Here is a 55518-nt window from a genome sequence, read left to right as displayed (position 1 = left end):
CGTCCGGGCGGCAAGCCCGCGCCGCGCTATGGCAACGCGCCGCTTCGCGAGCCGCGACCACCTGCGCCTTATCTCGACGAAGAACCGGCGAAGCCGGAAGTCGCACCAGCGCCGCTGCCCACCGCCGTGCAGAACGTCATCGTCACGCCTGACGAAAACGGCATGCGCGTCGATCGCTTTCTCGAAGCGCATTTCCCCGGCCTGTCGTTCTCCCACATCCAGCGCATTGTTCGCAAAGGCGAGCTGCGCGTGAACGGCAAGCGCGCCGATAGCAAGGATCGCCTGGAAGAAGGGCAGACCGTCCGTATTCCGCCGCTGAAGCTCGATGCGCCGAAGGTGGTCGGAGTGCTCTCCGAAGCCGCCACCAAGACGCTCGAAGCTCTCAAGGAAATGACGATCTACGAGGATGCGGACGTCATGGTGCTGAACAAGCCGGCCGGCCTCGCCGTGCAGGGCGGTTCGGGCACGACGCGGCATGTAGACATGATGCTTGAGGTGATGCGCGATGCCAAAGGCCAGAAGCCACGCCTCGTGCACCGCCTCGACAAGGAAACCTCGGGCTGCCTGCTGATCGCGAAGACACGTTTTGCCGCGACCCATCTGACCGGTGCATTTCGCGAACGATCCGCGCGCAAGATGTACTGGGCGCTGGTTGCCGGCGTGCCGAAGCCGAAGCAGGGCCGCATCTCGACCTATCTGGCCAAGGAAGAGAACGAGGAAGACACGATTATGCGTGTCGCAAAACATGGCGACGAGGGCGCGAGCCACGCGGTGACGTATTATGCTGTCGTGGAAACCTCGGCGCAGAAGCTGGCGTGGGTGTCTCTGAAGCCGGTGACGGGACGTACGCATCAGTTGCGCGCGCATATGGCGCATATCGGCCACGCCATCGTCGGCGACCCCAAATATTTCAACATCGAGAACTGGCAGCTACCCGGCGGCATCCAGAAGCGCCTGCATCTCTTGGCGCGCCGCATCGTGATCCCGCATCCGCGCGGCGGAGTGATTGACGCGACGGCGCCGCTGCCGCCGCACATGCTGCAGTCGTGGAACTTGCTCGGTCTCGAACACGACCGGTTCGATCCGATCGAGAACGCACCGGAAGAGTAGGGCGTTGTCGGGCTCCGACAACATTCCGCGCGTGACGCCGGCAACAACCGGGGCGCCGGAGTTCGACGCCGCGTTTCGCGCGCGTCTGCATGACCTGTTCGTGTGGCGCCGCGATATCAGGCACTTCAAATCCGATCCACTGCCTGCGGGCTTTCTCGATCGCCTGATCGACACTGCGTGCCTTGCGCCTTCGGTGGGCCTGAGCCAGCCGTGGCGTTTCGTCATTGTCGATGATGCGTCACGCCGTCAGGCGGTGCTGGAGAATTTCAGCGCCTGCAATGCCGAGGCATTGAGCGCCTATACCGGCGAACGCGCGCAGAACTATGCGACGCTCAAGCTCGCCGGCCTGCGCGAAGCGCCATGCCACCTCGCGGTGTTTGCAGATCACGCGACGGATGTCGGCCACGGCCTCGGCCGCCGCACCATGCCGGAGATGGTGGATTATTCGGTGGTGACGGCGATCGCGACCATGTGGCTCGCCGCGCGCGCGGAGGGCATTGGCATGGGCTGGGTCTCGATCCTCGATCCTGCCGCCATCGCAGTGACGCTCGATATCCCCAGTGATTGGCGGCTGATCGGCTATTTCTGCATCGGCTATCCCGAAATTAGTGATGATCGGCCGGAACTCGAGCGCGCCGGATGGGAATGCCGTCACATGGCGGCGGATCACATTGTCCGGCGCTGACACTTGATGTGACGCGGGATCGTGACAACATGGGACGGATGAGACATCGTTCCATCCCATTCGCCGTGTCGGTCGCCGTTGTGGTGGTGTTGTCCGCTGCGCCGGCATTGGCGCAGTATATTGGAGTGCCCGGCAATCCGGCGCTGATCACGCCGCTGCCGCCGGCGCCGCCACCGCCGCGGATCGAAGTACCGATCGTGCCCAAGCTCGGCGATCTGCCGCGACAGCAGAATGTACCGCAGGCGCGGAGATCCTTCAGCGATCGCATCACCGACTGCCTTCAGGATGGCGCCGCTGCGGGGCTCGGCCCCAATGATCGTGCGACCTATTCGCGGGCCTGCGCCAATCGCTGACACGAGCGATTTGATCTCGCGTGGCGCCTGTCAGTCGCGTAGATTGACGGTCGGCGAATAGGATTTGAGACCATCGATGCGTGAATTGTTTGACGACGTGTTCGGCCAGTCGCAGCTCGACCCGCAAGAGGCGGTGCGACAGTCAACGCGTGGTCCGCAGCGCAAGCGCTTCTACAAGACCGTCGGGTTTAGCGAAACACCGGACGGCTATGCCATCACGCTCGACGACAAGATCGTGCGCACGCCATCGCGCCATCCGCTGGTCGTTCCCAAGCGCGCCATTGCCGAGGTCATGGTTGCGGAATGGGACGCGCAGCAGGATGTCATCGACCCCACGAGCATGCCGGTGACCCGGCTGGCCAATAGCGTTATCGATGCGATCCGCGATGAGGCGCAGACTCAGGCGGTGGCTGACGATATCGCAAAATACTTCGGCACGGATCTCTTGTTCTACCGCGCGAGCTATCCCGAGGCGCTTATCGCGCGCGAAGCTGCGGCATGGGATCCCGTCTTGTTCTGGGCTGCCGATGATCTCGGCGCGCATTTCATTCTGGCTGAGGGCATCGTGCATGTCGACCAGCCCGAACAGGCCATCGCATCTGCCCGTGCGGCGCTGCCGAGCGATCCATGGGCAGTTGCCGCGCTGCATCTGGTGACGACGATCACCGGCTCTGCGCTGCTCGCGCTGGCGCTGCTCCATGGTCATCTCAATGCTGATCAGGTCTGGACCGCCGCCTTTGTCGACGAGGACTGGAATATCGAGAAGTGGGGTCTCGACGAGGAAGTCGCCGCGCGGCGTGCGGCGCGCCAGGTGGATTTCAACGCTGCCGTGACCGTGCTGAAGGCGGTCGTTCCGTCCGCGGGTTAATTGGAAGTTAACGACCGTTAACTAGCGTGGCTGCACCATTGTCCGGTGCCGCTCACATGCCGACTCCCGTCAACTCGATCTTACCGGTTGTCTCCGCGCAGGGCGTGGCGAGCGAAGTCGCGTTTCAGCCCGGCAGCGTGATTGCCGGCCGCGTGCTGTCGGTCTCGCCAGACAATCAGGTTCGTATCGCCATCGGGCACAGCACGATCGACGTGCAATCGCAGGTGCCGTTGCAGGCCGGGCAGGTGCTGCAATTCGCGGTGTCGAAGATGGACAACGGCAATGTCCAGCTTGCCGTCGTCACACCGCAGAACACAGGTGCAGGGCAGGCGGGTGGCGCGTCCTCCGGCAATGTCACGCTCGCGCCGGATCTGCCGATCAATCTCGCCAATGCCATCGCGACGTCCAAGATCCAGCTGACATCGCTTGAAGCCCAGGCTGTCTCCACCGCCACGCAAAGCGCCGTGACGCAGCAGGCGAGTCTGGCGACGCTGTTTGCCAATCTCGGTGCCGCGACCTCGCTGCAGGGGCTGCCGCAACAGTTGCAGCGGGCAGTCGCGCAGGTACTGGCGCAACGTCCGCCGCTCGATGCCCAGCTCACCGGCGAGGACGTCAAGTCGGCGTTCCAGAATTCCGGCCTGTTTCTGGAATCGGCGCTGGCCAAGGGATCGCTGCCGCAAGGCGGGCTGCCCGACATGAAAGCGGCATTGATCGTGTTGCGTCAGGCGTTGGCGACGACGCTCGCCATGGCGAGTCAGACCCAGGGCACAACGCCAGCGCCGGCGAATGCAGCGACGCCGGTGGTTACGCCGGAGCAGCCGGCATCGGCATTGGCAAACGCGCTCCCCAATGTCGTGGCGCAGGTCACTGCACAGCAGGCGCAGGCTGCTGCGGTGACAGTGGCCATGTTGCCCAAGGCCAGCATCAAGAACGATCCGCTGCAGCAGGCTGGACTTCTCGCCGCAGACGAGCCGGTGCTCGATGTTGCGTCTCAAAGCGCGCCGGTCGTGGCGAAAGCCCCCGAAGCGGCTGCACGCCTGGCTGCCAATGGCGTAGCGCTCAACCTGTTTCGGGAAGCGTTGCAGACGGCTCCGAAGGGCATGGGAAGCGCAGCGTCGCTGGTGTTCGACGACAATATGATGATGGATCTGCTGCCTGCTGCGAAAGCATCAGCGGGCCAGACAAGTGCCAACACCAACATCGCACGCAATAACCTGCCGCCGCCACCGTTGCGCGGTGGGCTGCCGACGGCGCAGGCGATGGCACTACCGACACTCCCGGCCAATGCGCCGCTGACTGCCACCGTCCATCATCTGCTCGCGGATACCGATGCTGCACTGGCGCGCCAGACCCTGCTGCAGGTGGCATCCTTGCCGGATCGTGCGGACGGTCTTGCGGCTCCGCGGCTCGATCAGGCTTCGCCGCGCTGGAGTTTCGAAATTCCATTTGCGGTGCCGGCTGGCACGGCCATGGCGCAGTTCGAGATTTCGCGCGACGGCGGCAATGGCAGCGAGGCTGAGGCGGCCAAGCAGGTCTGGCGTGCGCGCTTCTCGCTCGATGTCGAGCCCGCTGGCCCGGTGCATGCGCTGGTCTCGCTGACCGGCGACAAGACCTCGGTGCGGATGTGGGCTGAGCGGCCGGCAACGGCGCTGCAATTGCAGGCCGGTACGGCGCAGCTCAATCAGGCGCTGATCCGCGCCAATCTGCAGCCTGGCGATATCGTGGTCCGCGAGGGCGCACCGGTGCAGCCCGCGCCGGCATCGGCGGGGCACTTCCTGGACCGCGCGCTATGATCGTACAGCCCAAGAGGTCATTGGCTGTCGCGCTGCATTACGACAAGACCGGCGCGCCTGTTGTCACCGCGAAAGGCAAGGGCGCGATCGGTGAGAAGATCATCGAGGTCGCCAAGGCCCACGACATTCCGATCGAGGAAAACGAAGTGCTGGCCGGCGCGCTCTCCAATGTCGAAATCGGCGACGAGATTCCGGCTGAGCTCTACAAGGCCGTTGCCGAAGTGCTCGTCTTCGTGCTGCGGCTGTCGGGCCGCGCCTAGAACCGCAACGCTTTGCCGTGCTGATATCTGCCCTTCGTGGGTTCAGCCATCGCGCTTTGATGCTGGTGCAGTCCGGCACCCTGAACTAGCCTCCGTGACCAATAAAAAACTCAGGGAGGAAATCATGAAGTCCCCATCGCTCTGGATGTCGTCCATCGGACTGTCGTCGCTCGCGCTTGCAGCGGCCGGCGGCTGGTTTGCCGCCACGATCTTTGCGCAGCCTGCCACCAGCAAGGAACCGCGCTTTCCGCAACTCACCATGGATCAGCTCGACGCGAAGCAGAAGCCGCTGGGCGAGCAGGTAATGAAGGTCTCGAGCGTGGGTCTCGCAGGTCCCTACAATCCGATGATGCGCAGCCCGGTGCTCGGACAGAAACTGTTCGATCTGTTCGCCTATCTGCGCTGGGACACCTCCGTTCCGGTCAAGCTCAACGAGTTCGCAATCATCATCATCGGCCGGCAATGGCGCTCGCAGGTCGAGTGGTTCGCGCATGCGCCGCTGGCGCAGAAGGCGGGGCTGTCGCCCGATATCATCGCCGATCTCAAGGCCAACAAGCGGCCGGCGAACATGGCTGAGGACGAGGCGACGGTCTATGACTTCGTCACCGAGCTGACGACCACGCACAAGGTCTCCGACGCGACCTATGCCCGCGCCAAGAAAATCTTCAACGATCAGCAGATCGTCGATCTCACGGCGGTGGCCGGCAATTACGTGATGGTGGCCATGCTGCTGGCGATGGCTGAGGAAAGCACACCGCCCGGCAAGGAAGCGCCGTTCAAGCCAGGCGAGCCGTGAGGTTGCGCGTCAGGCAGCCTTGATCTTGTTGCCGGTGGTCGGGTTCTCCGCCTTGGTCGCCGGCACTGTCGCATCCTTGCCGATGCGGCCGAGATGAGTGAAGCGGAAGCCGGCGTCGTATTTGAGCCCGTAGCCGAGCGCGCGGTCGAAGCCGATATGGGCGAACCAGACCATGGCGATCGAGCCGGCGACCGGCTCCGCGGTGGCGATACCGCCGAGGGCGAGCAGCAGCGGCGCGATGGTCGCATGCACCAGATTATAGACCCCTGCGCCGATCCGTGGGCCCGCCAGATAGGCCAGCATGCTGAGGTCCGGAGCGAAGAAAAACAGCGCATAGATCTGCCAGGGCGCGCCCGAGATCCAGTAGAACAGCGTCATTCCGACAAACAGCGCCACGCCTTCCCAGCGCAGCAGATCGCGTACGCCACCCGTGGCTGCGCCACTGCTTTCATTGATCACGATATTGGCCATCCAGCGCTCTCCCTTGTCTGGTCCCGATATAGGCAGGATTGCCGTCAGCGCCATGCGATTTTGGGGGATTCAACCCTTTCTGATGGGCGTTTCCACCGCCGAAAACCCCATGCTAGAACCTCGCCCAAACCCTGCGGTCGCCGCGGGCGATAACACGTGACATTGACGGGCTGGAGCACATGAAAGACATCCTGGACACCCTCGAACAGCGTCGCGCAGGCGCCAAACTGGGCGGCGGCGAGAAGCGCATCGAGTCGCAGCACAGCAAGGGCAAGCTGACCGCCCGCGAGCGCATCGAGCTGCTGCTGGACAAGGGATCGTTCGAGGAATTCGACATGTTCGTCGAACACCGCTCCGTGGAATTTGGCATGGACAAGTCCCGGATTCCCGGCGACGGCGTCGTCACCGGCTGGGGCACCGTGAACGGCCGCAAGACCTTCGTCTTCGCCAAGGATTTTACCGTGTTCGGCGGTTCGCTGTCCGAGACCCACGCGCTCAAGATCACCAAGCTGCAGGACATGGCGATGAAGGCGCGGGCGCCGATCATCGGCCTCTATGACGCCGGCGGCGCGCGCATCCAGGAGGGCGTCGCGGCGCTCGCCGGTTATTCCTATGTGTTCCGCCGCAACGTGCAGGCCTCCGGCGTGATCCCGCAGATCTCCGTCATCATGGGACCCTGCGCCGGCGGCGACGTCTATTCGCCGGCCATGACCGACTTCATCTTCATGGTGAAGAACACCAGCTACATGTTCGTCACCGGCCCCGACGTGGTGAAGACCGTGACCAACGAGGTCGTCACCGCCGAGGAACTCGGCGGCGCCAGCGTGCATGCTACGAAATCCTCGATTGCCGATGGTGCCTTCGAGAATGACGTCGAGACGCTGCTGCAGATGCGCCGGCTGATCGACTTCCTGCCGGCCAACAACACCGAAGGCGTGCCGGAATGGCCGAGCTTCGACGATATCGAACGCACCGACCTGTCGCTCGATACGCTGATCCCCGACAATCCGAACAAGCCCTATGACATGAAGGAGCTGATCCTGAAGGTCGTGGACGAGGGCGACTTCTTCGAGATCGCCGAGACCTTCGCCAAGAACATCGTCACCGGCTTTGGCCGCATCGCCGGCAAGACCGTGGGCTTCGTCGCCAACCAGCCGATGGTGCTGGCCGGCGTGCTCGACAGCGACGCGTCACGCAAGGCTGCGCGTTTCGTGCGCTTCTGCGACGCCTTCAACATTCCGATCGTCACCTTCGTGGACGTGCCGGGCTTCCTGCCGGGCACCGCGCAGGAATATGGCGGCCTCATCAAGCACGGCGCCAAGCTGCTGTTCGCCTACAGCCAGTGCACCGTGCCGCTGGTCACCGTAATCACCCGAAAAGCATATGGCGGCGCCTTCGACGTGATGGCCTCGAAGGAAATCGGCGCCGACATGAACTATGCATGGCCGACGGCGCAGATCGCTGTCATGGGCGCCAAGGGCGCAGTGGAGATCATCTTCCGCCAGGACATCGGCGATGCCGACAAGATCGCCGCGCGCACCAAGGAATATGAAGACCGCTTCCTGTCTCCTTTCGTCGCTGCCGAGCGCGGCTATATCGACGACGTGATCATGCCGCACTCCACCCGCAAGCGCATCGCCCGCGCGCTGGCGATGCTGAAGGATAAGCATCTGGAAGTGCCTATGAAGAAGCACGACAACATGCCGTTGTAGGGCGGAACTTGAGCGCGCCGATCGGTTGGGCGGCGAGTTTTTTCGTGGAAACCCTCGGGCGAGTCGCTTATATTGCTGTGATGACCGATGCTCTAAAAAAACTTCTGGATGCTGCAAAAACTGCTCAGCCAAGCGCTGAGCACCGGGAGCAGCAACGGCGTAGCTTTGTCTATGGTAACACGCATTTTGAGAATGATTTGATCACCCGCGACATGGTCGATCGTGAAGCCGAAAAGCTTGCCAAGGAAGGCAAATGACAGAAGAAGAGCGCGAACGGCGAGATAGCCGCGCGCTCGAGCCTGAGTTAATTACCGATCCGCAAGCGAAGGCCGCCGCCGAAGCCCGCAATGGCTTTCGGCAATACGACGCGGCTCTCTGTGCAATTCAAACCGCGTTGGAACGTGGTTCGTTTAAGTTGCGCCCTTCATTGATTCTGGGTCTTCAGCGAGAAGCGCTGGCCGGCATAAGCTCTTACGCTGGCAATTATCGTCCTGGCGGGGTTGCTATCGAGGGAAGCAGGCACGAGCCCGTAGGAGCGCATCTAGTCCCCGAATTGATCGAGGACATGTGCGACTACGTCAATGATCATTGGAGAGATAGCACGCCGATCCATCTCGCCGCTTATCTGATGTGGCGATTGAACTGGATCCATCCATTCGCTGATGGAAACGGACGAACTTCTCGCATTATTTCCTATATTGTTCTTTCGATCCGAGCAGGAACGATACTTCCTGGCACGCCAACGATTCCTGATCAGATCGTAGACAATCGCAAACCATATTTCGACGCTTTGGACGCTGCCGATGCCGCGTGTCGGGAAGGCAAAATTGATGTGTCCAAGATGGAGGCGCTGTTAGCGTCACTGCTGGCAACTCAACTTGCGGGCTTTTATCAAGCGGCAGGCGGAAAGCTACCAGACTAGCGCACAGGACGGACGAGCGTAGTAGCACTATCCGCTGATCGTGGCTGCTTTGATCCTTGATCAGTAACCAGCGAGAATGCACATGATGAAAGCTTCTGTCTGGATTGTCGGCATCGCCGCGTCGCTGGCTTTGAGCGGCCTTGTTAGCACCGCCGCTCACGCCGACGAAACCGTCACTATCGCCGGCTCCCGCGCCGTGCTCATCAAGCCTGCATCACCCCGCGCCAGCGTGATCCTGATGCCCGGCGGTAGCGGTGCCATCAATCCGGGCGAGCATGGTGAGATCAACGGACTAAAGGGCAATCAACTGGTGCGCACGCGCAGTGCCTATGCGGCGCGAGGGCTGGCGGTGCTGGTGGTCGATGCCGGAACGGATCTGTCCAGCGCCGTGCAATACATGGCTGCGATCAAGCGTCCGGTGACGGTGGTGGCGACCAGCCGTGGGACGCAGCGCGCCGCTGAAGGCATTGCGCGCGGTGCGCGGCCGGATGCGCTGGTGCTGACCTCGGGCTTTCTCAGTGCGGAGTCGGGTGGTGGCAGCAATGTCATGTCGATCATCGGCTCGCCATCGGCGCTGCCGCGTACGCTCGTCATCCATCATCGCAATGATGGCTGCAAAGTCACTGCGCCGGCTGGCGTCGATCCCTTCGTGAAATGGTCGGCCGGGCGCGCCCGCGTGGCGTGGCTGAGCGGTGGGCGCAACGATGGCGATCCGTGTGAGGCGCGAGGATATCATGGCTTCAACGGGCTCGATGGCCAGGTGGTCGGGCTCGCTGCCGGCTTTCGATAGTCGCGACGTCTGAAGATGTAAGTTCCCGCGCACATTCAGTTTCCATTCATGCCGCTGGTCCGATCCTGATCTCCTCACGGATATCAGGAGAGATCGCGATGGAACGCCGTCATTTTCTGAAGATCGCCTTCGGCTTTGTCGCGGGCGCCGGGTTGGTCGCCCAGACTGTCACCCGGGCCCAGGCCGCACCGTTGCTACCGACCAATCCGCTCGACAACCACAGACCTGACAGTGAACCGCAGTCTGCGGTGGCCTCGCAGGACGATGTCGATCGCCTGCAGCCGGAACAGGTGCGCTGGCATCGCGGCTGGCGGGGACGGCATTGGGGATGGCGCCACAGGCATTGGGGTTGGCGCCGTCGCCACTGGGGCGTCCGCCGCCGCTACTGGCGTCGTCGTTACTGGCGCCGCCGCTACTGGTAGGGCACGCCCGTTTGTGCTGACGCTCAGTCTCTCCAGGGCGTCAGCGGTTTGGTCTGGCCGGGTTCAATGCCGCTCAGGTGGCGACGCACGTTGTCATAGCTGCGATCGCCGGGGGCAAAGGTCTGCGAGCCGTCAGCCGGCTTGCCGTCCACCGTGCGGGTGAAATGCAGCACCAGGCTGTCATCGGCATTCATGGTGGCGCTGCCGTAATAGGGCATCGACAGCCGCGCGTCCTCCGCCATAGCCGCGCCAGCCATGAGCAGAATGGGGAGGGTGAGAAACAGACGGGTCATGACACCTCCTGCTGCGAGGTTGTGATGGAGGCTCAGGAAGATGGCGGGGATTTGTCCGCCGCCGGTCACCGCGTGCACGGATTTGTGTTACAGGTCGCCGTCATCCGCTGCCGGCGAGTCCCATGCCCCATACCGAAGCCCTGCTGTTTCCGCTCGCCATGATCGCGCTCGTCGCCGAGGCGATGACGGCCGCGCTGGCGGCCGGGCGGCGCAAGATGGACTGGCTCGGCGTCGCCATGCTCGGCTGCATCACTGCGCTCGGCGGTGGTTCGATGCGCGACATGCTGCTCGGGCACTATCCGTTGTGGTGGGTGAAGAGCCCGTATCTGCTGCTGCTGACCGGCGGCGCGGCGCTGCTGACCATCGGGCTCGCACGGGTCGTGCATCGTTTTCATGCGCTGTTTCTAGTGCTCGACGCCATCGGCCTCGTGGTCTTCACCATCATGGGCTGTAACATCGCGCTCGCCATGGATCAGCCGCTGCTGATCGTTGTGGTCGCCGGGATGATCACCGGCTGCGTCGGCGGTGTCATCCGCGACGTGCTGTGCAACGACGTGCCACTGCTGTTTCGCGCCGAACTCTATGCCAGCGTCTCGATCGTCACCGGGCTTCTGTATATCGGCGGCATCAAATACGGATTCAGCCCCGATCTCGTGACGCTGGTCGCCGCCGTGACCGGACTGGTGTTCCGCCTGCTGGCGATCCGGCTCAAGCTGGAAATGCCGAAATTCATCTATGACAGCGACGCCAAATAGCGCGCTGCGTCAGAGGAGCCCCATACAGCTGGCATAGAACGTCGTCGTGGCCGGCCAGTCGGAAAACACACCACGGACGCCGACATCCTTCGCGAGCACGTCCAGCACTGTCAGCGTATCGCCGTCGCGGTCGATGGCGGGTTTGACCGAGCGATGGAAGAAGCCGTCGCCATTGGCGAGCGGCCCGTCGCGCTCCAGCGACCAGGTGATCAGATCGAGCCCGGCATCGCGCGCCGCCTTGGCATAGGGGGAGGGGACAATGCGCCCATCGGAATCCAGCGTCAGCAGCATATAGATCGGTGGCGCGAGAATCCTGACGCCGGCAGCCTTGAGTTCGGCCATGGACGGCTTCCATGTTTCCGCGCGCATGTGATCGAAACCGGGTGTTTCATAGCGGCCGTCGAGATAGACCCCCTGCATGCCGAATTCCGGCGCGGTGCGGATCCAGAACTTGATGTCGTTGAGATCGAAGCTCTGGGCAAATACGTTACCAGGCGGAATGCCGGCGGCTCGATATTCGTCGAGCATCTGGGCCGCGTATTTCTCCTGGCTGTAATCGCCGTCGAACGGCATCGGCACTTCTGGTGCTTTCAGCTCGGGCGTGAATTTGGCACCGAGGCTCTTGATCAGCGCGATGCTCTCGGCATGGGTCATCAGCGTGCCCGAACTCGCATAAAGATCGGTGCGCCAGCGCGGCGTGCCGTTCTGATAATCCGCAACAGTGGTCGCCGACGTGTTGGCGGCATCCATCTTCGCCGTCAGCGTTTTGAACTCCGCCAGCGTGATGTCGCTCGTACAGCATTTCGCCGACGCCTTCCTGCCTGTGGCGGGGGCGGCGGGGCTGAAGGGCTGCGTGCATTTATTCGCCAGCGCCGGCACCGAGAGAATATTGGTGGTCGTATGCAGGTCGCATTGCGAATGCCGGCAGACGAGCTGGCGGTCCTTGGTGAAGGTCACATCGCATTCGATCACGCCGGCGCCCATGCGCGCTGCGGCCAGATAGGATTCCCGACTGTGCTCCGGGAATTGCAGCGGCGCGCCGCGATGGGCGATGGAGAAGTCGCTCTTGCGAAATGGTCCGGTGCAGGTGCTCAGCTTCGTTTTCAGCGGGCCGCCTTTCATCTTGTCGACAAGATAGAACGGCCGCGGACCGAGCTGCGGCTCGGGTAGGGGAATGGTCTCGGCGCGGCCGGTCGTCAGCGATGAGAGGCCGAGCAGACCGGCCAGAATGAGACGACGCAAGGTGCGCGACATGACGATCTCCAGAATAGCGAAGCGCCATTCTGTCATCTTCATGTGACGGCTGTAACCGGCGCGTGGGCAACAAAAAGCCCCGCCATTGGCGGGGCTTTCGTCATCAGGATTGTGCAGCGATCACCAGCGGCGGATACAGCGGCCGTAGGGATTGCGGAAGAAGCCGGGTGGGCAGTAGCGGGCGCGCGGCGGCGGGCCGCGGAACATCGGGCGGCAACCGCCATAGGGACCGCGGGCATAGCCGGGGCCGCAGCCCTGAGCGACCTGGATCACGCCTGCCGTGTCTGCAGCGCTCAGCGGAGCCAGAGGCATTGCGCTGGCGGCACCGATGCCCCCGACGCTAACGGCAAACAAGGCTGCCGCAAAGATCGTCTTCATTCGTGTTCTCCCTCGATGGCGCCGCGATGCGGCGCAGAGAATTAATGATGGCATCGCATCACCCGCTGCAGAACTCATGCTGGGCAGGAAAGTTGCAGAGGATCAACGCTGCGCAGGCTGAATTAAGCCGATTCGATCTGAATGCAGCATGAATGTTTCGGGATGCGAGCGTAGCAGGGCGCGACAGTTGCTACTTCGCCGCGAGAAATCCCAGCATCAGCTCGTTGAATTTGGCCGGCGCATCGAGAAACACGATATGGCCTGCGTTCGGCAACACCTCGGCCTTCGCGTTCGGCATCTTCGCCGCCAGCGCCTTTGCCAGATCGGCGTTCTGGCCCATCTTTGGCCGTAGCGCCTCCGGCGCATTCGGCTTGCCCGGTGCGTTGTGATCGTCGGCGCCCATGATGAACAGGGTCGGCAGGGCGATCAGAGGAATTTCATGGACCACGGGCTCGCGATAAATGAGTTGCGCCGAGCTGACGAAGGCACGCAGCCAGCGCGGATATTCCGGCGACCCCTTGATGTTGAAACGCGCGTCGATGAAGGGCGTTACCTGGTCGGGCTGCATCTTCAGCGAATAATTCACCTCGAGCTGTTTGCGATAACCCTCCGCGGTCAGCTTGTCTTCGTTCTCCAGGATCTTCTCGGTCGGCGTCGGTGGCACATAGAGGCGATAGTCCTCAAGTCCGATCGGCGCCGCGAGCAGCAGGTGATCGATGCGATCAGGATAGGCGCGTGCGATACGGACGCTCAGCATGCCACCCAGCGAATGCGCGACGATGTCGAATTTGGAAATTCCAAGGTGATCCATCAGCGCGATGGTGTTGCGGGCGAGGGTGTCGAAATGCAGGTCGCCCGATGGTTTCGACGATTTGCCGAAGCCGATCTGATCGGGGACCACGACGCGGTAACCCGCCTCGTTCAACGTGCCGATCACCGGGGCCCAGTAGCTCGACGGAAAGTTGCGGCCATGCAGTAGCACCACAGTCCGACCATTGGGCTTGGTCGATGGCACGTCCATATAGGCCATGCGCAGCTGCTCGCCGTCATTGACGAGCGGCAGCATGTTGACGGGGTAAGGATAGGGGAAGCCTTCGAGGCCGATGCCGTAAGGCTCGCGTACTGAAGGAGGCTCGGCCGCTTGCGATGAGGTGAATGGTAAGGTCGCAATCAGCGCAGCGAGCAGCAGGCGGTTCATCGAGAAAGCTCCGGGGAGAGGGAATGTCCGGCGCGGTTTCAGGCTGCATTGCGGCAAAGGTAAGCCGGCGTCTTCACGTTTTCCGGATGAACGTCACCGGATCTACTTCAGCAATAAACCGGCTCCCGGGGAGCGTGAGTCCATGCGCAACAAAGCCGCGGGTATTGATGCCCGCAGCCTTGTCTGCCCGGTGGCGCCGTTACTTCGGCGCGCCGCCCTTCGAGCTGTCGATCTCGGTGCCGGTCGGAGCCGATTGCGGAGCTTGCGGCCGTGCCGGTGCCGCGCCGGTGGTGACGTCGGACCGGTTGTTGCTCGGCGTTACGTCGCGTACGCCCGGTGCCACTGGCGGCTTCGAATAGGAATCCGCGATGTTGTTGGTTGGCGCTGGCGCCTTTGGCGTGCTGCTTTGTGTTGCCGGCGTGGATTGGGACGCGCTCTTCGTCGTGTCGCCCGGATTCGTCGATGTGCTGTTCAGGCCGTAGAATACGGCGCCGAGCAAGACAATAACGCCAAGTGCATAGATAGCCACGCGGCTACCGCTCGCGGGCCCTTCAGCGAGTTCAGGATCGGCCTGCAGCTCATTGTCGAACCGCACTGGATTGCGGATGTCATCGGCGGGATTCGGACGATACGGATCATTGGGATTGGGAATGTTCGCCATCTCGTGTCCTCCTGTGCGGCCAGACAACCGTCAGAGGGGGTGCATGTTCCCGCGATTGCGCCATTCCGGAGCCGCGCCCTATGCGGCAATGCAGCGCGATCGGGCCTGCTCATCAGATGTTAAGGGCTGGCTGCGACGCTGTGGTGATTGTTGATTCGCAGAAGCGCGTGGCGGCCCGAATGTTCGATACGATTATCCTCCTGACGGGTCCTGCTGAGCACTCGGTCTTCACAACCTTGCTCCGTGGTCACAATCCGGCCCTCACGGTCCTTCCTGTTTTCACAGCTGAAGATCTGGCGGCGATCGAGCCCGACTGGCTGGGCCGGGCGCGGATGATTTCGTTCACCACCGGCGTAATCGTCCCCGGCGCGGTGCTCGATCAGCTTGGCTTTGGCGCCTACAATTTCCATCCCGGCCCGCCGCAATATCCCGGCTGGGCCCCGGCCTATTCTGCGCTCCACGATCACGCGACAGACTTCGGCTGCACGGTCCATCGCATGATTGCACGTGTCGATGCCGGACCGATCGTGGATGTCGAGGCGTTCCCAATTCCGGCGGATATCAGTGTCGCGGGCCTGGAAGAGATTGCCTATACGAAGCTGGTGCAGACTTTCTGGCGCATGGCGCGTGTCCTGGCCACACAGCCGGAGCCGCTGATCGAGCGCGCGCTGCGCTGGGGTAACAAGCGCCACACACGCAAGGCCTATGAGCAGATCAGTGATATCCCGGTAAACACCGAGAAAAACGAACTTCAGCATCGGGTCAAAGTCCTCGGCACAGACCATTTCGGCATCGTGCCGACTATCGGTCTGCACGGCTTCCAGTTTCGGGTCATCGTGTCCGAGACTGAAAGCGTTATTGCGGACGAAGCTGTCGAAGCCTAGCGGTTAGCCGCGAAACTCTGGTGCTGCGCAGGCGGGGTCGCTGACGTGTGCGTCTTGGACGCCTTGCCGTTGAATTCGTAGAGCAAGAAACTCAGTACCACGAGTAGTCCCACGCCGATGATGGCCTTTGTCGGCTTGTGATCGTGCGCTTCGCCGCAATCCGGATGATAAGAACCATCATTCGTCGGCGTCATATTGCTGCCGGCGAGTTCAGGCTGCGGCGTCCAGCTATTCAGCTTGTGATCCATTTCCGTCCTCCATGCCTGATGTCGTTAGGGTGACTGGACAGCAATGGCCCGTAAAGGCCGATGTTCCGTTTCTGGGCCGGCATTAGCGGGATGCTGCCTTGCTGAGAGGCAGCGTTTCGAAATATTTCTGACAAAGCTTTGGAACCCGTCGCTCCCCGACGCGTTTCAACATCTCACCGCCATAGGTCATCTTGGGGGCAGTTTCGGAATGAGTGGCGACAGCGGCCGGTTTGCAACCGGCGTATCGGGTCTCGATGCGATCCTGGGCGGGGGCGTTTTCGACGGCGGCATCTATATCATTCAGGGCGCGCCGGGCGCCGGAAAAACGATTCTGGGCAACCAGATCTGTTTCGCCCAGGCCGCGCAGGGGCGTAACGCGCTTTACATCACGCTGCTTGCCGAGAGCCACGCCCGCATGATCGGGCATATGCGGCGGATGACCTTCTTTGATGAAGCGGCAATTCCCGACCGGATGTCCTATGTCGGCGCCTTCAAGACGCTGGAAGACGACGGACTGCGCGGACTGCTGGAAGTCGTCCGCCGCGAGGTCCGCACCCGCAAGGCCAGCATCCTCGTGCTCGACGGGCTGATCACCGTGCACGAAAAGGCGCGCTCCGAACTCGAACTCAAGAAGTTCATCCACGAACTGCAGACCCAGGCTGCCTTCAGCAATTGCACCATGTTCCTGCTCACCAGTGCCTTCGATGCCGATGCGCATCCGCCGGAACACACAATGGTGGATGGTCTGATCGAGCTGCAGACTTCGCTGCATGGTCGCCGGGCGGAGCGTTCCCTGCAGGTCCATAAGCTGCGCGGCAGCTGGTTCATGGGCGGTAAGCACTCTTATCGCATCACTGACGGCGGCCACGGAATCTATCCGCGTATCGAGGCGCTGCTGGAGACGCCCAGCGTTTGGGACAGCGCTGACGGTCCAATGGTGTCGGTCGGCATTGCCGGCGTCGACAAGATGCTGGGCGGCGGCGTTGATACGCATTCGGTGACTGTCGTGCTCGGGCCTTCCGGGTCCGGCAAGACCACCGCAGGCCTTCAGTTCCTCACCGGCGGTGCCGCCGACGAGAAGGCGATGCTGTTTGGCTTTCACGAGAACCCGATGGCGCTGCGGATCAAGGCGGACAGTCTCAAGCTGCCGCTCAAGGCGCGAGAGGGCAAGATCAGCCTGCTGTGGCGCCCGCAGACCGAAGCCGTGCTCGATGAGGTCGCCACCGAACTGCTCACCGCTATTCGCCAGAACGGGGTGCGCCGTCTGGTGATCGACGGCATCGAGGGCTTTTCCAAGCTCACCGACGAAAAAGAGCGCATCGGTTCTTTTTTGTCGGCGCTGTGCAACGAGTTGCGCGCACTCGGTGTTGCCACGCTGGCAACGGCAGAAACCGATCAGGCTGGCATGACACCCGGGCAGCCGCTCAAGGGCGTCAACCAGACGGGTCTCTCGGCGGTTGCCGAGAACATCATTGCGCTGCATCTCGCAGCCCTGCGCTCGGAAAACCATCGTCTGATGACCATTCTGAAATCGCGTGATCGCCGGACCGATATGCGCATGCGCCGCTTCGAAATTCTCGACGGCGGTATCGTTCTCGACGCCGACCACCAAAGCGCGGAGCGCATCCTCAGGGACATCTCAAATCAGGGACCTGCACCAACTCCATCGACGGATCTCAAGTTGACTGGAGAATAGCGGTGCGAACTGTCCTGATTGTCGAGGACGAATGGGCAATCGCCGACTGGCTCGAAGTCCTGTTGAGCGAAAACGCCTTTAATGTTCTCGTGGCCGGCAATGGCCGCGAGGCGCTCGACATTCTGCATCGGGACACGCCCGATCTCGTGCTGACCGATTTCATGATGCCATTCCTCGACGGCGCCGGCTTGATTGCGGCCATGAGGCAGGAGGAGCGTCTCCGCAGCATTCCGGTGGTGGTCATGACCTCGCTGCTGGAGCATGTCGTGCGAGACCGGGTGGGGCGTTTTCGCGCCTATCTGCGCAAGCCGTTCCGCGAGGCCGATCTGATGAAGGTGATCGGCGAGATATTCCCGGGCGAGGCCTGAGCCGCCTTATGCAGATTGTGCTGCATCGCACTGCAGCGTGAGACCGTTACGTCCTTGCGCCAAAGGCCTTTGCGGCGACACAACGTGACAAGTCTGCCGGCCGCTTTCATCACGAAATTGCGTTCTTTGGACGCGGGGCTCCATTGCCCAGAATTGTAGTGCGCCCCGTTCAAAATCCAACATAGACTGTTTCTAAGGGAGTCGAACGACCCCACATAATGAATGGATAAGCGCGCCCGTCGAGACGATCCGGGCCGCAGTGACGAGGGCAGGGATGGGAATTAATCAAGGCGCGATCAGTCTCGATCAGAAATACACCCAGGGCTCCGGCCACATCTTCCTGACCGGCATTCAGGCGCTGGTGCGACTGCCGATGGCGCAGGTCCGCAGGGACCGCGCGGCCGGCCTGAATACCGCAGCTTTCGTCACCGGCTATCGTGGTTCGCCGCTCGGCGGCTACGACCAGCAGCTCACGGCCGCGCGCAAACACCTCGATCAGTACGGCGTCAAATTTCAGCCCGGCGTCAACGAAGATCTCGCCGCCACCGCGATCTGGGGCACCCAGCAGCTCAATCTCTCGCCCGGTGCAGAATATGATGGCGTGGTCGGCATCTGGTACGGCAAGGGCCCCGGCGTCGATCGCTGCGGCGACGTCTTCCGCCACGGCAATGCCGCAGGCTCCGCGAAATTCGGCGGCGTGCTCTGTCTCGCCGGCGACGACCACGGCGCCAAGTCCTCGACCGTTCCGCATCAGTCTGACCATGCCTTCATATCGGCGCTGATGCCCTATCTCTACCCGTCGTCGATCCATGAGATGATCGAGATGGGTCTCCTCGGCATTGCCATGTCGCGCTATTCCGGCTGCTGGGTTGGCATGAAGGTGATCACCGAAACCGTGGAGACCACGGCAGAGATCAACCTCAACGACGAGATGACGCCGTTCAACATTCCCACCGATTTCGAACTGCCGCTGGATGGTCTGAACCTGCGCTGGCCGGATGATCGCTTCGTGCAGGATCGCCGGCTGCAGGACTACAAGGGCTTTGCGGCGATCGCTTTCGCCCGTGCCAATAACATCAACCGCGTCACCATGGACTCGCCGAATGCACGTTTCGGCATCATGGCCTCCGGCAAGAGCTACGAGGATGTGCGTCAGGCTCTCCGCGAGCTCGGGATCACCGAAGAGGTCGCCGCCAAGATTGGTCTTCGGTTGTACAAGATCGGCATGCCCTGGCCGCTGGAGCCGGAAGGCGTACGCAAATTTGCCGTGGGCCTCGAAGAGATCTTCATCGTCGAGGAGCGCCGCGAGATTGTCGAGAACCAGGTCAAGCAGGAGCTGTTCAACTGGCGCGACGATGTGCGTCCGCGCATCATCGGCAAGATGGACGACAAGGACCATCGCTTCCTGCCATTCGCCGAAGAAATGAGTGTCGCCAAGGTCGCCACCTCGCTGGTGGATCGCCTGCTCGCGATGGAGATCGATCCCGAGATCGCCGCATTGCTGCGCGCCAAGGCCGACTGGTTTCATGGACGCGAAGCCTCGCAGGTCCAGAACGTTGTGCCGATCACGCGCACGCCGTATTTCTGCTCGGGCTGTCCGCACAATACCTCGACCAAGGTCCCGGAAGGGTCGCGCGCGCTGGCCGGCATCGGCTGTCATTTCATGACGCTGTGGATGGATCGCTCGACGGAGACCTTCACCCATATGGGCGGCGAGGGCGTGCCATGGACCGGCATTGCACCTTTCACCAAGGAGAAGCACATCTTCGCCAATCTCGGTGATGGCACATACTTCCATTCCGGCTCGCTGGCGATCCGTCAGTCGATCGCCTCCAAGGCCAACATCACCTACAAGATTCTCTACAACGACGCCGTGGCGATGACCGGTGGTCAGCACCATGACGGTGACCTGTCGCCGCAGAAGATTACGTTTCAGCTCCACAGCGAGGGCATCCGCGACATCTATCTCGTGTCGGAGAATCCCGATGCATATCCCGCCAACACCATTGCGCCGGGTGTGAAGCTGGCACATCGCGACGAGCTCGACCGCGTGATGAAGGAATGCCGCGAGATTGCCGGCTGCTCGGCCATCGTGTTCGTGCAGACCTGCGCCGCCGAGAAGCGTCGCCGCCGCAAGAAGGGCATTCTCGAAGACCCGCAGCGCCGCGTACTCATCAACCCGGCAGTCTGCGAAGGCTGCGGCGATTGCTCGGTGCAGTCAAACTGCATTTCGGTGGAACCGCTGGAGACCGTGCTCGGCCGCAAGCGCACCATCAACCAGTCGTCCTGCAACAAGGACTATTCGTGTCTCAAGGGCTTCTGCCCGTCTTTCGTGACCGTCGATGGCGGCAAGCTGAAGCGCAAGGCGCCCGTCGAACTCGGCGCCATTGGTGCGCTTCCCGAACCGGCCACGCGGCCGACCCTCGACAAACCCTATAACGTCGCTGTCGGCGGCGTCGGCGGCACCGGCGTGCTGACCGTCGGTGCGCTGCTCGGCATGGCCGCGCATATCGAGGGCAAAGCCAGCATGATCCTCGACATGTCGGGGCTCGCGCAGAAGGGCGGCGCGGTGCTCAGCCACGTGCGTCTGGCCAACGACACCGGCGACGTCACCTGTTCGCGCATCGTTACCGGCACGGCGGATGTCCTGATCGCGGCCGATGAAGTGGTGGCCATTGCCAAGGATACAATCTCGCTCTGCGAGAGCTCGCGCACCACTGGCATCGTCAACACCCATCTCATTCCGATCGCGGATTTCGTGCGTAATCGCGACTTCAATTTCCAGCGCAGCCGCGTCAACAATGTGCTGGAAATGTCGCTGCGCAAGGAGTCGACGTTTCTCGATTTCACCAAGGCGGCGGAAGCGCTGCTGGGTGACAGCATCGCGACCAACATGATGATGATGGGCTTCGCCTATCAGCAGGGCCTGCTGCCGCTGCAGTCGGCGTCGATCGAGCAGGCCATCGAACTCAATGGCGTCTCGATCAAGATGAACATGCTGGCGTTCCAGCTCGGCCGTCTCGCTGCCGCCGATCCGGCAAGGCTCGCCGATATGCTCAAGGGCGCCGACGAGACCATCGCGCCGAAGACCCAGGACGAGATGAGCCTCGACGAGATCGTCGCTCATCGCAGCGGATTGCTCACCGATTATCAGAACAGCAAGCTCGCCGAGCGCTACCAGGCGATGGTTGATCGGGTACGCGAAGCCGCCATGCGCGGCGGCTATGACGATGAGCTGCCGCGTGCGGTGGCGATCAACTACGCCAAACTGCTCGCCTACAAGGACGAATACGAGGTCGCGCGGCTCTATACCGACGGCAGGTTCGAGAAACAGCTCCGCGATCAGTTCGAGGGTGACGTCAAGATCAACTTCAACCTCGCACCGCCGATGCTGCCGGGTACCGATGCGTCGGGCCGCCCGAAGAAGCGTGCCTTCGGCGCCTGGATGCTGCCGCTGTTTCGCATTCTGGCGAAGCTGCGCGGCTTGCGGGGCACGCCGCTGGATGTGTTCGGCTATAGCGCCGACCGCAAGCTGGAGCGCGATCTGATCGCCGGTTACGAGAAGGACGTCGCCACGGTGTTGAACCTGCTGTCACCGCTCACGGTGGATACGGCCGTGCAGCTCCTTTCGCTGCCCGATAGCATTCGCGGCTATGGCCCGGTGAAGGAAGCCTCGGTGCAGGCGGCGAAGGTGCGCTATGCCGAACTCGCCAAGGATCTCGCCAATCCGCCGCCGGCACCGCGGCAGATCGCAGCGGAGTAAGCGTCTCAGTTGTCATTCCGGAGCGGACCGTTGCCGCAGGCGACGGGACCGAAGCCGGAATCTCAACGTGTGATCGCTCCGCAATTCCGGTCGGCGGAGAGGTGGATTCCATTTCGGGATTCCAGGTTCGCATCCGGCAAGAGCCGGCTGCGCCCCGGAATGACGAGGACTTTGTTACACCCCGATATTGTCGATCAGCCGCGTCTTGCCGATCCTCGCGGCCACCAGCAGTCGCACCGGGCCGTCCTTCATCGAGGCGACCGGCGCCAGTGACTCCGCATGGCGCGCTTCGAAGTAGTCGAGTGCGAAGCCTGCCGTGGTGATCATCGCGGCGCCGCCGGCCATGGCGGCTTCTAGGTCATCGCCCGCCTTCAGGCGCTTCGCGGTTTCCTTCATCGCCTTGTAAAGCACCGGCGCCGTGGCGCGCTCTTCCGGCGAGAGATAGACGTTGCGCGACGACATCGCGAGACCGTCGCGCTCGCGCACCGTGGTCGCGCCGGTCACCTTGACGCCGAGATCGAGGTCCCGCGCCATGCGCGTCACGACCTTGAGCTGCTGGTAGTCCTTCTCGCCGAAGAATGCCATGTCTGGTCGCACCTGCGTGAACAGCTTGCCGACGACCGTCGCGACGCCGCCGAAGAAATGCGGGCGGAAGCGATCCTCGAGATCGGCGGTGGCCGGACCTCCGGTGGTGATCTTCGTCGCGAAGCCTTCCGGATACATCACCTTGGCGTCGGGATTCCAGATCAGGTCGACGCCGGCTTCGGTGAGTTTGGCAAGGTCGCTCTTCCAGGTCCGCGGATAGGAGCCGAAGTCCTCGGTCGGGGCGAACTGCGTTGGATTGACGAAGATCGACACCACGACCTTGCTGGCGCGGCGCTGGGCGAGGCGCACCAGCGAGACGTGGCCGTCATGCAGCGCGCCCATGGTCGGCACTAGGCCGATGGTCGCCTTGCGCGCCCGCAGGCCGTCGAGCGCCTTGCGAAGGGCGGGCAGGGTGCGGGCAACGATCGGGGTGCGGGGCATTGCGGCTCGTTCTTGTTGTTGGCTGCGGCGGGTGAGGGCGTGCGCGCCCTGCTTATCAAAGCTGGCGGGATCACCCAAGCCTCACAATACCAGGCTGGCGGGTGTCCTGATGCCGTAACCGGCCGCCGGGATTCATCATTAAGCGCGGCTGATAGCCCGCAGAACAGAATACTCCTGCATTTTGCTTGACCCTTGCCACACCTCGCGATTTGAAGATGGTCGAGGGATCGCGGGATGTTGATGCAAACCACCCAGGGGCAGTTCGGCGGGCAGCCCGGCGCGGCGCATGTCATCGTGCTCGGCAATGAGAAGGGCGGGTCGGGCAAGTCGACCACCGCGCTTCATATTGCCGTGGCGCTGCTGAAGGCCGGCCAGCGCGTCGCTACGATCGATCTCGACAGCCGTCAGCAGAGCTTCACGCGCTATATCGCCAACCGCGCGGCCTGGGCGCAGAGCGCCGGGCTTGCGCTGGAAGTGCCGACCCATAGCTGCGTCAAGCTCGGCGAGACGATGCAGATCGCCGACAACGAAGCCTTCGAACTCGAGCAGTTCATGACCGCGGTGAGCGCGGTGGAACGTACCCACCATTTCATCGTCATCGATACGCCTGGCAGCGACACCTATCTGATGCGTCTGGCGCATTCGATGGCCGATACGCTGGTGACGCCGATCAATGACAGCTTCCTCGATTTCGACGTGCTCGGCGCCGTCGATGCCGCAAGCTACAAGGTGACCGGCGAGAGCCACTATTCGAAAATGGCGCGCGAGGCGCGGCGCAAGCGCCGCCAGCATGATGGCTCGACCACCGACTGGATCGTGGTGCGCAACCGGCTCTCGATGCTCGGCTCGCGCAACAAGATGCTGGTTGCCGGCGTCCTCGATCAACTCTCGCTGCAGCTCGGTTTCCGTGCCATCGACGGTCTCGCCGAGCGCGTGATGTATCGCGAGTTCTTCCCGCGTGGTCTGACGGCGCTCGACGATCTCAACGAAGCCACGCTCGGGCGTCGCCCGAGCATGGGTCATGTCACGGCGCGCGAGGAAGTCATCGAACTGCTGCGCAAGTTGAAGCTGCCGCTCGATGAGCGTGGCCGTCGCCGCGCCGCCAACCGCGCTGAATGGTTTGCCCAGGTCGACAAGCCGCTCGACGTTCACGACATCCTTGGCAACTGAGTCGCGTCCACTGCGGAGAGCCAGCGCTGCCCGTTCAGCAGGCTATGAACGATTCCGCACTCAACTTCGTCCATATAGTACAGGTATCATATTCTGCTACCGGGGAACGAGTAGCCCTTTCGGCAGTTGATTTGTCGTTGAAATCAGGGCGTTTTTGAAATTCCGATCCCTTGCGAAACTCGTTTAAAATCGCTCAATTCGACCTTGGCTTTCTTTAGCAACTGCACAAGAAGCGGGTGCGACGCACAATAACATGGCTCGGAATTCACAATATTTAGCCTTTCTGTCACCGGGCTGTGACATATATGCTGTTCAAGCAGCCGCTTGAGGCCATTCCGGCCCATAAGTGCTGTAGCCGGCCGAGACTTATCTCGTAACTGGCCGATCAGGGACGAACATGAAACGCGGACTTCTCATTCTGCTTTCGGTTTGCGTGCTGACCACCGCCGCGTATTTCACCGCGTCGAAGTGGGCCATTCGGCATGAAACGCTAACGCTCTTCGACGCGTCGCGTAATCGTCCCGTGCAGGTCGACATTGCCGTTCGTCGCGACAAGGAAATGCAGGCCAATGCCGGCATGATCACCTTGCCGGTCGCGATCCTCAATCACGGTAACACCGTCAAGTTCACCGAATACTCATTCCTCGCGAACGTGTTTGCGGCGCGTGGCTATATGGCCGTCAGCATCCAGCACGATCTCGATACCGACGCTCCGCTCGTGACCAAGGTCGGCGAACTCTATGTCGGCCGTCTGCCGGTCTATGAGCGTGGCGTGCAGAACATCAAATACGCGGTGAAGGAGCTGAAGAAGATTCAGCCGAACTCCGATTACGATCATCTGACGCTGGTCGGCCATTCCAACGGCGGCGACATCTCGATGTTCTACGCCAAGGAATTCCCTGATGACGTCAAGAAGGTCGTGACGCTGGATAACCTGCGCGTGCCGTTCATGACCGACGGCAAGTTCAAGATCCTGTCGTTCCGTTCGCACGATACGGTGTTCAAGCCGGATCCCGGCGTCGTGCCGGATGACGACGTCTGCGAGAAGGCCGGTATCACCGTCGTCAACACCGGCGCGCAGCATACCGACATGAGCGATCGTGGTCCGGAAACGCTGAAGACCAAGATTCAGGGCCTGCTCGACAAGTTCCTCGACGACGACAGCAAGCTGTCGCCGGTCAAGGGCAAGCCGAAGATCATCGAGCAGCCCGCGCAGCAGAGCAATGCGGCTGACGCGAGCAAGATCTCGCAGTATACGCCCAGCGTGAATTGAGTTCTGTGCTGCGCGGTTGACCGCGCGGCCTATGCTCGCCACATGAAGCCCGCAGCAAACGCGAGTTGTCATGGCCAGCGATCCCACGATCCCCAAGTCAAAGACCGATGCGCTGACCCAGCCGTCGGCGTCGGCTGACATTGCTGCCTTCGTCGCCAAGGCCAAGGCAATGGGGCCGCATGCGGCCGGCGGACGCGGGCGGTTGGTGTTCGCACTCGATGCCACCATGAGCCGGCAGCCGACCTGGGACATGGCCTGCACACTGCAGGCCGACATGTTTCGCGAGGCCGCATCGATCGGCAGTCTCGATATCCGTCTCGTCTATTTCCGTGGTCTCAGCGAGTGCCGCGCGACCGGCTGGATTTCGGACACCGCGCAGCTGGCGCGGCTGATGGGCAAGATCGCCTGCCAGGGCGGTCAGACCCAGATCGGTAAAGTGCTGTCGGAGACGCGGCGCGAGGCGGTGGCCTCCGGCGTGCGTGCATTGGTATTCGTGGGCGACGCCATGGAGGAGTCTGTCGACGAACTCTGTGCGCGGGCTGGTGAGCTCGGCCTCCTGAAAGTGCCGGTCTTCATGTTCCAGGAAGGGCAAGACCCGGCCGCCGAACAGGCGTTTCGCGAGATTGCGCGGCTGACCGGTGGCGCCTGGTGCCGGTTCGATCCGGGAGCAGCTGCGCAGCTCCGCGAATTGCTGCGTGCGGTAGCCGCCTATGCCGCCGGCGGACGGGAGGCGCTGACGCGGCTGGCGTCGTCGGCGCCGGGTGCGGCAAAGCTGCTCGGCCAGATGCGATAAACGGTCTGCAAAACCGTTTCGCGGAGCGCGGCAACCGACTATCTAAAGCTCATGCCTACTTTGATCGCCGGCGCGCTCGCCGTCTTCGTGCTCTATATGCTGCTGCAGATGTTCCGCTCGGCCAACCCGGCGTTGCTGGCGCGCGGCATCAAGCTCGCCGGCGGTGTGCTGTCACTGGCCGTAGCCGCCTTCACCGGGATCAAGGGCGAGCTGGCGGTGGCGATCCCGCTCGGAATCTTCGGGGCGGGCCTCTTGGGCTGGGCGCCGTTCGGCACTGCGGGTTTCGGCAATATCGGTGGCATGTTCGGAGGCGGGGGCAGGTCGTCGGGCCAGACCTCGCAGGTCCGCTCGGCGTTTCTCGACATGACCCTCGATCATGACAGCGGACAGCTCAGCGGACGGATCGTGGCCGGCCCCTATGCGGGTCAGTCGCTCGATGCATTCGACCTGCCGCAACTCGCGGCGATGATGACCGGCTTCGACGCGGAGAGCGTGGCGCTACTTGAAAGTTATCTTGACCGCCGGTTTCCCGCCTGGCGTCAGAACGCGGAGGGCGATACGGCAGGGCGGCACGACCGCGCGGCGCCTGGCAGTAAAATGACGGAAGAGGAGGCTTATCAGATCCTTGGCGTGAAGCCGGGTGCGACCCGCGACGAGATCAGCCGCGCGCACCGATCCCTCATGAAGAAACTGCATCCCGACCAAGGGGGCTCGACGTACCTGGCGGCCCGGGTCAACGAGGCCAAGGACACTCTGCTTCGCACGCATCGTAGCTAACTCCAGCACGCTTTTACGCTACACTGCGAGCAGCTTCCGTTTCTCTGTGAACGCCCCATCGCCCACCGTTGTCCGGCACGGTCGATCAATCCCTGTCTGAATTTGTACCGGCTAAGTCTTGACGAGAAGTTGTCGCCACGGGGATTTATGGTGACCAAAAGCAAAATGGCCGGGACGATGTCCCGGCCATTTGCCTATTCGACGGTCTGTGTCGATCAGTTCTTGATGGTGATGCAGGAGATCTCGGAACGCTTCAGCGTCTTGCAGACCGCTTCGGCTTTTTCGCGGTCGAGGCCGGCGAAGCGGGCGCGGTAGAGCTTCTTGTCGCCCTTGCCGACGACGGTTTCGGTGAACGGATCGGCCTTGCCGAGCAGGCCGCGGGCTTGGTCACGGGCGGCGTCGAGACGGGTCCGTGCCTCGCTCTCGCTCTCCAGTGCGCCGACCTGAATGATCCAGCCGGTATGGGTCACGGCGGGCTTGATGGCGCCGCCCTGTTGTACCGCCTGCGGAGCGGGAGCCTGAGGGGCGGGCACGTTACGCGGGGCAGGGTCGGCATAGGCCATCTGGGTGCCGCCCTGAGCGCTGCCTTGGGCCGGCAGAACACCGAGAATGCCATTGCCGGTTCCGAAACCTGCCGGCTGGCGCGGCATCTCCGAGCGGGCATAGAGCGAATTGGTGGTCTCGGGCGAGCGGGCGGTGGTTTCCGGGCGCGCTGCGACAGTATTGGTGGTGGCGGGAGGGGCGGGCTGCTCGCCGCCGGCGGAAGCCAGCTTGTACTGACCCGACTTGACCTGGACGGTGCGGACGCGAACCGGCTTCATCGGCTCTGACGAGCCCGGAATGATCGAGATGGGCTCGGACTGGATGACGCCTGAATTCAGCGGGCCGGGCTCCGGTTTGCGGGGCTGGGGCATCGGTGCTGCCTGCGGCATTGGGGCTGCCGGCGGCAGCGCTGCGGTGGCGGCGGCGAAGACCGACGGGCGCGCGGCTGGTGCGGCGGGGCGAGCCGGGGGCTCGGGGACCGGTTCGGTGGTGACCGGCGCTGCAGCGGCCACCTGAATGGCACCGTTGACCTGTTTGGTTTCGGTCGGACGCGCCTGGGCCTCGGCCTCGGCGACCTCGGTCGCCGCTTCGGACGGATTGCGCTCGGTGATCGCGGCCACGGTGCGGCGGGTGGCGCCCTTTTCCAGGTTCTCGGCAAGCAGGTTGCGCATGGCGGCGTCACGGGCGCCGCCGCTGCGGCCGCCGAGTACGACGCCGACCAGATGGCGGTTGCCGCGCTTCATCGACGAGACAAGGTTGAAGCCGGAGGCGCGGGTGTAACCGGTCTTGATGCCGTCGACGCCTTCGACACTGCCGATCAGGCGGTTATGGTTGCGGATGTTGCGGCCACGATAGTTGAAGGAGGCGGTGGCAAAGTAGCGGTAATAGCGCGGGAAGCGATCCTGGATGGCGCGGCCGAGTACCGACTGGTCGCGTGCGGTGGTCACCTGCGCGTCGTCGGGGAGGCCGGAGGCATTGCGATACACCGTGCGGCTCATGCCGAGCGCGCGGGCCTTCTTGGTCATCAGCTTGGCGAAATCGTCTTCGTCGCCGGCAATGGCCTCGGCGATGACAACGGCGGCGTCGTTGGCGGAGCGGGTCACCAGCGCCTTGATGGCGTCCTCGACGCGCAGGGTCTGACCGGGGCGCAGGCCCAGTTTGGTCGGCGCCTGCACGGAGGCGTGCTGCGAGACGTCCATTTCGCTGTCGAGGGTGAGCTTGCCGGATTCCAGCTTCTCGAACAGCATATACAGCGTCATGATCTTGGTCAGCGACGCCGGATGGCGCGAACCGTCGGGATTGTTCGACGAGAGAACCGCGCCGGAATTGCCATCGACGATGATCGAGGAGAATGCGGGATTGTAGCTCGAGACGCGCGCGACGTGGCTTCGCGATTTATGTCGCCTGCGGGCATCCGCGCTGTCAGTCGTAAAGATGACCGCGATGCTGAGAGTCGCCAGCCCAAGGGCGCACACCCGCAAGGTGCGCGACGAAGCAAACGTTGTGCGAAGCATGGACTTCCCCGTCAGATCAGTCTCATTCCCCGGATCGTGAGGCTAAATTATGCCCAACAACCGGGGATGTGTCTCAGTTTTAAGCGTCAGCCTGAGCGGTTCTCTCGGCGGGATGGCAGAAGCATACGCGGCCATTCTGGCTAAGAGTATGTACTCATGCAGTTTTTGGGCTTTTTGGCCCCAACGCACCAATGCAAGAAATCAGGGTAGGTCCGGCGAGTTTCCAAAAGGTTAAGCAACCCTTGCAAGCCATCCGTGCATTTACCGACAATGGTAAAAATTGTGCATTGCACGGGATTCTTGACGTCATTGTGCACCGCACGATAGATGGGCGGGTCAGATCAGACCGGGGCCCACCCGGCCGCGGCTGACCCGTCCAATCCGGGAAAGGATTTGCAGTGATCAAGGTCGAAGACATCCAGCAGTACGGCAAGGAGCAGTTCGAGAGTGCAGTCGCATCGGCGGCCACGCTTCAGAACGGTGCACAGGCTATCGCTGTCGCGGTTGGCGACTACACCAAGAAGTCGTTCGAGGACGGCAACGCCTTCGTGACCAAACTGTCCGGCGTTCAGTCGCTCGACAAGGTGCTCGAAGTGCAGACCGAATACGCCAAATCGGCCTACGAATCTTTCGTGGCTGAATCGCACAAGATCAGCGAACTCTATGTCGATCTCGCCAAGCAGGCCTACAAGCCGTTCGAAGGCTTCGTCGCCATGATGACCCCGGCGCGCTAAACGATACGGTCTTCAAATCAAAACGCCCGGCCTGATGGCCGGGCGTTTTTGTTTGAGGTGCGCTCGCTGCTTTAGCTGGCGTGTTACTTCGAGACGCGGAGCTTGTTCAGCGAGTTGCCGATGGCGGTGAACGCGGTGGCGATGCCGCTGGCTGTGCTGGTCGGATAGAAGTTGCCGCTATCGGCGCAAGATTTCAGGACCGCAGATTCAGGGTCTCCGTCAGTGTTGACTTGGATCGTGTAGATCACCGTCTGCTGCTTGCCGTTCACCGGCGCCTTGATGTTTGTACATAGCAATTTTTGGCGATCATCGACGTCGGGCGACCACGAACTGCCGTTGCCATACCAGCGATCGATGGTGTTCATGCCGTCCGACAGCAGGATGATGGCGTCGGTGTATTTGTAGTTGGAATCCTTGGCAGGAGCGGGGAACGGATCACTACCGATCTGCAAGGTGCGCCAGGCCCAGGCCATGCCGATCGCCTGGTTGGTGCCGCCATTTGGCGACAGGCTGTCGATCTTGTCCTTCAGCGTCTTAACATTGGTGCTGCCATAGGCCGTTGTCATTCCCAGAATGGCTGCGGGGCACGCATTGTACTGGAAGGCCGGATAGCGCGCCGTGCCAGTCGGGGCGTCGTTAGTGGTGTCGTAAGGCTGATCGCGATCGGTGACGCAGCCATTCCAGGCGTTTTTGTTCGTGCTCGCGGTCCAGGTTTTGCCAGCCGCTTGGCACTCGGCTTTGGTGTCGTAGTACGAATTGCTGCAGGATCCATACTCGTCCCATTTGAGCCAGGTCGCGTTTTTGTTCGACGAGTCGACATTGACCATCTGCGCGAACGGGATGATCGAGATGTAGAGATCCTCGGTCATGCGCGAATTGGCGCTCAGAGTATCGATCAGGCTCTTTGCGGCGTCCTGCATCGCCTTCATCTTGCCGTCGTCCTTCATCGAGCCGGTCACGTCGAGCGCCATGGCAACGCGCATGCGCGTCGAACCCCAGGTCGTTGTCGAACCGCTGCTGATCCCCAACTGAGGCAGGCCGACCATCTTCATGAAATCGGTTGTAACGGCACCCGCGCCGTTGACCGTGACGGTGGAACCGTCCTTGGTATTGGTCGTGTAACTCGCCGTCACCATGATCTGCCCGGCATTCGTATTGGTATATAACGACTTGAAATAGGCAGTGGCCTTCGCGGTGACGTCGGCCGCCGACATCGTCGGATTGGCGGACAGGTCCTTCGAAACCATCAGGGCTGCAGAGTCGAGCGCGGCCTGCATCGCCGAGCGGGCCGCGTTGGCACGGGAGTAGTCGACGGCGGCGCCCACGAAGCCGAGCAGGGGCACCAGAGCGATGGCGAAGGTCATCGCGATATTGCCGCCGTCGTGGCGTGCAAACCGGGATGCGAGGCGCTTTGCCTGGCTCGACGCGGACTGAATAAACATTGTCACCACCAATGGTAGGTTTCTGGCGGCTATGTCCGCGCCCGCGGCTAAACAGGTGGTAAAGGTGTCCTCAGAAAATAGGTAAAAGGCCGACTATTGGCGTGTCGCAGCGCCGGCGTCCGGTATTATCGTGAATGCCGGTTAAATGGCTGGTTTGCGGATCCGGTCAAATCGAGCACGATCGGTTAACCCTGTCTGGACCAGGGGCCATCAGGCCGGTGCGCGGCGAGCCATTCAAGGGGCTGGAAGTGCGCTTGCGAGAATGCCCGCAGGAACCCATATTGGCTCGATCGGTCCTGCAACGGACAGCGTCGCACCCCTGCGGCGACCCGGGGCGCCTCCGTGCCCGAGGCGTCCGGCAGCACGTCGTGGCTGGGGACGCTGTCAATTCGGGGCTGGCCAATATCCGCTAGGGACTTTTATACAGGCGCTATGTTCCAGAAACCTTCGAAATTCATGCCTGACGGCATCCCGATGCCTGTGGCCGGCGCACCCGACGATCGCCGCCGGCAGCCGCGTGGCATGGCAGAGGACGACAACCGATCCAATGCGCCTGGTGGGCCGGCCACTTCGGTCATCACCAAGGTCAAACCCAAGACCAAGCGTCCCAACCTGTATCGCGTGCTGATCCTCAACGACGATTACACGCCGATGGAATTCGTCGTTCATGTGCTGGAAAAATTCTTCCAGAAGGACGCCGAGGCGGCGACGCAGATCATGCTCCACGTTCATCATCATGGGATCGGGGAATGCGGCGTTTTCACCTATGAGATCGCCGAAACCAAAGTGACGCAGGTGATGGATTTTGCGCGCAAGCACCAGCACCCTTTGCAATGCGTGATGGAAAAGAAGTAGCCTCGCGCGAATTCCCGGAAACTGGGAATGGGTCTTGCATTGAACTGATGTGAGTCGAACGCGGTTCGTTCGGCTCTGCGTCGACGGCGCATGTGACAATGCGCTGGAATGAACAGACGTGTTCTGCGGACACGTCACAATAAGCAGCGGGAACCAGCCTTTCACCACGATCAGACATCACTATATGTGCGAAAGGTTCTTGTTGCCTGACCCGGCAACGACGATCATGATGGTGGGGGCCAACGAGGACGCGGAATGCCAACTTTTTCTCAAAGCCTTGAACAATCGCTGCATCGGGCGCTCTCGATTGCGAACGAGCGGCACCACCAGTATGCGACGCTGGAACATCTCCTGCTGTCGCTGGTGGATGACAGCGACGCCGCGGCGGTGATGCGGGCGTGCAGCGTCGATCTCGACAAGCTGCGCGGCAGTTTGGTCAATTATCTCGAAACCGAATTCGAAAACCTGGTGACGGATGGCGCAGACGATGCCAAGCCGACCGCCGGTTTTCAGCGCGTGATCCAGCGCGCCGTTATTCACGTGCAGTCGTCGGGTCGCGAAGAAGTGACCGGCGCCAATGTGCTGATCGCGATCTTCGCCGAGCGCGAAAGCCATGCGGCGTATTTCCTGCAGGAGCAGGATATGACGCGTTACGATGCGGTGAATTACATCAGCCACGGCATTGCCAAGCGGCCGGGCGTTTCCGAGGCGCGGCCGGTGCGCGGCGTCGACGAGGAGACCGAGACCAAGAACGGCGACGAGGCCAAGAAGAAGGGCGAGGCGCTCGACACCTATTGCGTCAACCTCAACAAGAAGGCGCGTGACGGCAAGATCGATCCGGTGATCGGGCGTACCGCCGAGATCAACCGCGCGATCCAGGTTCTGTGCCGTCGTCAGAAGAACAATCCGCTGTTCGTCGGCGAAGCCGGCGTCGGCAAGACGGCGATCGCCGAAGGTCTGGCCAAGCGCATCGTGGACAGCGACGTGCCGGAAGTGCTGTCGGCGGCCACCGTGTTCTCGCTGGACATGGGCACGCTGCTGGCCGGCACACGCTATCGCGGCGACTTCGAGGAACGCCTGAAGCAGGTGCTCAAGGAACTCGAAGCGCATCCGAATGCGATCCTGTTCATCGACGAAATCCACACGGTGATCGGCGCCGGCGCCACCTCGGGCGGCGCGATGGATGCCTCGAATCTGCTCAAGCCTGCGCTGGCTTCGGGCGCGATCCGCTGCATGGGCTCGACCACCTACAAGGAATATCGCCAGCACTTCGAGAAGGACCGCGCTTTGGTGCGCCGGTTCCAGAAGATCGACGTCAATGAGCCGACCATTGAAGATGCGATCTCGATCCTGAAGGGCCTCAAGCCGTATTTCGAGGACTATCACAAGCTCAAGTATACGAATGAGGCCATCGAGGCTGCGGTGCAGCTCTCGTCGCGCTACATCCACGACCGCAAGCTGCCGGACAAGGCGATCGACGTGATCGACGAGTCGGGCGCGGCGCAGATGCTGGTGGCCGAGAGCAAGCGCAAGAAGACCATCGGCATCAAGGAAATCGAGACCACGATCGCGACCATGGCGCGGATCCCGCCCAAGAGCGTGTCGAAGGACGATGCCGAGACGCTGCGGCATCTCGAGACCACTTTGAAGCGCGTTGTGTTCGGTCAGGACAAGGCGATCGAGGCCCTGTCGGCATCGATCAAGCTGGCGCGTGCCGGCTTGCGCGAGCCGGAGAAGCCGATTGGCTCCTATCTGTTCTCGGGCCCGACCGGCGTCGGCAAGACCGAAGTGGCGAAGCAGCTGGCAGCCTCACTGGGTGTCGAGCTCATTCGGTTCGACATGTCTGAATATATGGAGCGGCACACCGTGTCGCGCCTGATCGGCGCGCCTCCCGGCTATGTCGGCTTCGATCAGGGCGGTCTGCTGACCGATGGCGTGGACCAGCATCCGCATTGCGTGGTGCTGCTCGACGAAATCGAGAAGGCGCATCCGGATCTGTACAACGTGCTGCTGCAGGTGATGGATCACGGCCGTCTGACCGACCATAACGGCAAGCAGGTCTCGTTCCGCAACGTGATCCTGATCATGACGACCAATGCCGGCGCTGCCGACATGGCGCGTGCAGCCTTCGGCTTTACCCGCGCCAAGCGGGAAGGCGAGGATCAGGAGGCGATCAACCGGCAGTTCGCGCCGGAATTCCGCAACCGCCTCGATGCGGTCGTGTCCTTCGCACATCTGAATTCGGATGTGATCGGCATGGTGGTGGAGAAGTTCGTGCTGCAGCTGGAAGCCCAGCTCGCGGACCGCGACGTCACCATCGAACTGTCCGAGCCCGCCAAGGCCTGGCTGATCCAGCACGGCTATGACGAGCAGATGGGTGCGCGCCCGATGGGTCGTGTGATCCAGGAGCACATCAAGAAGCCGCTGGCCGACGAACTCCTGTTCGGCAAGCTCAAGAATGGCGGCCATGTCCGCGTCATCCTGAAGAAGGACGAGGCGGTGCTCGGCGTCGAGCAGGAAAGCATCGGCTTCGAATTCGTCGATGGTCCCGTGACGCCGAAGCCGGAGAAGCTGCCGACGAAGCGCGGCGCCGCCAAGAAGCCGAAGTCGGGCAAGGGCTCGGGTTCGGCCAAGGGGCCGCTGGAAAAGGCGTAAGCCTGGTTCGGATTGAAAAATGAAAAACGGCCGGTGAGCGATCACCGGCCGTTTTTAGTTCTAACGCCGTCATGGCCGGGCTTGTCCCGGCCATCCACGTCTTTGATCCGGGCCAAGACGTGGATGCCCGGCACGAGGCCGGGCATGACGGAGTGTAAATTGCATTTCCGGTATTCGGGTCGTGACCGCGGTCGCGTTACTGCCCCAGCAGCTTCTGGATCTGCTTCTGCAATTCGCGCTTCTTCTTCTCGCTCTTGCGCAGCCGCTCTTCGATGTCAGAGCTTTCCTTGCTTTCCACCGGCGGATCGGTGAAGGCGACGCCGACGATGTTGTCGCGCCACCAGACGATCTTGGCGAGGAACGAGCGGCCCTTTCGCGCGATGTTGAGCGTCAGCTCATCCTTCGGCAGCCGCGCGCCGCTGCTAAATTCGATGCGGGCGCCATCTTCGGAAATGTCGCGCACGACACATTCCTTGGCCTTCTGGTCCTTGGACGCGACGGCACCGTAGATCACCTTGTCCCTGACGTTCTTGCGCCGCTCGTCCATGTCCTGATGTCCCCTGAGGTTGCAGGCGGGGACTGTACGCAGTTCCATCCGCCGGGGAAGGCTCTCGCGTAGATTGAGCGGATTTAACGTAAACCAAAGTTAAGGGCGATCGCCGAAAGACGGGGTGATCGGCCTCAGGATGGGCTCAGGCCGCTGTTTCGCGCAGTCCGCGTGCGATGTCCTTCTGCTTGTCGAATTCGGCCCGGCGGCGTGCCAGTTCCTCGGCGCTGAGCAGGGCGACATTGTTGTAGTCGCGCTTCCAGACGGCATCGCTGGCCCAGCGCTGCGGCGACTGCATGGTGGTCTGCGGACCCACGGCGGATTCCAGCAGGCGCAGGGCCAATTCCAGGGTTTGCGCCTGCGAGGCCTTGTCATGCGGCTTGCCGGCGGAATTGCCGAGCGGGAAGTCGCTGAACAGGAAACGGGGCACGGCCGCGTGTTCGACAATGTCCTTGGCGCAGCCCGCTACCACAGTCGAGATGCCATTGGCCTCCAGCTCACGGGCGACCAGGCTGATGGTCTGATGGCAGACCGGGCAATTCGGCACCAGGACGGCGACGTCGACACCATCGGCCTTCGCGCGTTTCACGATCTCCGGCGCATCGGTCTCGAGGGTGACGCGATGGCTGCGATTTGTCGGCGCGCCGTAGAAGCGCAGTGCGACACTGCCGATGCGGCCGGACGCCGCGAGATCACGCAGGGCGGGCAGGGGAAACCAGGTGCCGCTGTCGTCCGCCGTGGTGTGCACGCGGTCATAGGCGATGTGCGAGATGCGCAGGTCATGATCGACCGACGTATCGCCGTCATAGACCTGATAGAACTTGGCGCCGCCGTTATAGAGCGCGCCCGGACCCTGGTCGCCCTTGGCGGGATCGAAGGGCGCTGCGGTGGTGACGATGGCGACGCGCGACTGCGCCAGCGGTCCCTTCAGCGGCTGGAACGGCGCATCGATATGATGGGCCCAGCGATAAGGAACGTCATAGCCGATCGCCTGATAATAGGCGCGGGTGCGGGCCATGTACTGGATCGGAACATCGTCGTCGCTGGCAAAGCCGGATGTGTCGTCGCGCGCGTCGGCCATTGTTTGCACTCCCGCTTTTGCCGTCTTTCATTCATAGCTAGCTGCTGGGGTCTCGCTGTCAAGGCGCGGGGGATCCGCGTGGGATCAGGCATGGCGCTCCGAAGGACCATCGGCCGGATGATTTGCCTCGCGGCGCTGTTGCTTGCGCCGGTTGCGGGCGTATGCGCCGAAGAGCTCCCGGTCAGCGAACTGGCGAAGCCCGGCGCGGACCGGATGCAGCCAATGACGGCTCCGGTGAAGCCCAATCTGGCGCGGGACAGCGCTGCCCGCGAGTCGATGTGTCTGATGATCGAGTCCGCAGCGCGGGCCAACGACCTGCCGCTGGAATTCTTCGCCCGTGTGATCTGGCAGGAAAGCCGGTTTCAGCCCGATGCTGTGGGTCCCGTGACGCGCAATGGCCAGCGCGCGCAGGGCATCGCGCAATTCATGCCGGGCACGGCCAATGAGCGCCGTCTGCTCGACCCGTTTGATCCGGTGCAGGCGCTGCCGAAATCCGCGGAGTTTCTCAATGAGCTGCGCAACCAGTTCGGCAATCTCGGTCTCGCGGCTGCGGCCTATAATGCAGGACCGCGCCGCGTACAGGAGTGGCTCGACGGCAAGGGATACATGCCCGGTGAGACCCGCAACTACGTCTCCGCGATCACCGGCGCGACGGTCGAGGACTGGCAGGCGGCGGGCCGTAACGGCAAGATGCCGCCGCGTGCCGCGACGTCGAGCTGCCGTGAATTGATGGCGCTGCTGCAACGCGCGCCCAATCCCTTCGTCACGCAACTGGAAGCGCGCGTGACGCTCGGCGAAGCGCGGCCGTGGGGTGTGCAACTGGCGGCGGGCTTCAATCGTGATCGTGCGTTGATGTCCTATGCACGGGTGATGTTGCGTTTGCGCTCGGTGGTCGGCGAACGCGATCCCAATCTGCTGAGTTCGCTGTTCCGAAGCCGTGGCACGCGAACCTTCTATCAGGTGAGGATCGGGACCGACACGCGTGACGAAGCCAACGATCTCTGCGGCAAGATCCGCCGGGCCGGGCAGGGCTGTCTGGTACTGCGCAACGGCAGAGCGTGATTGCGGCCACCCCATGCATTGGCGCCTCTTGACGCCGGCGGCTTTCGGCAGCCTATGACAGGCCGGATCAACCAAGAAGAAACAAGCACTCGTGGCGCTTCCTGCACTGGATTCATCGAGATGGCAGGGCAGTGCAGCGGCCTTCCTTTACGGCATGCGGTCGATCACCACGACTATCCTGACGCTGGTGTTGTTTGCGACCTATGTCGGCATCGGCGCGCTGGCCCATGATACGCATTTCAGCCTGTTCTGGGCGCTGGCCAGCACATTGTTCGTCTGGGCCGGCCCAGCACAGATTATTCTTCTTGTCGCGCTCGGCTCTGGCGCCACAGTGATCCAGGCAGCGCTCGCGGTCACCGTGAGTGCGATCCGCCTGTTTCCCATGGTGGTGTCCGTGCTGCCGATGCTGCGCATGCCGGACACGAAGAAGCGGCAACTGATCCTGCCGTCGCATTTCATCGCGGTGACGCTGTGGGTGGAATGCTTCCGGTTGATGCCGCTGGTACCGCGCGAGCGACGCATCGCCTTCGTCAACGGCCTCGGCCTCGGACTTGTGCTGTCGTCGCTGACCGCGACCTTCATCGGTTATCACCTCGCGGCCAATCTGCCGCCGCTGTTCGGCGCGGCGATCCTGCTGCTGACCCCGCTGGCGTTCCTGCTGTCGACGGCGCGCAACTGCAAGCAGCTCGCCGATGTCGTCGCACTCGTGCTCGGTCTCGCGCTGTTTCCTGTCGTGTCGCTGTTCAACACCGGCGTCGACATCCTGATATCAGGCGTCTCCGCCGGGACCATCGCCTATGGCGTGCATCGCTGGAGGCGGCGATGAGCGACTTCATCGGCGACTGGCACGCGCTCCTCGTGCTGCTGCTGGCGGGTTTCCTGCCCAATGAAGTCTGGCGCATGCTTGGCCTGTGGCTCGGCGGTGGTGTCGATGAAGAGTCCGAGATCCTGATCTGGGTGAGGGCGGTGGCCACCGCGATCCTCGCCGGTGTTATCGCGCAAATCCTCGTCGTGCCACCCGGCGCACTCGCGAGCGTTCCGCCGCCGTTGCGCTATGGTGCGGTCGCTGTTGGCCTTGTCGTCTTTGTCGCTTTCCGGCGTTCGATCTTTCTCGGCGTCGCATGCGGTGAGCTGGTGATGGTCACCGGCAAATACATCCTCGGGTGATAGGCGACAGCGTCAGGCTGTATCGGCCTTGTATGACTGCGTGAACGCGATAGTCTTCGCCCAACTTAAAAACAATGTGTTGGGAGACGATATGAGATTTCGCGTGCATTCCGCCATGGTATCCGGCCTCGTCATCACGGCGATGGCCGTCACTGCGCCGCTTGCCCGCGCGGCGGAATATCCGACGCGCGTGATAAAACTCGTGGTGCCCTATGCGGCGGGCGGTCCGACCGATGTGCTTGCGCGTCTGGTGGCGGATTATCTCGGGCGCGATCTCAAGCAGACGACGATCGTCGAGAACAAGCCGGGCGCACAAGGCGCCATTGCCGCCGAAGCGGTCGCGCGTGCAGAACCCGATGGCTACACGCTGTTTGTCACGGCTGCATCCATCATGGTGCTCAACCCACTGCTCTACAAAAAGCTGTCCTACGATCCGCAGAAGGATCTGCGGATGCTGACGGTGGTCACTGACCTGCCCGTGGTGATGGAAGTGCATCCGTCCGTGCCGGCCAAGACGGTGAAGGAATTCGTGGCTTACGCAAAGGCCAATCCGGGAAAGCTGAATTTTGGTTCGGCCGGCACCGGCGGCACGATTCATCTGGCGGGCGAGATGTTCAAGCAGATCGCCGGCGTCGACATGACCCATGTGCCCTACAAGGGCGCGGGACCAGCGCTGACCGATCTGCTCTCCGGCAATATCCAGGTGATGTTCGATACGCTCTCCACCGCGCTGCCGCCTGTGAAGGCCGGGTTGCTGCGGCCGCTCGGCGTCAGTTCGAAAGAACGCAGTCCCGATCTGCCTGACGTGCCGACCGTCATCGAGAGCGGCTACCCCGACTATCAGGTCGGCGTCTGGTTTGGTCTTGCAGGCTCGTCGAAACTGCCGGACGATGTCGTGAAGACGGTCATGGCCAGCATGGACCGCGCCCTGAACGACAATACGTTCCGCGCCTCGCTGGAAAAGATCGGCTTCCCCGTGCTGCGACCGAAGACGGTCAGGGAGATCAATGAATTCGTTGACGAAGATCGGGCGCGGTGGTCGAAGGTGATCAAGGCGCAGAATATCTCGCTGGATTGATCGACAGGATGCAAGAACGGTGACCAATGGTTCGTGAGAGTGAAATCCGCGCCGGCGAACTCGCCGTCGATGCACCGAAGCCGAACCATGCGGGCCTCGTCTATATCGGGCGTATCCGCACGCCCTGGACGTCGCGGCTGGAAACGCCGCGGCAGGGCCGCCATGACGGGCCGGTGTGCCGGCTCGAAATCTTCGAGCCGTGGGTGCCGGGGCTGAAGGACCTCGATCTCTACAAACATCTCGAAGTGATCTACTGGCTGCATCTGTCGCGCCGCGACCTGGTGCTGCAGAGCCCCAAGAACGACGGCAATGCGCGCGGCATCTTTTCGTTGCGGACGCCGGTGCGGCCGAACCCGCTCGGCACGTCGATGGTGAAGCTGGTGGGGATCGAGGGATCGACCGTGCTGGTGCGCGGACTCGATTGTCTTGACGAGACGCCGCTGCTGGACGTCAAGCCGGACCGCTGCGAATTCACGCCGCTGGCGCCGCCGCAGCCGGGGGACTTTCAGACGGAGTAGGGCTCGGCGGCCCGCTCTCTGCCCTCATCCTGAGGAGCGACCTCTTGGTCGCGTCTCGAAGGATGACCGCAAACTCAATCACGGTTCGAGACGGCGCCCGAGATGGGCGCCTCCTCACCATGAGGACGGTGTCTGACGCTACAACGCCGCCAGTGCCGCGATCAGCTTCGTCGCGTTGTCTTCCAGCACCTTCGGATCTTCCTTGCGCGACGCCGGCGGCAGCAGGCCGATATTGTCGTGGCGTGGCATCACATGCATGTGCAGGTGAAACACCACCTGGCCGCCTGCAGCCTCGGAATATTGTGCGACGGTCATGCCGTCGGCCTTGAAGGCCTGTTTGCAGGCGGCGGCGATCTTGTGGGCGGCGCGGATGACATGGGCGTAGTCGTCCGGCGTGATGTCGAAGATATTGCGCGCAGGCGCCTTGGGGATCACCAGCGTATGGCCGGGGGAACGCGGCATGATGTCGAGGAACGCCAGCACGTGGTCGTTCTCATAGACCTTGTAGCAGGGGAATTCGCCGCGCAGGATCTTGGCGAAGATGTTGTTGGGGTCATACGCGGTCATGGAATCCTCCGGAGAATTTGGGCGACTGTCGCCGCCAGAGGGGAGCCGGTCAAGACGGCTTAATCCTGCTCGTCGCTCTTCCTAAACGGGCCGGCCTCGGTCAATTCGCGGACGGCCTCCGCGACATATTCGCGCTCGCGCTGAAGATATTCGCCGACAGCCTGACGCAGTCCGCGATCGGCAATGTAATGCGCCGAATAGGTGGTTTGCGGCAGATAGCCCCGCGCGATCTTGTGTTCGCCCTGGGCGCCGGCCTCGACCGTCTTCAATCTGTGGCGAATGGCGAAGTCGATGGCCTGATAATAGCAGACCTCGAAATGCAGGAACGGGTGATGCTCGATGGCGCCCCAGTGGCGGCCGAACAGCGTGTCCGAACCGATGAAATTGATGGCGCCGGCGATCCACTTGCCGTCGCGCCTCGCCATGATCAGCGCGACATCGTTGCTCATGCTTTCGCCGATCAACCTGTAGAACTCGCGCGTGAGATATGGCCGGCCCCATTTGCGCGAGCCGGTTTCCATGTAGAAGGCGAAAAACGCGTCCCACGCTTCTTCGGTAATGTCGCTGCCGGTGAGGGGATGGATGGTGATGCCAGCGGCCAGCGCATCGCGGCGCTCGCGCTTGATCGCCTTGCGATGGCGCGAATTCAGCGTTGCCAGGAAATCGTCGAAACTGCTGTAGCCGTCATTGCGGAAATGAAACTGCTGGTCGGTGCGCTGCAGGAAGCCGCGTGCGCCGAGGAATTGCCATTCGCTCTCGCGCGCGAAAGTGACATGGACGGATGATGCATCGGTGGCCTCACAGAGGCCGACGAGGCCTCCGGCCAGCGCCGCGCCGACGCGGGTCACATCGACGCCGTCGCGGATCAAGAGGCGCGGGCCGGTGGCCGGCGTGAACGGAACCGAGGCCTGCAGCTTCGGATAATATTGCCCGCCGGCGCGTTCATAGGCATCGGCCCAGCCGCGGTCGAACACGTATTCGCCCTGCGAATGGGATTTCAGATAACAGGGCACGACACCGACGGTGCGACCCTCGCTCTTGGCGATCAGATGCCGCGGTCCCCAGCCGGTGCGCGCGCAGGCCGAGTTCGATTTCTCGACGGCCGTGAAAAAGGCGTGGGACACGAACGGGTTGTAATTGGCTTTTGAGGTGCAACCGTTGGCCGCCGGGGCCAGCGTATCAAGGCTCTCAATGCCACCGAGATCGGCATGGCCGGTGGCGCAGGCATCCCAATCCGTGGCCGGAATCTGGCTGATGGACGCCACTGCTTCGAGGGTAATATCCGATGACGTCATCAATCACTTGAACCGGTCATATGCGATCAACCGTCGCGGTGACCGCCCCTAAGATTGTGCATTGCGCCCGTCACTTCAAGGCCCAGCCGCAACGCCTTCAGGCTACGGCGCGAAACCTTCGAACGTCATCTGGTCGGCAAAGCGCTCGGTGATGGCGCGCTGTTCCGGCGTGCGCACGGTCCAGGTCAGCAGCGCGCAGCCGAACAGGTTGCGGGCGATCCAGGGCGCCGGGGCCGGCAAGTCCCTGACCCAATAGGAGACGAAATGCGGCCGGGTGCGGAACGCATGGCGGAGATGGCGCATGCCGTCGCGCTGGGCCTGCGTCAGTGTCAGCCACTCGCCGTCGTCATAGGTGCGCTGGGCGGTGATGCCGCGCGGGATTTCGGGGGCGATCTCGCGCATCGCCAGAACCTGGTCGGGATCGAACGACATCCAGGCGACGGGCCCGGGATAGGTTTTGATAAGCTCGGCGACGCGGCGCACGAGTTTGCGGTCGCCGTCGAAATGGCTCTTGATCTCGATCACGAGCCCGACGCGGCCATCGATCAGGGCGAGCAGATCGCCGAGCGACATCATGCGCTCCGGCGTGTCCTTGAAATTGATCTGCTTGAGTTCGGCGGAGGTCTTCGCGAGCAGGGGGCCGAAGCCCTCGGTCAGGCGTCCGAGTTCATCGTCATGATGCACCATCGCCTCGCCGTCGGCGGTGAGCTGCACATCGGTCTCGATGCTGAAATTGCCTGATATGGCTGCGTGCATGGCGCCGGGCATGTTCTCGATAATGCCGCGGGTGCGATCATGCAGGCCACGATGCGCGACCGGCCGGGCGATGAGCCAGTCAGGTGCGCGCATCGGGATTGTCCTTGAATGCGTCCAGTATCAGATGACTTCGAACACCGCGTCGACCTCGACCGCGCAATCGGCGGGCAGTGAGGCGACGCCGACAGCGGCGCGGGAGTGCCGGCCCTTGTCGCCGAAGGCGGCGACCATCAGGTCCGATGCGCCATTGATGATCTTCGGTGCGTCGATGAAATCCGGCGTCGAATTGACGAAGCCGCCGAGACGGACGACGCGGGCAACCTTGTCGAGATCGCCGAGCGCAGCCTTGACCTGGGCCAGGATGTTGATCGCGCAGCCGCGCGCGGCATTGACGCCCTGTTCGAGGGTGACGCCGGCGCCAAGCTTGCCCTTGGCGATCAGCTGGCCGTCGGCGCCCATGCAGATCTGGCCGGAGACGAACAGCAGATTGCCCGTGCGGACGAAGCCGACATAGTTCGCTACCGGGCTCACCGGCTCGTGAAGCTTGACCCCCAGATCCGCAAGTTTCTGCTCGACCGTTCCTGCCATCGTGATTCCCCAAACAATTGATGATGTGCCCGAACAAAAGTCCCCAAAGGGTTCAGGCACTGTCTGTTTCACCCATACCGCGCCGCCGCGCAAGTGACGATCAGGCGACACCCGGTCGCCCCGCAATAGTGCGGTTCTGGCAAGATTTGCTGCAGAATATGGCATTTACGCAGTCTCAATCCGGCGCGGCCGTAGTTGCGACGCAATAAGGCGCTCTCTATTGTTGTAGTTCCAGAATCCAGGGAAACCTCATGCGCCGCATATCACCCGTTTCGCGATTCCAGGCTGCCTCGCTGGCACTGACCATGGCGGCCTTCGCGGCGCCGATGTCGGCCTCTGCAGCGCCCCCCGCTGCGGGCACGCCATTCGTCGCGCATCAGGCGCTGTATGAGCTGAAGCTGCTGAAGTCGCGGGGCAATGCCAGCGTGAACAGCGCCAGCGGCCGCATTCTCTATAATTTTACCGGCAGTGCCTGCGAGGGCTACACATCGGATTTCCGTCAGGTCTCGGAGCTGAACAGCGGCGAGGACAAGACCACCTTGAGCGATCTGCGCTCCACCAGCTGGGAAGCCGGTGACGGCAAGAGCTATCGCTTCAAGATCGACACCCGCATGAATGACGGCGATGTCAGCGCCGTCGATGGCATGGCGGAGCGCGAAGGCGATCACGTCACCGTCAAGCTGAAGCAGCCGGTGGCGAAGACCTTCACGCTGGATGGTTCGACCGTATTCCCGACCGAGCAGATTCACCGCATTATTGCCGCCGCGCGCGAGAGCAAATCGGTGCTGGAACTGAATGTCTATGACGGCTCGGACACCGGCGAGAAAGTCTACAGCACGCTCACGGTGATCGGGCAGGCGATCCCCGGCGACCGCAAGGTCAACGAACCCGATCCCTCGACCGGCGATGATGGGATGAAGAAGCTGACCCGCTGGCCGGTCACCGTCAGCTATTACGACAAGTCGGCCAAATCCTCCGACGGCGGCGAACAGACGCCGGTCTATGCGATGTCATTTGAACTCTATGAGAACGGGGTCTCGCGGTCGCTGGTGCTGGACTATAATGACTTCGTCATCGGCGGCGCCATGAGCAAGTTCAATGTGAAGGACAGCAAGCCTTGTAAGTGAGGGGGCTGACGAGGAGGAGCTGTTCGCTCCGTCCTCTCACCTGTCATCCCCGCGTAGGCGGGGATCCATAACCACGATCGATAAAATTAAGGCTTTGTCGCACCTATAGCGTTCCGATTGTAAACTCGGAGGTTATGGGTCCCCGCCTTCGCGGGGACGACAGTCACTGGTGTTCGAGTTTTACTCCGCCCTCGACAGCCGCATGCTGTCCAGTAAACGCAGTCCACCGCCGCCTTCGCTCTTCAGCAGCTTCTTCACTGCACTCGAAGCCGCGATCTCGTAGTGATCGGCATAGGCTTCGTGGTTCTTCTCGATATCGTCGAGACGATACAGATAGTTCACCATCAGGCTGGCCGACTCGCGCAGGCCCTTGGCTGAGGTGTCGCCGAGCCAGTCGATGCGCTCCAGCCGCGCGCCATTGCCGAGATGGAAGCGGGCGACGGAATCGATCGGGCCGCCGCGCGGGCTCTTGGCTTTCAGGAAGTAGTGTGCGGCCAGGTGCTCCATCACGGGCTTGAGCTGCGCCGTCAGCGCCGTGTCGTTGACCCATAGCGGATCGGCGAGCATGTCGACCAGCGCCTGGTCCTCGTTGGACAGGTTGAGGTCATCGGCTTTCTTGAGCCACTTCATGAATCCTGGCACCGGCGACAGCGTCACGAAAGTGTCGAGCTTCGGCAATTCGCGGCGCAGTTCCTCGACCACCTGCTTGATCAGGAAGTTGCCGAAGGAAATGCCGCCGAGTCCGCGCTGGCAGTTGGAGATCGAATAGAACACCGCAGTGCGTGCGCGCGCGATCGGCACCGGCTGGCGATCGACCGCGAGCAGCGGCGCGATGGAGCCTGGAATGCCTTCGGTCAGCGCGACCTCGACGAAGATCAGCGGCTCATCGACCAAAGCGGGGTGGAAGAACGCATAGCAGCGGCGATCCACGGGATCGATGCGGCGGCGCAGATCGTCCCAGTCGTGGATCTCGTGCACCGCTTCATATTTGATGACTTTTTCAAGCACATTGGCGGGCGTGGACCAGTCGATCTTGCGCAGCACCAGAAATCCCCTGTTGAACCACGATGCCAAGAGATGAACGACGTCGCGATCGACGGCGTTGAGATTCTTGTTACCATCCTTCAGATCGAGAAGATCCTCACGCATCTTCACGAGTTCGCTGGTCGCGTTGGGCGCGCGGTTCAGCCGGCGAAACAGTTCCTGCCGCTGTGGCTCGGATGCGAAATGCAATTCGCCGGAGATGTCGCCGGTGGGCTTGGCGCGCCACGCCTCGATGGCCTTTTCGAGCCTGTCACGATCGGGACCGTAATTCTGTGCGAGATTCTCGAAGAAGGCGAGGCGGCCGGCGTCGTCGAGACTCTTGTAGCGATCGAGCACGCCACGCGCGAGGACCGTGCCCGACGCTTCGCCGCGTCCGGATAGAAGCTCGGCGCAGAGTTCGATCAAATCCGATGCATTCTGTTTGGGATCGACAGAGGCGGGACCGAGCCGCAGCAGAGTGCGTCCGCGTTCCGAGATGGATGCGAGGAGATCGGAGAAGAAGGAGTCATTGCTCATGGTGAATCAATTCCCGGGCTGGCAGTCCAACCAGTCTGCTTCAATATAGCCCATAGCGAGGCATATTGCGCGATCATTTGAAGCATGAAACAATTGTGAGTGGGGAGCGCTTCGGCAAGAGAATTGCATTCGTTTCTGACTGCGGCCGGATCGCTGAAAACAGAGGAATTCAGGATGAAGCGGATCGCATCGAAGCGTGGCGTTGTCGCGGCTCTCGCACTTGGAGCGTTGCTGAGCAGTGGCTCGGCATTTGCCCAACAAACCATCAAGGTTGGCTGGACCATTCCGGCCGAAGAATCCAAATACTGGATGATGAAGCGTCCGCAGGAATTCGCGGATCTCGGCAAGAAATACAACATTGAGTGGGTGCAATTTCAGGGCACCGCGCCGATGACGCAGGCACTTGCGGCCGGCGCGCTGGATTGCGCGACGCAATCGGTGCTGGCGCTGGCGCAGGGCGTGCAGAGCGGCAACCTCAAAGCTTCGATCGTGGCGCAGCACGTGTTCGAGAAGCCGGGCAGTTTCTCGGTCTATTGGGCCGTGAAGGACGATTCGCCGATCAAGACCATCGCCGACCTCAAGGGAAAGACGATGTCGATCAATACGCTGGGCTCTGGCATCTATGGCCCGATGGCGATCCTCCTGAAGCAGGCCGGCCTCGATCCGGCCAAGGACGTCAAGCTGGTTGAGGTCGGCTTCGCACTCTCGGAAGAGGCGCTGCGTTCGGGCCGTGTCGATTCCGCCGTGATGAATCAGCCGTTTGCCGCGCGCATGGAAGCCAAGGGCGGCACCCGCAAACTGTTCTCGCTGTCGCAGCAGCAGGACGGCATCGTCCACATCCTCGAAGCCTGCCGTGCCGATTTCATCGAGAAGAATCCGGAACTGGCCAAGATGTATGTGCGCGATCTGACGCTCGGCATGCAGAAGGCGCTGGCCAATCGCGATGAAACGCTGAAGGTCGTCAACGAAGTGATGAAAGCGCCGATCCCGGTGCTGGAAACCTATCTGCTCAAGGACAACGATTTCGCACGCGACCCGGGCGCCGCGCCGAATTTCGATGCGATCCAGAAGATGCTCGACACATATGTCGAATCCGGAATGCTGCCGAAGAAGCTCGACGTCTCCGAGCTGAAGGGCAAGGTCGTCGCGCCGATCAAGTAACGCCGCGCGACATCAGTGACGACGTCATGGCCGGGCTTGCCCGGCCATTTCCGTTTTGCCAGCGGGAAGCTACTCGCTCGTCACGTCCGACATGCCGCTGTCGATCAGGAGATCCAGCGCATATTTGATGGTCGCGCGTTCGTCGTCGTTGAAGCGCTTCAGCAGTTCCGCCTCATGTTCGAGCGCAGCCTTCTGTACGGGCTTGACGCGCGCGCGACCCTTAGCGGTCAGGTAGAGCGTGACGCGGCGGCGGTCGTTCGAGGTGCTCTTGCGCTTCAACAGCTCGTCGCGCTCCATGCGGTCGAGCACCTTGGTGAGGCCGGGTTGCTTCATCAGCGCCATCGCGGCGAGCTCGCCGACCGAGAGCCCTTCGACATCGGCGAGGCAGGCCAGCACGCGCCATTCCGGTACGGTGAGGTCCCATTCCTTCAGCCGCGCGTGAAACGAGCTCGACACGTTGAAGCTGGCACGCGCCAGCAGATAGGACAGGTAGCTGCGTGCAAAACTGTTGCTGGCCAGCGCCGGGGCGCGGGGCTGTGCCTTGTCGATACGGCGGAGTTGTCCGGAATGGAAGACGAGGGGGTCGTGATTGCGCTCGACGAAGCGCACGACTTCGCCGACCAAAATGGTGTGGTCGCCGCCGGGATAGCGCGCCCAGGTCTTGCATTCGAAGATCGGTGCGAGCCCTTCGATCAGTGGTGCGCCGGTGATGCCGGGCTCATGGGCGATGTCGGCGAATTTGTCGGAGCCGCGGCGGCCGAAGCGCATGGCCAGTTCGCCATGATCGGCGCCGAGAAAATGAATGGCGAAGGCGTCCGCTTCGACGAAGGGATCGTGGCTCGGCGATGATTTTGCGACGCTCCACAGAACCAGCGGCGGATCGAGCGACACCGACGAGAACGAATTCGCGGTCATGCCGACAGGATGATCGCCTGTCGTTGCGGTGACCACGGTGACGCCGGTGGGAAACTGACCCAGCGCCTGACGAAACGTCGCGGGGTTGACCGGCTGCGCCTTGTCCAGGAGCTTGTCGTCCGCGACCTTGTCCTGTGCTGGCTTGTCAAACGCCGTCTTGTCGGAAGCCATGGAATTCGCCGCTCCGCGACACCCCGGACTGCCCAAAATACAGCGCCGGATTGTCCTTCAAGATTAAAAATATTCCTTTTCATATAACATGGCCGCGCCTATCATCCAACCATAATCGCTTTAAAACACGGAGAAACAGCATGCTGGCGGATCGCATCGAGGCGAAATGGATCGACGCATTCTGCGAGATCTTCGAACGCTGCGCGGTCAAGCCCGGCGACACTGCCGCCATCCTCTCCGAGACGCAATCGCGCGCGCTGAATGTCCACATTGCCGAATTGGCATTGCTGCGCATGGGTGCAAAGCCGTTCCATGTCGTGGTGCCGACGCCGCGCAACAAGCAGGTCGTTCCGATCCGCTCCACCGGCGCATCAGAGGCGATCCAGCAGCTCGGTCCGGTGGTCTCAGCATTGCAGCAAGCGGGCTTCGTGGTGGACTGCACCGTCGAAGGCCTCATGCATGCCAAGGAGACGCCTGACATCCTCAAGGCCGGCGCACGCATTCTCAATATTTCCAATGAACACCCTGAGGCGCTCGAGCGCATGGTGCCGGACTCGGCGCTCGAGAAGCGCGTGCGCGCGGCGGCGAAGATGCTGCGCGGCACGAAGCACATGAAGGTGACGTCGAAGGCGGGCACCGATCTGGACGTCAACATGGAAGGCGCCGCCACCGTCGGCGTCTGGGGCTGGACCGACAAACCGGGCACGCTGGCGCATTGGCCGGGCGGAATCGTCGTGAGCTTCCCGAAGAGCAAGACCATCAACGGCACGGTGGTGATGGATGCCGGCGATATCAACCTGACCTTCAAGCGCTATCTGACATCGCCGGTGCGGATGCTGTTCAAGGACGACTATCTCACCGAGCTGACGGGCGAGGGCGCCGACGCCGAGATGATGAAGCGCTATCTCGCCGCCTGGGGCGACCGCGAGGCCTATGCCGTGTCGCATGTGGGCTGGGGCATGAATCCCAATGCACGCTACGAGGCGCTGCAGATGTATGACCAGCGCGACACCAACGGCACGGAAATCCGCGCGGTGGCCGGCAACTTCCTGTTCTCCACCGGCGCCAATGAATTCGCCGGGCGCTACACCGCCGGCCATTTCGATCTGCCGATCTTCAAGACGACGATCACGCTCGACGGCGTGGATGTGATCAAGGACGGACAGTTGCAGGACGTGTTCGGCTGAGTCCGAACACGTCCTGCAGGCTCCGGCTATCTGGTCACGGGCACTATCCCTTCTGCCGGGATCAAACCGGACTGGGGCAGCCGATAGCCCTTAACGATGGCATAGATCGCCGGGATCACGATCAGTGTCAGCAGCGTCGACGAGATCATGCCGCCGATCATCGGCACCGCGATGCGCTGCATGATCTCCGAGCCGGTGCCGGTGCTCCACATGATCGGCAGCAGGCCCGCCATGATGGCAACCACCGTCATCATCTTGGGACGGACGCGTTCGACCGCTCCTTCCATGATGGCGTCGTACAGGTCGTTGCGCGTCAGCGGTCGTCCTTCAATGTCCCGTCGGGCCTGGATCGCGGCCAATGCCTGGTTCAGATAGATCAGCATCACCACGCCGGTCTCGGCGGCAACGCCGGCCAGCGCAATGAAGCCGACAACGACGGCAACCGACAGGTTGAAGCCCAGCCACCACATCAGCCAGAGGCCACCGACCAGCGCGAACGGCAGCGACAGCATGACGATCATCGTTTCGGTGATCGACCGGAAGTTCAGATACAGCAACAGGAAGATGATCAACAGCGTCACCGGCACGACGATCTTCAGGCGCGCCGTAGCCCGTTCAAGATATTCGTACTGGCCGCTCCACATCACGTAGTAGCCGGGCGGAAATTGAATGCTCGCCTGGACCGCGCGCTGCGCGTCGGCCACGTAGCCGCCGAGGTCGCGGTCGCGGATATCGACATAGATGTAGGTGGCCAGCTGTCCGTTCTCCGTCCGGATCGACGTCGGCCCTCTCGCGAGCGCAATCTTGGCCACTTCGCCGAGCGGGACCGCACCACCTCCGGGCATCGGCACCAGCACGTCGCTGGCGATGGCCTGTGGGCTGTCTCTGAGGTCGCGGGAGTACCGCATGTTGACGGTGAAGCGTTGCCGGCCTTCCACGGTCGTCGTCACCGTCTGGCCGCCGAGCGCGGTTCCGATCACGTCCTGGACGTCCTGGATCATGATGCCGTAGCGCGCCAATGCCTCACGATCCGGCGTCACATCGAGATAGTAGCCGCCGATACCGCGCTCGGCATAGGCCGATGACGTGCCCGGTACCGTCTTGAGCACCTGCTCGATCTGCTTGGCAAGCCGGTCGATCTCGACGAGGTCGGTGCCGATCACCTTCACGCCGATGGGCGTGCGGATGCCTGTCGACAGCATGTCGATGCGGGCCTTGATCGGCATGGTCCAGGCATTCGACACACCCGGAAACTGCAGCGCCTTGTCCATCTCGGCAATCAGTCCATCGACCGTGAGACCGGATCGCCACTCTTCCTTCGGTTTGAGGTTGACGATTGTCTCGAACATTTCGGAGGGCGCCGGATCAGTCGCCGTGGCAGCGCGCCCCGCCTTGCCATAGACCGAAGCGACCTCCGGAAACGACCGGACGATCCTGTCCTGCATTTGCAGCAGCTCGCCGGCCTTGGTGACGGAGATGCCCGGCAGCGTCGTCGGCATATACATGAGCGTGCCCTCGTTGAGACTGGGCATGAACTCGGTCCCGAGCTGACGTGCCGGCCAGACACTCGCCGCGAGAATGGCGAGCGCGAGCAGGACGACCAGCGTCTTCGCGCGCATCACGACAGTGATGACAGGCCGGTAGACCCAGATCAAAAAGCGGTTGATCGGATTCTTGTGTTCCGGAACGATCCTGCCGCGAACGAAGATGATCATCAGGGCCGGGACCAGCGTCACCGACAGGATGGCGGCGGCTGCCATCGAAAACGTCTTGGTGAATGCCAGAGGGCTGAACAGACGTCCTTCCTGGGATTCCAGCGTGAAGATCGGCATGAACGACACGGTGATGATCAACAGGCTGAAGAACAGCGCCGGGCCGACTTCGGAGGCTGCCTCGATCAAGACCTCGACACGTGATTTGCCGGGATCCGCGCGTTCGAGATGCTTGTGGGCGTTCTCGATCATGACGATGGCGGCATCGACCATGGCGCCTATGGCAATCGCGATGCCGCCGAGACTCATGATGTTGGAGCCAAGACCGAGCAACTTCATGGCACCGAACGCCATCAGCACGCCGACCGGCAGCATCAGGATCGCAACCAGGGCACTGCGGACATGCAGCAAGAATAAAATGCAGACCAATGCGACGACAACGCTTTCCTCCAGCAACGTGTGCTTGAGCGTGGCGATGGCGGCGTTGATCAGGTTCGAGCGGTCGTAAACCGGAACGATCTCGACGGAGTTCGGCAGACTGCTGGCGATCTCCTTGAAGCGCTTCTTGACGTTCTCGATGACATCGAGCGCGTTGACACCGAAGCGCTGCAGCACGATGCCGCTGGCGACTTCGCCTTCGCCGTTCAGTTCGGTAATGCCACGCCGCTCGTCGGGGCCCAGTTCGACGCGCGCGACATCGCGGAGCAGGACCGGCGTGCCGTTGTTCGTCTTGAGCACGACATTGCCGAGGTCGTTGATCGACTTCAGATAGCCCTTGCCGCGGATGACATATTCGAATTCGGACAGCTCCACCGTGCGACCGCCGACATCGGCGTTGCTGGCGCGGATGGCATCGCGCATCTTCTGCATCGTGATGCCGAGGTCGCGCATCCGAAGCGGATCGAGCACGACGTTATATTGTTTGACGAAGCCACCGACGCTGGCGACTTCGGCGACGCCTTCGGCTTTGGCGAGCGCAAACTTCAGATTCCAGTCCTGGATCGCCCGCGTATCGGCAAGGTTCAATTCCTTGGACATCACCGCGTATTGATAGACCCAACCGACGCCGGTGGCGTCGGGGCCCATCGTCGGCGTGACGCCGGCAGGCAGGCGGGACGTGGCTCCGTTTAGGAATTCGAGAACGCGCGATCGGGCCCAGTAGATGTCGGTCCCGTCTTCGAAGATGACATAGACGAACGACACGCCGAAGAACGAGAATCCGCGCACCACTTTCGACTTCGGCACCGTGAGCATTGCCGTTGTCAACGGATAGGTGACCTGATCCTCGATCACCTGCGGCGCCTGGCCGGGATACTCGGTATAAACGATCACCTGCGTGTCGGAGAGATCCGGGATGGCGTCGAGCGGTAGATGCGCCAGCGCGTAGATGCCAGCGGCTGCGGCGAACCCCGTGCCGAACAACACCAGCAGCAGATTGCGCGCCGACCATGCGATGATACGGGCGATCATTGCGGGCTCCTCGCGTCGGAAAAGCCCTTCAGCGCGGCCTTCAGATTGCTTTCTGCATCGATCAGGAAATTGGCCGAAATGACGACTGGTTCGCCGTCTGCGACCCCCTCGCGGATTTCGACATAGCCGTCGCCGCGACGACCGAGTTCGACGCGGCGCGGTTCGAAGCGGCCCTGTCCTTTGTCAATGAACACCGATTGCCGGGTGCCGGTGTCGATCACAGCGCTTTCCGGGACGGATACCACCGGATCCATACTTCCGGTCTCGATCGAAGCGTCGATATACATGTCAGGTAGCAGAGCGAGATCGGTGTTCGTGAGTTCGATACGGACGCGTGTCGTCCGGGTCTCGCGATTGACCTGCGGGTAGATCACGTTGATCTTGCCTGAAAACTGCCTGCCGGAGAGGCTGCGCGTCCGGACGTTCACCGGCTGCCCAACGGAGATGGCTCCAAGATCGCGCTCCGCGACATCGACCATCGCCCAGACGAGCGATGTGTCGGCGATACGAAAGAGAATGTCGCCGGGTTGCGCCCGCATCCCTTCGATGGCGTTGCGTTCGAGAACGATGCCGTCCCGCGGTGCGGCCCACGCGATGGAGATCGGGACGATGCGGTTCTTCTCGATTTCGGCAATCACCGTCTCCGGAACGTCGAGATTCATGATCCGCTGACGCGACCCGCGCCCATACAGTCCGTCGCTGCCCGTCGTCTTCGACGTGATGGTGGCGACATATTCCGCCGCAGCGGACGAGATCGCGGGGCTGTAGATATCCATCAGGGGCTGTCCGCTGCGGACCTTCGTGCCGGTGGTGACATCGGCAACCTTCTGCACCCAGCTTTCCGCGCGCATCGAGATCACGGAGATGCGCCGCTCGTCGAGCTGGATCGTGCCGGGTGCGCGGATCGTCGTCCGGATCACCCGCCTGGCGGCTGGCTCGGACTTCACGCCCGTGCGCTGTATCTTGCCCGGAGAGAGCTTGACTGATCCATCGTCGGAATCGTCGCCGTCGAAGACCGGGATGTAATCCATCCCCATGGAGTCCTTCTTCGGCGTTGGCGACGTGTCCGGCAGCCCCATCGGATTGCGGTAATACTTGATCTTGCGGCTCATGCCGGTGCCCGCCGACATTGGCTCGGGCATCGGCATGGTCTCCGCGAGGTCTTCGAAGCTGACATCGGCTCCGGCGGGCACGGCGCGGTAGTCGCGACCTGATGCCGTTCTCTTCGGCGTCAGCGAGTAAGCCGGCTTTCCGTCCGGATCTTGATAGTAGATAGGCGCGCGGGCTTCCTGCGCATCGACGGGGGTGACCAAAGCGAGGGCGTGCGTCAACGGCCGCTGCGCGACGATGAATCCACCTACCGCCGCGGCGATGAACGCGGCGGCGGTACCAGCTAAAACAGCGCGGTTCATTTTTGCGCCGTGATGACGAGCTTGTTCTCGACGGAGCCGGTTTCTCCCTGCACCTTGGCGCCCAGAGAAAGCTGCCAGCGACCGGCCATTCCGAAAGTGGCCTTGAACTTGTAGGTGCCGGGCTCGGCCCCTGATACCGGGGTGACCTTGGTGGCCATCTCCTGCATACCGTCAGGAGCCATGTCGAGACGGGTTGCGAAAATGACAGCATCCGGCACGGGCTTGCCGGTCCTGGTGTTCATCAGGCGGACGGTGATGATCTTGTCGGGGCCGGCCTGAACGGACTGATCGACGAGCTCGAACGTGTAGTCCTTGATGTCAGCCAGTGCAGCCGTGCTTGCGCTGCCCAAAGCGACAGCGATCAACGCAGCCCGGAAGGCGCGCGGGGAGTTAGACGTCTTCATGGTTTGGTATCCTCGATTGAATCTGATGTGCCGCGAACGGCATGCGTCATCCGCGCGCCAGGGGCACGCGGCAGCGACGGCGCTCAGCGCCGCTCAGATCGAAATGCGAGGAGGGTGGTCTGGAGGTGGGCGGTTGATACCATCGGCAAACACGTCGTTCAGCACCGAGTGGTACGTTCGGACGGCGTGGCGAACGGTCAGGGGTGGTGCCAGGGAGGGCCCCGCCTGGGCGGCTTTCAACACGCAAATCGCGAGAAGCGGACAGTCCTGACAATCCTTACTCTTCGGTTCGGATGGGCAGCAGGGCATGTCTTCGGACATCGCCGACATGTCGGTCATCGTGGCCGACGGCCCCTTGGCAGCCGCCGGAGTCACCACCGGCGCCACCGAGAGGCCGATGGTCACGACAATCGCTAGAAAGAATTTCAGGAGTCGACAAAGATCCATATTCGACCATCTCACGGCCACCACAGCGTGGGAAGCCCGGGCACAATCACAAGTTCGCAATCCCTATGGGGATTATGTCCTTGGCTTCTCCGGCCCGTCATAGGCGATACCGCGGATCACCGCGGCATTGCCGAACTTCTTCTTCAGTGCGTCCATCGCACGTTCCGCATGAGACGAGCGGCGGTCGAGCATATTGTCGTCGCCGGCTTCCGCGCCCGGCTTGAGGGCACTGACGCCGGTGCCGATCAAGCGGAAGGCGGTGCCGTCGATTTCCTTGGCCAGCATCTCGCGGCTGATATCGAAGATACGCGCCGCCATCTGCGTCGGCGACTGGATCGACTGCGAGCGGGTCCGCTGGCGGAAATCCGCGGTCTTGAGTTTCAGCGTCACCGTCGTGCCTGACAATTCGCTGCTCTTCAACCGTGACGAGACCTTTTCCGACAGCCGCCACAGGATCTTTTCCAGCGTGGCGAAGTCGCGGATGTCTTCGTTGAACGTCGTCTCATTCGAAATCGTCTTGGCGCCGCGATCGGCGACGACGAGGCGATCGTCGATGCCTCGCGCGAGACGCCACAGCCTGCGGCCTTCGCCGCCAAACTGTTTCATCAGGTCGGTCTCGTCAGCGCGCTGCAGATCGCTGATCTTGCGAAAACCGCGCTGCGAGAGTTTCTCTGCGGTCGCAGGTCCAACGCCGTAGATAAAGTTGACGGGCCTGTCCGCCAGCATCGCCACGGCGTCTTCCTGATCGAGCGTTGCGAAGCCGCGCGGCTTATCGAGATCGCTGGCGATCTTGGCGAGGAACTTGTTCACCGACAGGCCGACCGAGACAGT

General features: G+C 62.3%; 54 protein-coding genes (2 of these 54 cut by a window edge). 32 read left to right on the top strand and 22 right to left on the bottom strand.

Annotated elements, in window-relative coordinates; all coding sequences use genetic code 11:
* From AB8A27_RS13755 to AB8A27_RS13725, 7 genes are all read left to right on the top strand, one after another.
* On the top strand, window positions 1–1110 hold the 3' portion of the coding sequence (locus AB8A27_RS13755) for an RluA family pseudouridine synthase (RefSeq protein ID WP_441242382.1). It extends 351 nt beyond the left edge of the window; 1110 of the gene's 1461 nt are visible here — the last part of the coding sequence; its start codon lies beyond the left edge, outside the window; the stop codon is at window positions 1108–1110.
* Window positions 1111–1114: 4 nt separating this feature from the next.
* Window positions 1115–1795, top strand: coding sequence for a 5,6-dimethylbenzimidazole synthase (gene bluB, locus AB8A27_RS13750; RefSeq protein WP_441242381.1), 681 nt, complete (start codon window positions 1115–1117; stop codon window positions 1793–1795).
* A gap of 38 nt (window positions 1796–1833) precedes the next feature.
* Window positions 1834–2148: a hypothetical protein gene (locus AB8A27_RS13745; RefSeq protein WP_441242380.1), complete on the top strand. Its 315-nt coding sequence runs from the start codon at window positions 1834–1836 to the stop codon at window positions 2146–2148.
* A gap of 76 nt (window positions 2149–2224) precedes the next feature.
* Window positions 2225–3016: an ATP12 family chaperone protein gene (locus tag AB8A27_RS13740; RefSeq protein ID WP_441242379.1), complete on the top strand. Its 792-nt coding sequence runs from the start codon at window positions 2225–2227 to the stop codon at window positions 3014–3016.
* 56 nt (window positions 3017–3072) lie between these two features.
* Window positions 3073–4809, top strand: coding sequence for a flagellar hook-length control protein FliK (fliK, locus tag AB8A27_RS13735; protein ID WP_441242378.1), 1737 nt, complete (start codon window positions 3073–3075; stop codon window positions 4807–4809).
* Entirely contained in the window at window positions 4806–5069 is a 264-nt protein-coding gene (locus AB8A27_RS13730; protein WP_439092537.1) for an EscU/YscU/HrcU family type III secretion system export apparatus switch protein, read from the top strand. The genes fliK and AB8A27_RS13730 overlap by 4 nt, the downstream gene beginning before the upstream one ends.
* A 124-nt stretch (window positions 5070–5193) precedes the next feature.
* On the top strand, window positions 5194–5865 hold the full coding sequence (locus tag AB8A27_RS13725) for a carboxymuconolactone decarboxylase family protein (RefSeq protein WP_441242377.1): 672 nt from the start codon (window positions 5194–5196) through the stop codon (window positions 5863–5865).
* 9 nt (window positions 5866–5874) lie between these two features.
* On the opposite strand, the gene AB8A27_RS13720 is transcribed toward AB8A27_RS13725, so the two are convergent.
* Entirely contained in the window at window positions 5875–6336 is a 462-nt protein-coding gene (locus AB8A27_RS13720; RefSeq protein WP_441242376.1) for a DUF4260 domain-containing protein, read from the bottom strand.
* 179 nt (window positions 6337–6515) lie between these two features.
* Between AB8A27_RS13720 and AB8A27_RS13715 the strand changes: the two genes are divergently transcribed.
* The 5 genes from AB8A27_RS13715 to AB8A27_RS13695 all read left to right on the top strand — a co-directional run bounded on the left by AB8A27_RS13715 (window position 6516) and on the right by AB8A27_RS13695 (window position 10182).
* Window positions 6516–8048: an acyl-CoA carboxylase subunit beta gene (locus AB8A27_RS13715; RefSeq protein WP_441242375.1), complete on the top strand. Its 1533-nt coding sequence runs from the start codon at window positions 6516–6518 to the stop codon at window positions 8046–8048.
* 8 nt (window positions 8049–8056) lie between these two features.
* Window positions 8057–8305, top strand: coding sequence for a hypothetical protein (locus AB8A27_RS13710; protein WP_441242374.1), 249 nt, complete (start codon window positions 8057–8059; stop codon window positions 8303–8305).
* Window positions 8302–8970, top strand: coding sequence for a Fic family protein (locus AB8A27_RS13705; RefSeq protein WP_441242373.1), 669 nt, complete (start codon window positions 8302–8304; stop codon window positions 8968–8970). The genes AB8A27_RS13710 and AB8A27_RS13705 overlap by 4 nt, the downstream gene beginning before the upstream one ends.
* An 85-nt stretch (window positions 8971–9055) precedes the next feature.
* Window positions 9056–9760 (top strand): alpha/beta hydrolase, encoded by a 705-nt coding sequence (locus AB8A27_RS13700; protein ID WP_441244908.1) that lies wholly within the window; start codon window positions 9056–9058, stop codon window positions 9758–9760.
* Between the two features lie 98 nt (window positions 9761–9858).
* Entirely contained in the window at window positions 9859–10182 is a 324-nt protein-coding gene (locus tag AB8A27_RS13695; protein ID WP_441242372.1) for a hypothetical protein, read from the top strand.
* A gap of 23 nt (window positions 10183–10205) precedes the next feature.
* On the opposite strand, the gene AB8A27_RS13690 is transcribed toward AB8A27_RS13695, so the two are convergent.
* Complete coding sequence (locus tag AB8A27_RS13690; protein WP_139212566.1) at window positions 10206–10475, bottom strand: hypothetical protein; 270 nt, start codon at window positions 10473–10475, stop codon at window positions 10206–10208.
* Window positions 10476–10597: 122 nt separating this feature from the next.
* On the opposite strand from AB8A27_RS13690, the gene AB8A27_RS13685 reads away from it, so the two are divergent.
* The gene (locus tag AB8A27_RS13685; RefSeq protein WP_441242371.1) at window positions 10598–11230 is read left to right on the top strand and encodes a trimeric intracellular cation channel family protein; all 633 of its coding nucleotides are present in this window, start codon (window positions 10598–10600) and stop codon (window positions 11228–11230) included.
* A 9-nt stretch (window positions 11231–11239) separates the two neighbouring features.
* Here AB8A27_RS13685 and AB8A27_RS13680 read toward each other — a convergent pair whose 3' ends face one another.
* From AB8A27_RS13680 to AB8A27_RS13665, 4 genes are all read right to left on the bottom strand, one after another.
* Window positions 11240–12484, bottom strand: a complete 1245-nt coding sequence (locus tag AB8A27_RS13680) for a glycerophosphodiester phosphodiesterase family protein (protein ID WP_441244907.1) — start codon at window positions 12482–12484, stop codon at window positions 11240–11242.
* A 120-nt stretch (window positions 12485–12604) separates the two neighbouring features.
* On the bottom strand, window positions 12605–12862 hold the full coding sequence (locus AB8A27_RS13675) for a GCG_CRPN prefix-to-repeats domain-containing protein (protein ID WP_092144424.1): 258 nt from the start codon (window positions 12860–12862) through the stop codon (window positions 12605–12607).
* A gap of 190 nt (window positions 12863–13052) precedes the next feature.
* The gene (locus tag AB8A27_RS13670; RefSeq protein WP_441242370.1) at window positions 13053–14060 is read right to left on the bottom strand and encodes an alpha/beta fold hydrolase; all 1008 of its coding nucleotides are present in this window, start codon (window positions 14058–14060) and stop codon (window positions 13053–13055) included.
* 199 nt (window positions 14061–14259) lie between these two features.
* Complete coding sequence (locus tag AB8A27_RS13665; protein ID WP_441242369.1) at window positions 14260–14721, bottom strand: hypothetical protein; 462 nt, start codon at window positions 14719–14721, stop codon at window positions 14260–14262.
* An 80-nt stretch (window positions 14722–14801) separates the two neighbouring features.
* Between AB8A27_RS13665 and AB8A27_RS13660 the strand changes: the two genes are divergently transcribed.
* Window positions 14802–15605: a formyltransferase family protein gene (locus AB8A27_RS13660; RefSeq protein WP_441242368.1), complete on the top strand. Its 804-nt coding sequence runs from the start codon at window positions 14802–14804 to the stop codon at window positions 15603–15605.
* Here AB8A27_RS13660 and AB8A27_RS13655 read toward each other — a convergent pair.
* Entirely contained in the window at window positions 15602–15853 is a 252-nt protein-coding gene (locus AB8A27_RS13655) for a hypothetical protein (RefSeq protein ID WP_441242367.1), read from the bottom strand. The two genes, AB8A27_RS13660 and AB8A27_RS13655, sit on opposite strands and share 4 nt — an antisense overlap.
* Before the next feature lie 208 nt (window positions 15854–16061).
* Here AB8A27_RS13655 and AB8A27_RS13650 point away from each other — a divergent pair, with 208 nt between their 5' ends.
* From AB8A27_RS13650 to AB8A27_RS13640, 3 genes are all read left to right on the top strand, one after another.
* On the top strand, window positions 16062–17549 hold the full coding sequence (locus AB8A27_RS13650) for an RAD55 family ATPase (protein ID WP_441242366.1): 1488 nt from the start codon (window positions 16062–16064) through the stop codon (window positions 17547–17549).
* Between the two features lie 2 nt (window positions 17550–17551).
* A complete protein-coding gene (locus tag AB8A27_RS13645) occupies window positions 17552–17917 on the top strand; it encodes a response regulator (protein ID WP_441242365.1) in 366 nt (121 codons plus the stop codon).
* A 274-nt stretch (window positions 17918–18191) separates the two neighbouring features.
* The gene (locus AB8A27_RS13640; RefSeq protein ID WP_441242364.1) at window positions 18192–21680 is read left to right on the top strand and encodes an indolepyruvate ferredoxin oxidoreductase family protein; all 3489 of its coding nucleotides are present in this window, start codon (window positions 18192–18194) and stop codon (window positions 21678–21680) included.
* Window positions 21681–21854: 174 nt separating this feature from the next.
* Here the strand turns inward: AB8A27_RS13640 and panC are convergent, their stop codons facing one another.
* On the bottom strand, window positions 21855–22706 hold the full coding sequence (panC, locus tag AB8A27_RS13635) for a pantoate--beta-alanine ligase (RefSeq protein ID WP_441242363.1): 852 nt from the start codon (window positions 22704–22706) through the stop codon (window positions 21855–21857).
* Between the two features lie 234 nt (window positions 22707–22940).
* On the opposite strand from panC, the gene AB8A27_RS13630 reads away from it, so the two are divergent.
* The 4 genes from AB8A27_RS13630 to AB8A27_RS13615 all read left to right on the top strand — a co-directional run bounded on the left by AB8A27_RS13630 (window position 22941) and on the right by AB8A27_RS13615 (window position 26719).
* Complete coding sequence (locus AB8A27_RS13630; RefSeq protein WP_441242362.1) at window positions 22941–23876, top strand: division plane positioning ATPase MipZ; 936 nt, start codon at window positions 22941–22943, stop codon at window positions 23874–23876.
* 397 nt (window positions 23877–24273) lie between these two features.
* Window positions 24274–25149, top strand: a complete 876-nt coding sequence (locus AB8A27_RS13625; RefSeq protein WP_441242361.1) for an alpha/beta fold hydrolase — start codon at window positions 24274–24276, stop codon at window positions 25147–25149.
* A 70-nt stretch (window positions 25150–25219) separates the two neighbouring features.
* Window positions 25220–25942: a VWA domain-containing protein gene (locus tag AB8A27_RS13620; RefSeq protein ID WP_441242360.1), complete on the top strand. Its 723-nt coding sequence runs from the start codon at window positions 25220–25222 to the stop codon at window positions 25940–25942.
* Window positions 25943–25993: 51 nt separating this feature from the next.
* On the top strand, window positions 25994–26719 hold the full coding sequence (locus tag AB8A27_RS13615; protein ID WP_441242359.1) for a DnaJ domain-containing protein: 726 nt from the start codon (window positions 25994–25996) through the stop codon (window positions 26717–26719).
* 215 nt (window positions 26720–26934) lie between these two features.
* Here the strand turns inward: AB8A27_RS13615 and AB8A27_RS13610 are convergent, their stop codons facing one another.
* The gene (locus tag AB8A27_RS13610) at window positions 26935–28776 is read right to left on the bottom strand and encodes a D-alanyl-D-alanine carboxypeptidase (RefSeq protein WP_441242358.1); all 1842 of its coding nucleotides are present in this window, start codon (window positions 28774–28776) and stop codon (window positions 26935–26937) included.
* 398 nt (window positions 28777–29174) lie between these two features.
* On the opposite strand from AB8A27_RS13610, the gene AB8A27_RS13605 reads away from it, so the two are divergent.
* Complete coding sequence (locus AB8A27_RS13605; protein WP_092144402.1) at window positions 29175–29510, top strand: phasin family protein; 336 nt, start codon at window positions 29175–29177, stop codon at window positions 29508–29510.
* Between the two features lie 83 nt (window positions 29511–29593).
* On the opposite strand, the gene AB8A27_RS13600 is transcribed toward AB8A27_RS13605, so the two are convergent.
* A complete protein-coding gene (locus AB8A27_RS13600; protein WP_441242357.1) occupies window positions 29594–30952 on the bottom strand; it encodes a pilus assembly protein TadG-related protein in 1359 nt (452 codons plus the stop codon).
* A 522-nt stretch (window positions 30953–31474) separates the two neighbouring features.
* Between AB8A27_RS13600 and clpS the strand changes: the two genes are divergently transcribed.
* Window positions 31475–31807: an ATP-dependent Clp protease adapter ClpS gene (gene clpS, locus AB8A27_RS13595; RefSeq protein WP_068734422.1), complete on the top strand. Its 333-nt coding sequence runs from the start codon at window positions 31475–31477 to the stop codon at window positions 31805–31807.
* A 255-nt stretch (window positions 31808–32062) separates the two neighbouring features.
* A complete protein-coding gene (gene clpA / locus AB8A27_RS13590; RefSeq protein ID WP_441242356.1) occupies window positions 32063–34462 on the top strand; it encodes an ATP-dependent Clp protease ATP-binding subunit ClpA in 2400 nt (799 codons plus the stop codon).
* Between the two features lie 196 nt (window positions 34463–34658).
* Here clpA and AB8A27_RS13585 read toward each other — a convergent pair whose 3' ends face one another.
* Complete coding sequence (locus tag AB8A27_RS13585) at window positions 34659–35009, bottom strand: PilZ domain-containing protein (protein WP_441242355.1); 351 nt, start codon at window positions 35007–35009, stop codon at window positions 34659–34661.
* A 145-nt stretch (window positions 35010–35154) separates the two neighbouring features.
* Window positions 35155–36090, bottom strand: coding sequence for a glycine/sarcosine/betaine reductase selenoprotein B family protein (locus tag AB8A27_RS13580; RefSeq protein WP_441242354.1), 936 nt, complete (start codon window positions 36088–36090; stop codon window positions 35155–35157).
* Between the two features lie 213 nt (window positions 36091–36303).
* On the opposite strand from AB8A27_RS13580, the gene AB8A27_RS13575 reads away from it, so the two are divergent.
* From AB8A27_RS13575 to tsaA, 5 genes are all read left to right on the top strand, one after another.
* Entirely contained in the window at window positions 36304–37152 is an 849-nt protein-coding gene (locus AB8A27_RS13575) for a transglycosylase SLT domain-containing protein (protein ID WP_441244906.1), read from the top strand.
* A gap of 91 nt (window positions 37153–37243) precedes the next feature.
* Window positions 37244–37978, top strand: a complete 735-nt coding sequence (locus AB8A27_RS13570; protein ID WP_441242353.1) for an AzlC family ABC transporter permease — start codon at window positions 37244–37246, stop codon at window positions 37976–37978.
* On the top strand, window positions 37975–38319 hold the full coding sequence (locus AB8A27_RS13565) for an AzlD domain-containing protein (RefSeq protein ID WP_439064187.1): 345 nt from the start codon (window positions 37975–37977) through the stop codon (window positions 38317–38319). Before AB8A27_RS13570 ends, AB8A27_RS13565 begins: the two co-directional genes overlap by 4 nt.
* 91 nt (window positions 38320–38410) lie before the next feature.
* Window positions 38411–39397 (top strand): Bug family tripartite tricarboxylate transporter substrate binding protein, encoded by a 987-nt coding sequence (locus tag AB8A27_RS13560; protein WP_441242352.1) that lies wholly within the window; start codon window positions 38411–38413, stop codon window positions 39395–39397.
* Between the two features lie 26 nt (window positions 39398–39423).
* On the top strand, window positions 39424–39915 hold the full coding sequence (gene tsaA / locus AB8A27_RS13555; protein WP_092144388.1) for a tRNA (N6-threonylcarbamoyladenosine(37)-N6)-methyltransferase TrmO: 492 nt from the start codon (window positions 39424–39426) through the stop codon (window positions 39913–39915).
* Between the two features lie 138 nt (window positions 39916–40053).
* Here tsaA and AB8A27_RS13550 read toward each other — a convergent pair whose 3' ends face one another.
* From AB8A27_RS13550 to AB8A27_RS13535, 4 genes are all read right to left on the bottom strand, one after another.
* Window positions 40054–40482, bottom strand: a complete 429-nt coding sequence (locus AB8A27_RS13550; protein ID WP_439092565.1) for an HIT family protein — start codon at window positions 40480–40482, stop codon at window positions 40054–40056.
* A 59-nt stretch (window positions 40483–40541) separates the two neighbouring features.
* On the bottom strand, window positions 40542–41780 hold the full coding sequence (locus tag AB8A27_RS13545) for a GNAT family N-acetyltransferase (protein WP_441242351.1): 1239 nt from the start codon (window positions 41778–41780) through the stop codon (window positions 40542–40544).
* Between the two features lie 99 nt (window positions 41781–41879).
* Window positions 41880–42626, bottom strand: a complete 747-nt coding sequence (locus tag AB8A27_RS13540) for a glycerophosphodiester phosphodiesterase (protein WP_441242350.1) — start codon at window positions 42624–42626, stop codon at window positions 41880–41882.
* 27 nt (window positions 42627–42653) lie between these two features.
* The gene (locus tag AB8A27_RS13535; protein WP_092144382.1) at window positions 42654–43121 is read right to left on the bottom strand and encodes a RidA family protein; all 468 of its coding nucleotides are present in this window, start codon (window positions 43119–43121) and stop codon (window positions 42654–42656) included.
* 251 nt (window positions 43122–43372) lie between these two features.
* Between AB8A27_RS13535 and AB8A27_RS13530 the strand changes: the two genes are divergently transcribed.
* On the top strand, window positions 43373–44248 hold the full coding sequence (locus AB8A27_RS13530) for a cell envelope integrity EipB family protein (RefSeq protein ID WP_441242349.1): 876 nt from the start codon (window positions 43373–43375) through the stop codon (window positions 44246–44248).
* Between the two features lie 180 nt (window positions 44249–44428).
* On the opposite strand, the gene AB8A27_RS13525 is transcribed toward AB8A27_RS13530, so the two are convergent.
* Window positions 44429–45808 carry a malonyl-CoA decarboxylase gene (locus tag AB8A27_RS13525; protein ID WP_441242348.1) on the bottom strand — a complete coding sequence of 460 codons (1380 nt, stop codon included), beginning with the start codon at window positions 45806–45808 and terminating at the stop codon, window positions 44429–44431.
* Window positions 45809–45982: 174 nt separating this feature from the next.
* Here AB8A27_RS13525 and AB8A27_RS13520 point away from each other — a divergent pair, with 174 nt between their 5' ends.
* Window positions 45983–46969, top strand: coding sequence for an ABC transporter substrate-binding protein (locus tag AB8A27_RS13520; RefSeq protein WP_120292027.1), 987 nt, complete (start codon window positions 45983–45985; stop codon window positions 46967–46969).
* 69 nt (window positions 46970–47038) lie between these two features.
* Here AB8A27_RS13520 and AB8A27_RS13515 read toward each other — a convergent pair whose 3' ends face one another.
* Window positions 47039–48055, bottom strand: a complete 1017-nt coding sequence (locus AB8A27_RS13515; protein WP_441242347.1) for a flavin reductase — start codon at window positions 48053–48055, stop codon at window positions 47039–47041.
* A 140-nt stretch (window positions 48056–48195) separates the two neighbouring features.
* On the opposite strand from AB8A27_RS13515, the gene AB8A27_RS13510 reads away from it, so the two are divergent.
* Window positions 48196–49242, top strand: a complete 1047-nt coding sequence (locus AB8A27_RS13510; protein ID WP_441242346.1) for a peptidase M29 — start codon at window positions 48196–48198, stop codon at window positions 49240–49242.
* A gap of 26 nt (window positions 49243–49268) precedes the next feature.
* On the opposite strand, the gene AB8A27_RS13505 is transcribed toward AB8A27_RS13510, so the two are convergent.
* The 4 genes from AB8A27_RS13505 to AB8A27_RS13490 form a co-directional block, all read right to left on the bottom strand.
* Window positions 49269–52424 carry an efflux RND transporter permease subunit gene (locus tag AB8A27_RS13505; RefSeq protein WP_441242345.1) on the bottom strand — a complete coding sequence of 1052 codons (3156 nt, stop codon included), beginning with the start codon at window positions 52422–52424 and terminating at the stop codon, window positions 49269–49271.
* Complete coding sequence (locus AB8A27_RS13500) at window positions 52421–53836, bottom strand: efflux RND transporter periplasmic adaptor subunit (RefSeq protein WP_441242344.1); 1416 nt, start codon at window positions 53834–53836, stop codon at window positions 52421–52423. The genes AB8A27_RS13505 and AB8A27_RS13500 overlap by 4 nt, the downstream gene beginning before the upstream one ends.
* On the bottom strand, window positions 53833–54240 hold the full coding sequence (locus AB8A27_RS13495) for a FixH family protein (RefSeq protein ID WP_441242343.1): 408 nt from the start codon (window positions 54238–54240) through the stop codon (window positions 53833–53835). Before AB8A27_RS13495 ends, AB8A27_RS13500 begins: the two co-directional genes overlap by 4 nt.
* 519 nt (window positions 54241–54759) lie before the next feature.
* Window positions 54760–55518, bottom strand: the 3' portion of a protein-coding gene (locus AB8A27_RS13490) for a DNA polymerase IV (RefSeq protein WP_441242342.1). It continues 537 nt past the right edge of the window; the window shows 759 of its 1296 coding nt (coding positions 538–1296); its start codon lies off the right edge, out of view; its stop codon occupies window positions 54760–54762.

Origin of the sequence: Tardiphaga sp. 768_D3_N2_1, from assembly GCF_052076105.1 — a bacterium.
In the GTDB taxonomy this organism is placed as follows: domain Bacteria; phylum Pseudomonadota; class Alphaproteobacteria; order Rhizobiales; family Xanthobacteraceae; genus Tardiphaga.
This window is presented reverse-complemented; position numbering and strand designations above follow the sequence as displayed.

What these genes read in the sequence shown, in the direction of transcription:
- AB8A27_RS13730 (WP_439092537.1), top strand. Translation starts at nt 4,806, where the DNA reads ATGATCGTACAGCCCAAGAGGTCATTGGCTGTCGCGCTGCATTACGAC.
- AB8A27_RS13550 (WP_439092565.1), bottom strand. Translation starts at nt 40,482, where the DNA reads ATGACCGCGTATGACCCCAACAACATCTTCGCCAAGATCCTGCGCGGC.
- AB8A27_RS13610 (WP_441242358.1), bottom strand. Translation starts at nt 28,776, where the DNA reads ATGCTTCGCACAACGTTTGCTTCGTCGCGCACCTTGCGGGTGTGCGCC.
- AB8A27_RS13690 (WP_139212566.1), bottom strand. Translation starts at nt 10,475, where the DNA reads ATGACCCGTCTGTTTCTCACCCTCCCCATTCTGCTCATGGCTGGCGCG.
- AB8A27_RS13540 (WP_441242350.1), bottom strand. Translation starts at nt 42,626, where the DNA reads ATGCGCGCACCTGACTGGCTCATCGCCCGGCCGGTCGCGCATCGTGGC.
- AB8A27_RS13625 (WP_441242361.1), top strand. Translation starts at nt 24,274, where the DNA reads ATGAAACGCGGACTTCTCATTCTGCTTTCGGTTTGCGTGCTGACCACC.
- AB8A27_RS13520 (WP_120292027.1), top strand. Translation starts at nt 45,983, where the DNA reads ATGAAGCGGATCGCATCGAAGCGTGGCGTTGTCGCGGCTCTCGCACTT.
- AB8A27_RS13665 (WP_441242369.1), bottom strand. Translation starts at nt 14,721, where the DNA reads ATGGCGAACATTCCCAATCCCAATGATCCGTATCGTCCGAATCCCGCC.
- AB8A27_RS13535 (WP_092144382.1), bottom strand. Translation starts at nt 43,121, where the DNA reads ATGGCAGGAACGGTCGAGCAGAAACTTGCGGATCTGGGGGTCAAGCTT.
- AB8A27_RS13655 (WP_441242367.1), bottom strand. Translation starts at nt 15,853, where the DNA reads ATGGATCACAAGCTGAATAGCTGGACGCCGCAGCCTGAACTCGCCGGC.
- AB8A27_RS13695 (WP_441242372.1), top strand. Translation starts at nt 9,859, where the DNA reads ATGGAACGCCGTCATTTTCTGAAGATCGCCTTCGGCTTTGTCGCGGGC.
- AB8A27_RS13630 (WP_441242362.1), top strand. Translation starts at nt 22,941, where the DNA reads ATGTTGATGCAAACCACCCAGGGGCAGTTCGGCGGGCAGCCCGGCGCG.
- AB8A27_RS13715 (WP_441242375.1), top strand. Translation starts at nt 6,516, where the DNA reads ATGAAAGACATCCTGGACACCCTCGAACAGCGTCGCGCAGGCGCCAAA.
- tsaA (WP_092144388.1), top strand. Translation starts at nt 39,424, where the DNA reads ATGGTTCGTGAGAGTGAAATCCGCGCCGGCGAACTCGCCGTCGATGCA.
- AB8A27_RS13560 (WP_441242352.1), top strand. Translation starts at nt 38,411, where the DNA reads ATGAGATTTCGCGTGCATTCCGCCATGGTATCCGGCCTCGTCATCACG.
- AB8A27_RS13720 (WP_441242376.1), bottom strand. Translation starts at nt 6,336, where the DNA reads ATGGCCAATATCGTGATCAATGAAAGCAGTGGCGCAGCCACGGGTGGC.
- clpS (WP_068734422.1), top strand. Translation starts at nt 31,475, where the DNA reads ATGGCAGAGGACGACAACCGATCCAATGCGCCTGGTGGGCCGGCCACT.
- AB8A27_RS13680 (WP_441244907.1), bottom strand. Translation starts at nt 12,484, where the DNA reads ATGTCGCGCACCTTGCGTCGTCTCATTCTGGCCGGTCTGCTCGGCCTC.
- AB8A27_RS13530 (WP_441242349.1), top strand. Translation starts at nt 43,373, where the DNA reads ATGCGCCGCATATCACCCGTTTCGCGATTCCAGGCTGCCTCGCTGGCA.
- AB8A27_RS13650 (WP_441242366.1), top strand. Translation starts at nt 16,062, where the DNA reads ATGAGTGGCGACAGCGGCCGGTTTGCAACCGGCGTATCGGGTCTCGAT.
- AB8A27_RS13580 (WP_441242354.1), bottom strand. Translation starts at nt 36,090, where the DNA reads ATGGCCGACGCGCGCGACGACACATCCGGCTTTGCCAGCGACGACGAT.
- AB8A27_RS13685 (WP_441242371.1), top strand. Translation starts at nt 10,598, where the DNA reads ATGCCCCATACCGAAGCCCTGCTGTTTCCGCTCGCCATGATCGCGCTC.
- fliK (WP_441242378.1), top strand. Translation starts at nt 3,073, where the DNA reads ATGCCGACTCCCGTCAACTCGATCTTACCGGTTGTCTCCGCGCAGGGC.
- AB8A27_RS13660 (WP_441242368.1), top strand. Translation starts at nt 14,802, where the DNA reads ATGCGGCAATGCAGCGCGATCGGGCCTGCTCATCAGATGTTAAGGGCT.
- AB8A27_RS13670 (WP_441242370.1), bottom strand. Translation starts at nt 14,060, where the DNA reads ATGAACCGCCTGCTGCTCGCTGCGCTGATTGCGACCTTACCATTCACC.
- AB8A27_RS13505 (WP_441242345.1), bottom strand. Translation starts at nt 52,424, where the DNA reads ATGATCGCCCGTATCATCGCATGGTCGGCGCGCAATCTGCTGCTGGTG.
- AB8A27_RS13565 (WP_439064187.1), top strand. Translation starts at nt 37,975, where the DNA reads ATGAGCGACTTCATCGGCGACTGGCACGCGCTCCTCGTGCTGCTGCTG.
- AB8A27_RS13675 (WP_092144424.1), bottom strand. Translation starts at nt 12,862, where the DNA reads ATGAAGACGATCTTTGCGGCAGCCTTGTTTGCCGTTAGCGTCGGGGGC.
- AB8A27_RS13700 (WP_441244908.1), top strand. Translation starts at nt 9,056, where the DNA reads ATGAAAGCTTCTGTCTGGATTGTCGGCATCGCCGCGTCGCTGGCTTTG.
- AB8A27_RS13725 (WP_441242377.1), top strand. Translation starts at nt 5,194, where the DNA reads ATGAAGTCCCCATCGCTCTGGATGTCGTCCATCGGACTGTCGTCGCTC.
- clpA (WP_441242356.1), top strand. Translation starts at nt 32,063, where the DNA reads ATGCCAACTTTTTCTCAAAGCCTTGAACAATCGCTGCATCGGGCGCTC.
- AB8A27_RS13705 (WP_441242373.1), top strand. Translation starts at nt 8,302, where the DNA reads ATGACAGAAGAAGAGCGCGAACGGCGAGATAGCCGCGCGCTCGAGCCT.
- AB8A27_RS13495 (WP_441242343.1), bottom strand. Translation starts at nt 54,240, where the DNA reads ATGAAGACGTCTAACTCCCCGCGCGCCTTCCGGGCTGCGTTGATCGCT.
- AB8A27_RS13510 (WP_441242346.1), top strand. Translation starts at nt 48,196, where the DNA reads ATGCTGGCGGATCGCATCGAGGCGAAATGGATCGACGCATTCTGCGAG.
- AB8A27_RS13600 (WP_441242357.1), bottom strand. Translation starts at nt 30,952, where the DNA reads ATGTTTATTCAGTCCGCGTCGAGCCAGGCAAAGCGCCTCGCATCCCGG.
- AB8A27_RS13640 (WP_441242364.1), top strand. Translation starts at nt 18,192, where the DNA reads ATGGGAATTAATCAAGGCGCGATCAGTCTCGATCAGAAATACACCCAG.
- AB8A27_RS13740 (WP_441242379.1), top strand. Translation starts at nt 2,225, where the DNA reads ATGCGTGAATTGTTTGACGACGTGTTCGGCCAGTCGCAGCTCGACCCG.
- AB8A27_RS13615 (WP_441242359.1), top strand. Translation starts at nt 25,994, where the DNA reads ATGCCTACTTTGATCGCCGGCGCGCTCGCCGTCTTCGTGCTCTATATG.
- AB8A27_RS13525 (WP_441242348.1), bottom strand. Translation starts at nt 45,808, where the DNA reads ATGAGCAATGACTCCTTCTTCTCCGATCTCCTCGCATCCATCTCGGAA.
- AB8A27_RS13515 (WP_441242347.1), bottom strand. Translation starts at nt 48,055, where the DNA reads ATGGCTTCCGACAAGACGGCGTTTGACAAGCCAGCACAGGACAAGGTC.
- panC (WP_441242363.1), bottom strand. Translation starts at nt 22,706, where the DNA reads ATGCCCCGCACCCCGATCGTTGCCCGCACCCTGCCCGCCCTTCGCAAG.
- AB8A27_RS13620 (WP_441242360.1), top strand. Translation starts at nt 25,220, where the DNA reads ATGGCCAGCGATCCCACGATCCCCAAGTCAAAGACCGATGCGCTGACC.
- AB8A27_RS13500 (WP_441242344.1), bottom strand. Translation starts at nt 53,836, where the DNA reads ATGAACCGCGCTGTTTTAGCTGGTACCGCCGCCGCGTTCATCGCCGCG.
- AB8A27_RS13585 (WP_441242355.1), bottom strand. Translation starts at nt 35,009, where the DNA reads ATGGACGAGCGGCGCAAGAACGTCAGGGACAAGGTGATCTACGGTGCC.
- AB8A27_RS13575 (WP_441244906.1), top strand. Translation starts at nt 36,304, where the DNA reads ATGCAGCCAATGACGGCTCCGGTGAAGCCCAATCTGGCGCGGGACAGC.
- AB8A27_RS13745 (WP_441242380.1), top strand. Translation starts at nt 1,834, where the DNA reads ATGAGACATCGTTCCATCCCATTCGCCGTGTCGGTCGCCGTTGTGGTG.